Source organism: Plantactinospora sp. ZYX-F-223 (assembly GCF_039649625.1).
Classification (GTDB): domain Bacteria; phylum Actinomycetota; class Actinomycetes; order Mycobacteriales; family Micromonosporaceae; genus Plantactinospora.
Genome location: NZ_JBDJAV010000045.1, coordinates 1 through 57,671 on the forward strand (window position 1 = coordinate 1; position 57,671 = coordinate 57,671).

At 70.0% G+C, this 57,671-nt stretch carries 45 protein-coding genes and 2 pseudogenes (1 of these 47 running past the window's edge); 22 read left to right on the forward strand and 25 right to left on the reverse strand.

The window, feature by feature from the left end; translation table 11 throughout:
- The 5 genes from AAH979_RS33705 to AAH979_RS33725 form a co-directional block, all read left to right on the forward strand.
- Positions 1-561 (forward strand): LamG domain-containing protein (locus AAH979_RS33705; protein ID WP_346262173.1); only part of this gene is annotated, 561 nt, incomplete at its 5' end.
- A gap of 227 nt (positions 562-788) precedes the next feature.
- Entirely contained in the window at positions 789-4,319 is a 3,531-nt protein-coding gene (locus tag AAH979_RS33710) for a glycosyl hydrolase (RefSeq protein ID WP_346262174.1), read from the forward strand.
- Between the two features lie 72 nt (positions 4,320-4,391).
- Positions 4,392-6,509: a DUF6351 family protein gene (locus AAH979_RS33715; protein WP_346262175.1), complete on the forward strand. Its 2,118-nt coding sequence runs from the start codon at positions 4,392-4,394 to the stop codon at positions 6,507-6,509.
- A gap of 77 nt (positions 6,510-6,586) precedes the next feature.
- Entirely contained in the window at positions 6,587-6,769 is a 183-nt protein-coding gene (locus AAH979_RS33720; protein ID WP_346262176.1) for a hypothetical protein, read from the forward strand.
- Positions 6,766-7,101, forward strand: coding sequence for a DUF202 domain-containing protein (locus tag AAH979_RS33725; RefSeq protein ID WP_346262177.1), 336 nt, complete (start codon positions 6,766-6,768; stop codon positions 7,099-7,101). The genes AAH979_RS33720 and AAH979_RS33725 overlap by 4 nt, the downstream gene beginning before the upstream one ends.
- A gap of 111 nt (positions 7,102-7,212) precedes the next feature.
- On the opposite strand, the gene AAH979_RS33730 is transcribed toward AAH979_RS33725, so the two are convergent.
- Positions 7,213-9,351: a sialate O-acetylesterase gene (locus tag AAH979_RS33730; protein ID WP_346262178.1), complete on the reverse strand. Its 2,139-nt coding sequence runs from the start codon at positions 9,349-9,351 to the stop codon at positions 7,213-7,215.
- A gap of 247 nt (positions 9,352-9,598) precedes the next feature.
- Between AAH979_RS33730 and AAH979_RS33735 the strand changes: the two genes are divergently transcribed.
- Positions 9,599-9,871: a hypothetical protein gene (locus AAH979_RS33735; RefSeq protein ID WP_346262179.1), complete on the forward strand. Its 273-nt coding sequence runs from the start codon at positions 9,599-9,601 to the stop codon at positions 9,869-9,871.
- Between the two features lie 305 nt (positions 9,872-10,176).
- Here AAH979_RS33735 and AAH979_RS33740 read toward each other — a convergent pair whose 3' ends face one another.
- A complete protein-coding gene (locus AAH979_RS33740) occupies positions 10,177-11,241 on the reverse strand; it encodes a BTAD domain-containing putative transcriptional regulator (RefSeq protein WP_346262180.1) in 1,065 nt (354 codons plus the stop codon).
- Between the two features lie 191 nt (positions 11,242-11,432).
- On the opposite strand from AAH979_RS33740, the gene AAH979_RS33745 reads away from it, so the two are divergent.
- Positions 11,433-13,082, forward strand: a complete 1,650-nt coding sequence (locus tag AAH979_RS33745) for a cellulose binding domain-containing protein (protein WP_346262181.1) — start codon at positions 11,433-11,435, stop codon at positions 13,080-13,082.
- A gap of 172 nt (positions 13,083-13,254) precedes the next feature.
- Here the strand turns inward: AAH979_RS33745 and AAH979_RS33750 are convergent, their stop codons facing one another.
- The 12 genes from AAH979_RS33750 to coxB form a co-directional block, all read right to left on the reverse strand.
- A complete protein-coding gene (locus AAH979_RS33750) occupies positions 13,255-14,640 on the reverse strand; it encodes an FAD-dependent oxidoreductase (RefSeq protein WP_346262182.1) in 1,386 nt (461 codons plus the stop codon).
- The gene (locus AAH979_RS33755; RefSeq protein ID WP_346262183.1) at positions 14,637-15,443 is read right to left on the reverse strand and encodes a methyltransferase domain-containing protein; all 807 of its coding nucleotides are present in this window, start codon (positions 15,441-15,443) and stop codon (positions 14,637-14,639) included. The genes AAH979_RS33750 and AAH979_RS33755 overlap by 4 nt, the downstream gene beginning before the upstream one ends.
- On the reverse strand, positions 15,440-17,038 hold the full coding sequence (locus tag AAH979_RS33760; RefSeq protein ID WP_346262221.1) for a radical SAM protein: 1,599 nt from the start codon (positions 17,036-17,038) through the stop codon (positions 15,440-15,442). Before AAH979_RS33760 ends, AAH979_RS33755 begins: the two co-directional genes overlap by 4 nt.
- Positions 17,039-17,310: 272 nt before the next feature.
- Positions 17,311-19,092, reverse strand: a complete 1,782-nt coding sequence (locus AAH979_RS33765; RefSeq protein WP_346262184.1) for a ubiquinol-cytochrome c reductase cytochrome b subunit — start codon at positions 19,090-19,092, stop codon at positions 17,311-17,313.
- Positions 19,089-19,946 carry a Rieske (2Fe-2S) protein gene (locus AAH979_RS33770; RefSeq protein ID WP_346262185.1) on the reverse strand — a complete coding sequence of 286 codons (858 nt, stop codon included), beginning with the start codon at positions 19,944-19,946 and terminating at the stop codon, positions 19,089-19,091. Before AAH979_RS33770 ends, AAH979_RS33765 begins: the two co-directional genes overlap by 4 nt.
- Positions 19,947-19,977: 31 nt before the next feature.
- The gene (locus AAH979_RS33775) at positions 19,978-20,775 is read right to left on the reverse strand and encodes a c-type cytochrome (RefSeq protein WP_346262186.1); all 798 of its coding nucleotides are present in this window, start codon (positions 20,773-20,775) and stop codon (positions 19,978-19,980) included.
- A gap of 131 nt (positions 20,776-20,906) precedes the next feature.
- Positions 20,907-21,302, reverse strand: a complete 396-nt coding sequence (locus tag AAH979_RS33780; RefSeq protein WP_346262187.1) for a c-type cytochrome — start codon at positions 21,300-21,302, stop codon at positions 20,907-20,909.
- On the reverse strand, positions 21,299-22,270 hold the full coding sequence (locus AAH979_RS33785; RefSeq protein WP_346262188.1) for a cytochrome c oxidase assembly protein: 972 nt from the start codon (positions 22,268-22,270) through the stop codon (positions 21,299-21,301). Before AAH979_RS33785 ends, AAH979_RS33780 begins: the two co-directional genes overlap by 4 nt.
- On the reverse strand, positions 22,258-22,656 hold the full coding sequence (locus AAH979_RS33790; RefSeq protein ID WP_346262189.1) for a hypothetical protein: 399 nt from the start codon (positions 22,654-22,656) through the stop codon (positions 22,258-22,260). The genes AAH979_RS33785 and AAH979_RS33790 overlap by 13 nt, the downstream gene beginning before the upstream one ends.
- On the reverse strand, positions 22,656-23,273 hold the full coding sequence (locus tag AAH979_RS33795; RefSeq protein WP_346262190.1) for a heme-copper oxidase subunit III: 618 nt from the start codon (positions 23,271-23,273) through the stop codon (positions 22,656-22,658). Before AAH979_RS33795 ends, AAH979_RS33790 begins: the two co-directional genes overlap by 1 nt.
- The gene (ctaD, locus tag AAH979_RS33800) at positions 23,270-25,195 is read right to left on the reverse strand and encodes a cytochrome c oxidase subunit I (protein ID WP_346262191.1); all 1,926 of its coding nucleotides are present in this window, start codon (positions 25,193-25,195) and stop codon (positions 23,270-23,272) included. Before ctaD ends, AAH979_RS33795 begins: the two co-directional genes overlap by 4 nt.
- A 12-nt stretch (positions 25,196-25,207) precedes the next feature.
- On the reverse strand, positions 25,208-26,224 hold the full coding sequence (gene coxB / locus AAH979_RS33805) for a cytochrome c oxidase subunit II (RefSeq protein ID WP_346262192.1): 1,017 nt from the start codon (positions 26,222-26,224) through the stop codon (positions 25,208-25,210).
- A 119-nt stretch (positions 26,225-26,343) separates the two neighbouring features.
- On the opposite strand from coxB, the gene ccsA reads away from it, so the two are divergent.
- From ccsA to AAH979_RS33830, 5 genes are all read left to right on the forward strand, one after another.
- On the forward strand, positions 26,344-27,135 hold the full coding sequence (gene ccsA / locus AAH979_RS33810; RefSeq protein ID WP_346262193.1) for a cytochrome c biogenesis protein CcsA: 792 nt from the start codon (positions 26,344-26,346) through the stop codon (positions 27,133-27,135).
- A gap of 64 nt (positions 27,136-27,199) precedes the next feature.
- Entirely contained in the window at positions 27,200-27,700 is a 501-nt protein-coding gene (locus AAH979_RS33815) for a cytochrome c maturation protein CcmE (RefSeq protein WP_346262194.1), read from the forward strand.
- Positions 27,697-29,718: a cytochrome c-type biogenesis CcmF C-terminal domain-containing protein gene (locus AAH979_RS33820; protein WP_346262195.1), complete on the forward strand. Its 2,022-nt coding sequence runs from the start codon at positions 27,697-27,699 to the stop codon at positions 29,716-29,718. The genes AAH979_RS33815 and AAH979_RS33820 overlap by 4 nt, the downstream gene beginning before the upstream one ends.
- Entirely contained in the window at positions 29,715-30,293 is a 579-nt protein-coding gene (locus tag AAH979_RS33825) for a TlpA disulfide reductase family protein (protein WP_346262196.1), read from the forward strand. Before AAH979_RS33820 ends, AAH979_RS33825 begins: the two co-directional genes overlap by 4 nt.
- Positions 30,290-31,222 carry a cytochrome c-type biogenesis protein CcmH gene (locus tag AAH979_RS33830; RefSeq protein WP_346262197.1) on the forward strand — a complete coding sequence of 311 codons (933 nt, stop codon included), beginning with the start codon at positions 30,290-30,292 and terminating at the stop codon, positions 31,220-31,222. The genes AAH979_RS33825 and AAH979_RS33830 overlap by 4 nt, the downstream gene beginning before the upstream one ends.
- Before the next feature lie 24 nt (positions 31,223-31,246).
- Here AAH979_RS33830 and AAH979_RS33835 read toward each other — a convergent pair whose 3' ends face one another.
- A complete protein-coding gene (locus AAH979_RS33835; RefSeq protein ID WP_346262198.1) occupies positions 31,247-31,651 on the reverse strand; it encodes a phage holin family protein in 405 nt (134 codons plus the stop codon).
- Between the two features lie 1,116 nt (positions 31,652-32,767).
- Here AAH979_RS33835 and AAH979_RS33840 point away from each other — a divergent pair.
- The 3 genes from AAH979_RS33840 (at position 32,768) to AAH979_RS33850 (ending at position 34,247) form a co-directional block, all read left to right on the forward strand.
- Positions 32,768-33,091, forward strand: a complete 324-nt coding sequence (locus AAH979_RS33840) for a hypothetical protein (protein ID WP_346262199.1) — start codon at positions 32,768-32,770, stop codon at positions 33,089-33,091.
- 390 nt (positions 33,092-33,481) lie between these two features.
- Complete coding sequence (locus AAH979_RS33845) at positions 33,482-33,730, forward strand: hypothetical protein (RefSeq protein ID WP_346262200.1); 249 nt, start codon at positions 33,482-33,484, stop codon at positions 33,728-33,730.
- A 250-nt stretch (positions 33,731-33,980) separates the two neighbouring features.
- A complete protein-coding gene (locus tag AAH979_RS33850) occupies positions 33,981-34,247 on the forward strand; it encodes a hypothetical protein (RefSeq protein ID WP_346262201.1) in 267 nt (88 codons plus the stop codon).
- A 46-nt stretch (positions 34,248-34,293) separates the two neighbouring features.
- On the opposite strand, the pseudogene AAH979_RS33855 reads toward AAH979_RS33850, so the two are convergent.
- From AAH979_RS33855 to AAH979_RS33895, 9 genes and pseudogenes are all read right to left on the reverse strand, one after another.
- Positions 34,294-35,052 (reverse strand): annotated as a pseudogene (locus AAH979_RS33855) (transposase).
- Between the two features lie 6 nt (positions 35,053-35,058).
- The gene (locus AAH979_RS33860; protein ID WP_346262202.1) at positions 35,059-36,297 is read right to left on the reverse strand and encodes an ROK family transcriptional regulator; all 1,239 of its coding nucleotides are present in this window, start codon (positions 36,295-36,297) and stop codon (positions 35,059-35,061) included.
- Positions 36,294-37,190 carry a PmoA family protein gene (locus AAH979_RS33865; protein ID WP_346262203.1) on the reverse strand — a complete coding sequence of 299 codons (897 nt, stop codon included), beginning with the start codon at positions 37,188-37,190 and terminating at the stop codon, positions 36,294-36,296. Before AAH979_RS33865 ends, AAH979_RS33860 begins: the two co-directional genes overlap by 4 nt.
- A gap of 116 nt (positions 37,191-37,306) precedes the next feature.
- Complete coding sequence (locus AAH979_RS33870; RefSeq protein WP_346262204.1) at positions 37,307-38,188, reverse strand: PmoA family protein; 882 nt, start codon at positions 38,186-38,188, stop codon at positions 37,307-37,309.
- A 48-nt stretch (positions 38,189-38,236) separates the two neighbouring features.
- Positions 38,237-39,868, reverse strand: a complete 1,632-nt coding sequence (locus AAH979_RS33875) for a glycoside hydrolase 43 family protein (protein WP_346262205.1) — start codon at positions 39,866-39,868, stop codon at positions 38,237-38,239.
- Complete coding sequence (locus AAH979_RS33880) at positions 39,865-41,262, reverse strand: Gfo/Idh/MocA family oxidoreductase (RefSeq protein WP_346262206.1); 1,398 nt, start codon at positions 41,260-41,262, stop codon at positions 39,865-39,867. The genes AAH979_RS33875 and AAH979_RS33880 overlap by 4 nt, the downstream gene beginning before the upstream one ends.
- Positions 41,263-41,291: 29 nt before the next feature.
- On the reverse strand, positions 41,292-42,197 hold the full coding sequence (locus tag AAH979_RS33885; protein ID WP_346262207.1) for a carbohydrate ABC transporter permease: 906 nt from the start codon (positions 42,195-42,197) through the stop codon (positions 41,292-41,294).
- A gap of 9 nt (positions 42,198-42,206) precedes the next feature.
- Positions 42,207-43,160 carry a sugar ABC transporter permease gene (locus AAH979_RS33890; protein WP_346262208.1) on the reverse strand — a complete coding sequence of 318 codons (954 nt, stop codon included), beginning with the start codon at positions 43,158-43,160 and terminating at the stop codon, positions 42,207-42,209.
- 31 nt (positions 43,161-43,191) lie between these two features.
- On the reverse strand, positions 43,192-44,496 hold the full coding sequence (locus AAH979_RS33895; RefSeq protein WP_346262209.1) for an extracellular solute-binding protein: 1,305 nt from the start codon (positions 44,494-44,496) through the stop codon (positions 43,192-43,194).
- Between the two features lie 617 nt (positions 44,497-45,113).
- On the opposite strand from AAH979_RS33895, the gene AAH979_RS33900 reads away from it, so the two are divergent.
- Together AAH979_RS33900 and AAH979_RS33905 are read left to right on the forward strand one after the other, a co-directional pair.
- The gene (locus tag AAH979_RS33900) at positions 45,114-45,266 is read left to right on the forward strand and encodes a hypothetical protein (protein ID WP_346262210.1); all 153 of its coding nucleotides are present in this window, start codon (positions 45,114-45,116) and stop codon (positions 45,264-45,266) included.
- A 56-nt stretch (positions 45,267-45,322) separates the two neighbouring features.
- Positions 45,323-46,906 (forward strand): family 16 glycoside hydrolase, encoded by a 1,584-nt coding sequence (locus AAH979_RS33905; RefSeq protein ID WP_346262211.1) that lies wholly within the window; start codon positions 45,323-45,325, stop codon positions 46,904-46,906.
- A gap of 1,340 nt (positions 46,907-48,246) precedes the next feature.
- Here AAH979_RS33905 and AAH979_RS33910 read toward each other — a convergent pair.
- Entirely contained in the window at positions 48,247-49,281 is a 1,035-nt protein-coding gene (locus tag AAH979_RS33910; protein ID WP_346262212.1) for a beta family protein, read from the reverse strand.
- Between the two features lie 592 nt (positions 49,282-49,873).
- Here AAH979_RS33910 and AAH979_RS33915 point away from each other — a divergent pair.
- From AAH979_RS33915 to AAH979_RS33935, 5 genes and pseudogenes are all read left to right on the forward strand, one after another.
- A pseudogene (locus AAH979_RS33915) lies at positions 49,874-51,162 on the forward strand (glycoside hydrolase domain-containing protein).
- Positions 51,163-51,340: 178 nt separating this feature from the next.
- Positions 51,341-52,669 carry an MFS transporter gene (locus AAH979_RS33920; protein ID WP_346262213.1) on the forward strand — a complete coding sequence of 443 codons (1,329 nt, stop codon included), beginning with the start codon at positions 51,341-51,343 and terminating at the stop codon, positions 52,667-52,669.
- 69 nt (positions 52,670-52,738) lie between these two features.
- A complete protein-coding gene (locus AAH979_RS33925) occupies positions 52,739-56,314 on the forward strand; it encodes an amino acid adenylation domain-containing protein (protein WP_346262214.1) in 3,576 nt (1,191 codons plus the stop codon).
- 9 nt (positions 56,315-56,323) lie between these two features.
- Positions 56,324-57,382 carry a MupA/Atu3671 family FMN-dependent luciferase-like monooxygenase gene (locus AAH979_RS33930; RefSeq protein WP_346262215.1) on the forward strand — a complete coding sequence of 353 codons (1,059 nt, stop codon included), beginning with the start codon at positions 56,324-56,326 and terminating at the stop codon, positions 57,380-57,382.
- 37 nt (positions 57,383-57,419) lie between these two features.
- On the forward strand, positions 57,420-57,671 hold the 5' portion of the coding sequence (locus tag AAH979_RS33935; RefSeq protein WP_346262216.1) for an amino acid adenylation domain-containing protein. The gene runs 4,512 nt beyond the window's last position; 252 of the gene's 4,764 nt are visible here — the first part of the coding sequence; it begins with the start codon at positions 57,420-57,422; its stop codon lies off the right edge, out of view.

The following is a 57,671-nucleotide window of genomic DNA, read 5'->3' on the forward strand; positions in this document are numbered from 1 at the left end:
AGCTTCGATGGGGAGCGCGGCCGGGTACAACTGCCCTTCCGGACCGCACCGGTCCTGGGCACTGGTGACTTCACCGTGTCGACCTGGATCAGGTACCGCGACACCAGCAGGGACCAGGCACTGTTCTGGGCGTACGGCGTCAACGGCGCGCCCGAGGTGTGGCTGCGCGCCGAACCCGGCAACAACCGGATCCGTGGCACGGTGACCACCGCCACGGGTTCGGCGAACGTCACCTCCACCGGCGCGTACGCCGATGGTGCCTGGCACCACGTCGTGCTGCGTCGCCAGGCGGGCAATGTGGCGTTGTTCGTGGACGGTGTCCAGGTCGGCACCGCGTCCGGTGCCGCCGGGGCGGTCAACGGCGACGATCCCACGCCCATCTACCTCGGGCAGCGGCTCGACGGGGCGAGCCGGTTCCACGGCAGCATGGACGAGTTCCGGGTCTACGACCGCGCACTGACCACCACCGAGGTGTCCCGGCTGGGCACCAGCAACACCGTCGGCATCCCGGGCCTCACCGCCCGCCTGCCGATGAACGCCCTCATCCCGGCCGGCGAGTAGATCGGAGACTGGCGATGTCCCGTAAGCGCCGCAGCCGCCTCGTCGCTGTTCCGCTCCTCGCGGCGGCGCTCGCCGGCACCCCTGTCGCGATCGCACCGACTGCCGCCTCGGACTTGCACTCCGCGTCGGCGTCGGCGGCGCCTGCCGGATCCGTCCCGACGTTGACCGCCGGGACATTCGCCGATCCGCCCTCGACGGTGCGTCCGAAGTACCGCTGGTGGATGCCGATGGCTTTCACGGAGGACGAGCAGCTACGCGCGGAGCTCGCCGACATGAAGGCCATCGGCGCCGGCGGCGCGGAGGTCGCCACGACCACCGCCGTCGGCCCGCGGGCCTTCGACCCCGAGTTCCTGGCGGAGTACGGCTGGGGCTCACCACGCTGGGCGCGGAAGGTCCAGACGATGTCGGAGAGTGCGGCCGAGTTCGACCTGGCCCTGGACTTCACCATCAGTCCGCGATGGCCGGCGATCGTACCCACGGTTACCGATGTCAACGATCCGCGGGCGTCGCAACAGTTGGTGTTCTCGCACGCCTTCGTCAAAGGCGGTACGAGATACAGCGGCGCCTTGCCGACCAACTACCGCCCGCAACCCCCGGTCGGTGCGCGGCGCACCCCGATCGCCGTGTTGCTCGCCCGGTGCGCGGACGCGGCCTGTGACCGCCCGGGCGGCGGTCCACGAATGCTCCACCGCGACAGCGTGCGGGACCTCACCGGCAGCGTCGGCGGCGACGGCACGCTGCGCCTCGACGTGCCGGGCGACGCCGACGACACCTATGTGCTGATCGGCTTCTTCCAGACCGGCGACGGCCAGCTTCGCAACAACTTCACCACGACCAAACCGAACTACTTCCTCGACCACCTCAGCGAACAGGGAGTCCGGGCGACGACGCAGTTCTACGACTCGTCGATTCTCACCCCGCCGGTGCGGGAGGCGCTCGACGCCGTCGGCAGGGTCGATCTCTTCGAGGATTCGCTCGAACTCGGGGCCTCGCAGAAGTGGACGTGGGACTTCGCCGACCAGTGGGAGCGGCGGCGGGGCTACTCGCCGATCCGGGTACTCCCGGCGCTCACCGACGCCGGATCCGGGGGCCTCACCACGGCACCCTTCTTCGACTTCACCGACGGCAGCGGCGCGCGCATCCGGACCGACTACCGGCAGACCTGGAACGACCTGTACATCGACTCCCGGCTGGTGCCGTTGCGCCGCTGGGCGAACGAACGCGGCATGGCGCTGCGGAGCCAGCCGTACGGCGGACCCATCGACACGCCGCAGGCGGCCACCCATGTCGACGTGCCCGAGGGCGAGTCACTGGTGTTCTACGACAACATCGAGCCGTACCGGTTGGTGTCGGTCGGCGCGCATCGCAACGGCAGCCCGGTGGTGTCCAGCGAGTGTTGCGCGGCGCGGGCGGACGTCTGGGCGACGACCGCCGGAGGCTGGCAGGAGTCGGCCAACCTGCGCTCGGTGTACCGCGGATACGCGGGTGGAGTGACGCAGGTGGTCTGGCACGGCTACCCGTACCTGACCAAGGGGGAGGGGACGTCCGACCAGGCGGTGTGGCCGGGCATGTCGTACGGGGGCAACACCTCGTTCGCCGAGGCGTGGGGTGCCAAGGGCGGACCCAACTGGGCGGACTACCGGGCGATCAACGACCACCTCGCCCGGCTGCAACTGGTGCTTCGGCAGGGCAGGCCGACCTTCGACGTGGCCCTGTACCTACAGGACTTCGGCCTGCGGTCGCCGGCCACCACGCTCACCGGACCGGAGACGCTCCTGGAGAGCGACTCGCCGCTGGCCGAACGTGGCTACACCTACGAGTACCTCAGTCCGGCGCACCTGCGGATGCCTTCGGCGAAGGTGTCGGACGGGCGGCTGTTCCCCAGGGCCGGCGCACACCAGGCGATCATCCTCGCGGATCAGCAGACGATGGCGGTCGACACCGCGCGTCGGTTGCTCGCCCTGGCCCGGGACGGACTGCCGGTCGTCTTCGTCGGTGAGCTGCCCTCGGCGACCCCGGGCTTCCACGACGCGGCCGCGCAGGATGCCGAGCTGCGTCGGCTGGTCGCCCAGCTCACCGCACGGCGTGACGTGCACCGGGTCGCCGACCTCGCCGCCGTGCCGGGGCTGCTCGCCCGGCTCGGGATAGCGCCGTCCGCCGCGCACGCGACGCCGTCCGCCGACGTGTTGAGTGTCCGCCGCTCCGACGCGACCACCGACTACTACTACCTGTTCAACCAGCGGTCGTGGGCGACCGAACAGCGGCTGACGCTCACCGGCGAGGGACGACCGTACAAGCTGGACACCTGGACCGGCGAGATCACACCGCTCACCGACTACCGGCAGACATCGGGCGGTGTGGTCGTCGATGTCGCCCTGGAGGCGTCCGACACCGCGGTCATCGCGCTGTCGACGCGCCGCGACGAGACGTTCCGGTGGTCGGCGCCGGTCGACCAGGGTCCGACCACCGCTCGCAATACCGGGTTGGGTCCTGTGCTTCTCGACGATTGGACTCTCCAGGTGGAGAGCTGGACCCGGGGTGAATCGGGGCTGCCCGGTGACACCGCCAAGACCACTCTTCCGGCCGTCGAACCGGCCGGTGATGAGCGTGGCGCGCTGCCACCGTGGTCGGCGATCACCCCGGCGAACGGATACGACATCGACCTTGGCGACGTGTCCGGGGTCGGGACATACACCTCGACGTTCACCCTCGACGACTCGTGGGACGGGGTCCGCACGGCGTACCTGGACCTGGGAACCGCCGTCGACACCGTCACCGTGACGCTGAACGGCGCCCGCATCCCGGCGCGGAGCCCGCAGGATCTCCGGCACATCGAGGTGGGGCGCTATCTGCGGGCCGGTGACAACGCCCTGACGGTGCGCGTCGCGTCGACCCTCGTCAACGCGGTCCGGGTCGCACCCGGCACCGGCGCGGCCGACCGGCCACGCATGGACTACGGGTTGTTCGGGCCGGTACGCCTGATTCCGCGCGATAGCCGACAGCCGACCCTGGCGGTGGAGGCCCTCGAACGGGAACTGCCGTTGGCCGCCGGCGGCACCAACCAGGCACGGGTGCGGGTCGCCAACAACTCACCCAGACCGGTGTCGGTGTCGGTTGACGTGACGACCGACGACGGAGTCGAGGCGACGTTGGACCGGCCGACGTTGCGGATTCCCGGCCGGTCGTCGGCGACAGCGCTGGTACGCCTGAGCGGTCAGCGCGACTCCGGTTCGTCCGACCTCGTCATCGACGCGGTGGCGGCCAACGGAGCGAGGGGGCAGGCGCACGTTACGCTTCGACACTCCGACAACCTGGCGGTCAACGCGACGGGCAGCCCGTATCCGCGCGTCTGGGCGTCCAGCTACCAGTACCAGCAGCCGCCGTCGTTCCTGACCGACGGGTTGGCGTCGACGTACTGGGTGTCCGGCGGTCACACGCCCGGACAGGCCCCAACGCCCGAGGCCCCGGAGTTCGTCGGCGTCGACCTCGGACTCGCCACGGTGGTGCGTGCGGTGCGGTTGAGCGGTCGGGAGAACTGGGCCCCGCGGTCGTACGACGTGCAGACGTCCCTGGACGGCGAGCGGTGGACGACCGTGCTGTCGGTCACGGACGACGCCGGGAATGCGGCGACCACCACGGCGGTCACGCCGACGCAGGCGCGCCACGTGCGGCTGCGCATCACCGAGGGGTGGTACCCCACATCGCCGGGTCACAACACCCAGTTGGCCGAGTTCGCCGTCTACTCCGGCGGCGTCTGAGAGCGGAGGTCTGCGATGCGCCCTGTCACCAGGCACCACCCGCCACGATCCGTCCTCGCCGCGGTCTCGGCCGTGGCCGTTGTCGCCGCGGCCACACTCGTCCTACCCCGGACCGCACCGGCAACGGCGGCCGACAACGAACGCCTGCGACTGGTGGCGTTGTCGGCCCGGCCCGAACTGGTGACCGCGGACGACGTGCTCGTCACCGCGGTGGTGCCGCGCGCCAGGCCGTTGGACGGGGTACGCCTCACGCTCAACGGCACGGACATCACCGGCTCCTTCCGGGCCGACGCGAACGCACACGCCCTGACCGGCCTGGTCGATCGGGTCCGCCCCGGGCGCAACCACCTCGTCGCGACCGCCGGGCCGCTGCGCGACCACCTCGTCCTGACGAACCATCCGGCCACCGGGCCGGTGATCAGCGGTCCGCACCAGACGCCGTACGTCTGCACCACCGACCTGTTCCGTCTGGTTGACGGCGATCCGCTCGGCGATCCGCTCGACGCCGACTGCTCGGTGGCTACTCGGGTCGACTACGCGTACCGATCCACCGCCGGCAGGACCAGGCCACTGCCGGATCCGGCGGCCAGACCCGACGACCTCGCCTGGACGACCACCATCACCGGCGAGACGGTCCCGTTTCTCATCCGGATCGAGACCGGCACGCTCAACCGGTCGATCTACCAGATCTCCATGCTGCACGACCCGGCATCGGAACAACCCACGTTCCACCGGCACAGCCCCGGCTGGAACGACCGGCTCATCTACACCTTCGGCGGCGGTTGCCGGCGCGGCTGGTACACCCAGGGCACGGAAACCGGCGGTGTCCTGGACCCGCAGATGCTCGCCCGCGGCTACGCGGTCGCGTCGGCGTCGCTGAACGTCTTCGGCAACAACTGCAACGACCTGCTCGCGGCCGAGACGATGATGATGGTCAAGGAACGGTTCGTTGAGCACTACGGCGATCCGCTGTTCACCATCGGCTGGGGTTCTTCGGGAGGCTCCTACCAGGGCCACCAGATCGCGGACAACTACCCGGGCCTGCTGGACGGCATCGTGGTCGGGCGGACGTTTCCCGACGTCGCGTCCGCGACGAACATCACGCTGTTCGACACCCGGCTGCTCGAGCACTATTTCACCGAGGTCGCGCCGGGCACGTTCAGCCGCGAGGAGCAGCGCCAGGTCGCCGGCTTCCTGCGGTGGGAGAGCATCCGCAACCTCAGCGACGGGGCGAAACGGCTGGACCCGGTCGCTGAGTTCCCCGACGAGTTGCCCGCCGAACTGCGCTACCACCCGCAGAGCAACCCCGGCGGAGCACGCGCGGACGTCTACGACCACACTGTGAACGTCTACGGGCGTGACCCGGCCACCGGATTCGCCCGGCGGCCGCTGGACAACGTGGGGGTGCAGTACGGGCTGGCCGCGCTCCACTCGGGCGCGATCACCACACAGCAGTTCCTCGACCTCAACGAGCGCATCGGGGGTCTGGACCTTGATGCCAGGCCGGTGCCGCGACGCACCGCGGCGGACCCGATCGCGAGGAACGCCGCCTACCACACCGGGCGCATTCTCTTCGGCGGGGCGGGCCTCGCCGGCACACCGATCATCGACTACCGGACGTACTCCGAGGACGCCGCGAACGGCGACATCCACATGACGATTCACGGCTACGCCACCCGGGCGCGGCTGGAGGCGGCGAACGGTGACGCGGACAACCAGGTGATCCTCGTGGAGGACAGCCGTTTCGGCGGCTTCAGTCTGACCAGCCCAACCCTGCGGTACGCCCTGACCAGCATGGAGGAGTGGCTGACCGCGCTCGTGGCCGATGACGCGCCGGTGCCCGCACACCAGAAGGTGGTGCGGAACAAGCCGGCCGGTCTCACCGACGCGTGCTGGAGCCGCGACGCCACGCCCCGCAAGATCGTGCAACGGCTCACCGTGGACAATGCCGGGGAGTGCGGGCAGCTGTTCCCCGCCTACTCCACCCCACGGCTGGTAGCCGGCGCTCCGCTGACCGACGACGTGGTGACCTGCCACCGGAAGGCCATCGACTGGCGTGACTATGTGGTCAGCTTCAGCCCGGAGGAGCGCGCTCGACTGTTGGAGATCTTCCCATCGGGCGTGTGTGACTGGACGAAGCCCGGAGTCGGGCAGCGGCCGTTGCGCGACACCTGGCAGGCATTGCGTTGACGCTGAGGGAGAGCCGGCCTGCGGAATGAACCCGGGGCTGCGCGGGCTGGTGCCTGGACGGCCCGGGAGCGGTTGGTGTGGCCGCCGTCGTGTCGGTGGGAGCGGGTGCCGTCGTGCCCGCTTTCGCGTTCCTGCGGTGGGCGCTCAGCGAGCGGGCGTTGCGGCATGGTCGGCCGTTGCCGGCGATGGTGTTCGGCATCGCGATGGCGGCCGGATTGAGCCTGGCCGGTGTAGTGCTGGTGTTGGCGGTCCTCAGGTGAGGCGGGATGCCGACGCCCGGGTGTGGAGCCCGGAGGCTCAGCCGGAGCGGACCGCGTTGGCCTGGTCGCGGACGGCGTTGGCCGGCGCGGTCCTGGTGTGCGGGTTGGTCCGGCACCTGCTGCCGACCCACCCGGTGGTCGCCGGGACTCTCGCGGTTGTTGCCGGACCGGTGATGGTGGCGGTGGCGACAGCGGCCCGCGCCCGATATCGCGACAGCCATCGGGCACTGCGCGGTGGACGACCGTTGCCCGACGGCCGGCTCGCGGCCTGGTGTGTACTGCTGGTTACGATCGTTGCACTGGCCGCCGGCCTTTCCGTCGTCGCTGGCTAATCGGCTCTTGTCGGTTCGATGAGAACCAACGAGCACGTCCGGTGCAATGTCGACTGACTGTCGTCACGCCGGGCACCACACGTGAGACCCGGCATGACGACGGTCATGGTGCTATTCGACGGGGAGCTGGAAGGCGAGCAGCCCCATACCGAGGCCATCGATGACACGGGGACCGGCGCGACGGTGGGCGAGGTACGCCACGGTGGCGTCGGCGGGTACCGGCCGGTCCAGCGTCAGTACCAGGCCAAGGCCGGGTTGCCAGCGCACGGATTCCACGACGGTGCCCGGTACTCGGAAGTCCGCGGCCGCACCATCCTCGACGGTCAGCGGGCGCGCGGGGGAGCGGAGGTTCACCACCAGCTGGTTCGGGTTGTCGTCGATCCGGTGCGCCGTTCTGGGGTTCGGTGGCGCCACCCTCGGGGCACCCGGACGGTACAGGTCGTCGAGGAGCATGGTGGCGTTGTGCTCACCGAGAGTGCGGTAGCCGTCGATGTAGTCGAAGTGGCAACCGTCGTGGCCGTTGAGGCCGGTCGTCGACTGCACCCGCAGGTTGTCGATCGTGTCCGGCAGCCGCCGTTGGGCGTCCCGCAGCGCCACCGGGGTCGCCTGGTCGCAGGGGGAGCTGCGGACCTGGTGGACGTAGACCGGCAGCTTGGCACCATAGTCCTGGCGCCAGTCCGCGACCAGCTCGGTGAACCCGGCAACGTGTACCTCGGCGTCGTCGCGGTCGGCCTCACCCTGGTACCACAGCATGACGTCGATGGCGTCCGGCCCGGCCAGGCCGGCCCGGGCGAGGCGTTGCAGCAGCATCCCGTAGCTGGTCGCACCATCGGTGGGAGCGTTGTCGTTGCGCGCGAAGTAGCTGATCGGCTGGCCACCACGGGCACCGTTGACGATGGCGATCGGGATGCCGAGTTCGGCCGACATGAGCTGTCCCATCCGGACCGCCCACTGTCCGATCGCCCCTACCCGCTGTATGTTGTCGCCCATGGCGTAGGTCCAGCCGCCGATGGCGGCCGCCAGCCGCGAGTTGTTGTTGTTGGAAGTACCGAAGGTACGCACCCACCGGGACCGGTCCGCCTCCGACGACGTCGAGTTCGGCTGCTGGCCGGCCTGCGCGTTCGACTGTCCCTGCACCACGATGACGTCACCGGCGACGACGTCGACCGCGCGGCCGAAGCGGTGGCTGCGGCCGTCGGCGGTGAGCGCGACAAGTTCCAGATCGGTCGACGTCAGCGCCACCGGCAGCGAGACGGTGAACGAGAACCGGGGTGCCGCCGGCGACACGGCGGCCCGCCGGGTCGTCTGCCGGCCGCCGCGGGTGGTCCGCAGCTCGACCGCGGTGACGTCCGGGTCGAGTGCCACCCCGCTGACCCGCACCGTCACGCTGGTGGCGGTTCGGCCCGGGCGCGGGACCACCTGCCGCGAAATCGGGGCAGCGTCCACCCGGACCAGCGAGGGCCGGGCGTAGAAGGTGAGCCGCCGGGCGGTGTAGTCGCCGGCGTTCCTGGCGGACGTCCAGTCGGGGTTTCCGCCCGGGCTGGCGCCGATGCCGACGTCCATCGTCTGAGGACCGGCGGTGGTGAAGGCATTGACGGCCAGCACCGGAGTCGCGGTCGCAGCGTAGGCGGTCCGCGGGCCACGGGCGTCGCCCGCCTCGGCGAACGCGTGCACCTGGAACGAGCCGTACCCGTTCGCCCACAGGACTGCGTCGTCGGCATCGCGGACGGTCTCGGAGGCTCCCGGTACCTGCCGCGAACCCGTCGCGTCGTACTGGTTGGGCCACATCTCGACCCAGCCGGAGCCGCCGTCGACCTCCGGTACGCCGGGCACGTTGGAGGCGACCGTCAGGTCGTCGACGAACTGGTGCCGCGACCGTTCCATCCGGGTCGGCAGGCCGATGTCGTCGGGGTTGCCGCTCAGCGCCTCCATCGACGTCCACACCCAATTCGTACCCGCTTCGGTGGTGAGTTCCAGGCAGTAGCCGACGCGGTCGAAACCACCGGCGACGCTTGCGGTCTCGTCGAATGTGTACGGCGGTGTCGCCTCCTGCCAGTTCGCGGCGGTGGGCAGGTCGAGCCCGCGTACCGGCCGGTAACCCGCGGCCTCGGCGTCGCAGGACGTGGACCGGACGTCGCTGGTGGTTGGTTCAGCGGCAGCGACGTCGGGGGCGGCAACGGTTGCCGCGACGAGTGCCAGGGCAGCGCACCCGGCGGCTGGCAGGTGGGTGTTGAACCGACGTCGCGGCATGGACACTCCTCCATGGGCTTTGATCCCGGGGTGCCTGTGCACGCTAGCCACACAACCAGGAAGAAGCACATGAGTGGCCGCGCTGTGCGGCCAATGATGATCTACAAGCGATGACCGGTCCGGTGTTCCGCGCCGGACGGCTCGGGTCGGGAAACTCCGGGTCCCTGATCATCCTTTCACCGCACCGGGTGCGGCTGGCCCAGGCGAACCTGCAACGCGCGAACCGGCCGGCGGGACCGGGCAGGGCATGGTCCTGGCCGGCGACGCGACCCACCTGCCGGACGTGCTCCCGTCGGTGCTGCGGGGACGTGTCGCCCTCGTCGTGACCTCGCCGCCGTACGGGGCCACCCTGCGCAGCCGTGTCGCGAACCGCCCCCGGCGGGTCGCTCTCGACGCCGGCCTGACCGCGGTACCGGCCGGTTGCGTACCACTGCTGCGGCCGTGGATCGACGCGGACGGGCGCGGCCGCCCCGACGTCGAGGCCGCCCTTCACCGGCTCCCAGCCCTGGGATGGTCTTGACAGCCCTACGCCCGACCACAAGGCCCGTCCGCGTCCACAGTCGCCACCGTGTTTGGGACAGGAGCGGTTTTTCGCGGTAACCATCCGGCGGTCGCCGACACATAGATGGGTTGAACCCGTCGTCAAGCTGGAGGTTCGGAGTGCGGGTCCGAAGATTGTTGCCGTCCGCCATGGTGATGGCGTTGGCAGTCCCACTGCCCGCAGATCCACACTGGAGCCAACGAGTCGCCACAGCAACAGGCAGCGACCTATGCAAAACGCGACAAAGCACTACTAGCTCTCTGCGCAACCGTTACGCCCCCGCCTCAACATCCCCTTCGAGCCGGCGACGAATCCCGAGAGCATCCCGACTCGGCCCCGTCGGCAACTGGACGATGATCTGGTCGGCGAGCCTGTCGAGCATCGCAGGACCGCGTTGCGGCGGAAGCCCTGCCTGGCACACGTCCCCGCCCGTGCGGATGGGAAACGCCGGAGGATCCTTGTCGCCCGCTGTTGGCGATGAGAATTCCAGGCAAAGGCAGCATACCCAGCTCGTGGGCGAGCTGGGCGACGAGTGCGCGGATGGGATCCGCCGCGTGCTCCGCCATGCCCGGCGAGGCCGGCCCGACATTCGCCCGCACCGCGGCGTCGTCGCCGCTCACAACCGCGCGGTACAGCTCGCGCAGGGCCGGCCCGGGCGAGACGCCGAGCTCCTCGGCGAGCACGGCGCGGGCGTCACCGAGCGTCTCCAAGGCCGCCGCCGGGTTGCCGCTCAGCCACAGCGCGATGGCGAGCAGCCGCCACCCAGACTCGCGTAACGGCTCCGCCACGACCTGCCGGCGCAGCGGAGCCACGATGCTGGCGGCATCGCCCAGCCGCAGCCGCAGTTCGGCGTGCCGCTCGACGACCGCGTTACGACGCTCGCTCAGCTCGGCCCGGGCCGCGTCGAGGACCGGTCCGAGCGGCACCCCCTCGAACGGCTCGCCCCGCCACAGGTCCAGCGCCGCCGCGTACTGCGTCGCGGCGGCGGCGATGTCGCCCTTGTCCAAGGCAACATCGCCACACGCGGTCCGCGTCGCGAAGAGATCCAGATCGACCGCACCGGGTACCGCGTCAAGCGCGTACCCGCCCGTACATCGACGTACGGAGAGTGCCGGTGAGTCGCGGCAGAGCGCCCGGAGCCGGTTGAGGTACGTACGGATGTTGGCCACCGCCGAGGGCGGCGGCTCGTCGGGCCAGACCTCGTTGACGAGTCGGCCGATGGAGACCGGCTGGTTGGCGTGCACGAGGAGCATCACCGCCGCCGTGCGCTGCTTTGGCGGGCCGAGTGTGGCCGCGACACCGTCCCGAACTATCTCGACCGGGCCAAGCAGACGGACGTGGACATTCACTACGGCTCCCCAGTCCCGCGAAACTTTTCCCCACCGCATCCGACCGTAGCGAAGGAAGATTTACCGAACGTTTCGACTGTGGGTTGCCGTCTTGGCGACGTTGTGAGTCGGGGCGATTGGTACGAACGACGCCTGACGGAGGTGATCGACGTGGGATCGGCGACGTCGAGGACGAGCGTCTCGACTCCCGGGTGGTCGGTCGTGAACTGGTCGAACAGCTCCACGTTCCGTTCAGCGATGATCACCTTGTCGCCGCCCACACGACGGCGCAGCCCCAGGCGAGCCCGATGCCCGAGGTGCCGCCTGTGATCGGAACTGTGTTGTCCATGGTCCTCATCGAGAGATGTCTCCTTCAGGTCAGTGGGACCGGACATGACCAAGGTCGCATCAGTGGCGGCGCGTTCGCATCGGTGGAAATCGCCTATGTGCGTGTGGACGACCGCCGCTGGCGCGCGCACGATCCTGGGTCGACGGCGTCGCGACCGCGGGACGGCCAGCCGGCGACGTCGGCCTGCGACCAGCGCGATAGCTGTACGAAAAATATCGGTTCCGTATCCATCCTGTTCGTACCGTGCGATCTGGCCAACCCGGCCGGGCCGCACACACCCCAGTGCGTGGCATCTCACGAAGGGGACACCAACGTGCGATCACGATCGCTGACCCCAACATCCCGACGCCGCGCAGGGCTGCGCGCGTTGCTCATCCTCGGCTTCGTCGCCGGCGGCTCGCTGGTCACGACGGGCGCCGTCGGCACCCTCGCCGCACCGGCGTCCGCCGCGACGGTGAACTGCGACGGCGACGGCGTCTCCGGCAAGCGCGTCCAGATGCTCTACGTACGTGGCGACGCGACTCCGGACGACCTGCCCAACTTGCGGTCCACGCTGCTCGACATCCCGGCCCGGATCGACGAGCAGTTCCTGGAGGCGGCGCGGCGCACCGGCGGACCGGACGCGTACCGCGCGGTGCGATGGGTGACCGACGCCAACTGCATTCCCACGATCACCAGCGTCGTCGTCCCGCAGTCCATCATGGGCAACCTGTTTGGCGTGCTGAACTCGCTGAGGGCCAACGGATACAACAGCGTGGACCGTAAGTACGCCATCTGGTACGAGGGCACCGGGTGCGGCGACGCCTGGGGCCGCGAAGACGACGACTCGCCCGGCCCGTCGAACCTGCACAACAACAACACCAATCTCTACGGGCACGCGTTCGTCGGCCTCCGCAACGCCGGCTGTTTCTCATGGAGCACCATGGCCCACGAGCTGCTGCACACCCTGGGGGCGGTGCAGAGCAGCGCCCCGCACGCCACTGCCACCAGCCACTGCTGGGACCAATATGACATGATGTGCTACGACGACGAGGACCCCTTGACCGCCCCGGTGGACACCTGCCTGGGGGGCGTTCCGCACCAGATCGACTGCAACGGCGACGACTACTTCAACGTCAGCCCGCCCGCCGGCAGCTACCTGGACACCCACTGGAACATCGCGAACAGCGCCTTCCTCATCAAGACCGCGCCCCCCGCCCCCTCGTGCACAGTGGCGTACACGAAGAGCGACTGGGGCAACAACTTCAACGCCGACCTGACCATCACGAACACCAGCGGTCCGGCCCTGTCGACCTGGCAACTGACGTTCTCGTTCCCCGGCAACCAGCAAATCAACAGCAGTTGGCCGGGCTCGTTCACCCAGACCGGGCAGAACGTCACGCTGAACGCGGGCACGCCGGGTTTCCTCGGCGTCGGGGCGAGCGTGCAAACCTTCTTCAACGCCAACTACTCCGGCACTAACGCCGACCCGACGGCGTTCAGACTGAACGGCCAGTTGTGCACCACGACCTGACCGGCTGACGGGCACGAAATGCTCCGGAGGCGTCCTACCAGGGCGCTTCCGGAGTACGGTCGCCTCAACGTGTCGCAGCGGATCAGCCGGACCGCGAAGGACCCGGTGAAGCGTCGGACCACTTCCACCGAGACGGGACACAAACCGTCCGGGGTGGGGCGGAGCGAGGCCGTCAGAACCGGGAAGGGCGGTCGCCGGCTCGGGCCGGTCTCGCTCTGCGTCCGCCGATGGTGGTGAAGAACTGGGCCGTGGCTAGTTGGATGCCGTAGGACCAGGTGGGGTAGGCGTGGGTGGCCTGGGCAAGGCGGCCGGTGAACATGCCGGTGGCCATGGCCAGGGCTGGTTCGTGGATCATCTCGCCGGCGCGGGTGGCGACGATGGTGGCGCCGAGGACGCGTCCGCCGCCGAGGTTGCGGAGCAGACGGTGTGGTCCGGCGATCAGTTGGATGAAGCCGTCGGTCGCGGCTGCGGTGATGGCACGGTCCATCTCGTTCATCGGTAGGTACGCCACCCGGGCACCGTGGGCGGCGGCCTCGGCTTTGGTCATGCCGACGTGGGCGACCTCGGGATCGGTGAATGTGACCCGGGGAGTGGCGCGCGGGTCGTAGCGGTGGCGGCGCCGGGACAGGGCGTTGCCAGCGGCGAGACGCCCCATCGCGAACGCGGCGTGGGTGAACGGCATGAGGCCGGTGACGTCACCGGCGGCGTAGATCCCGGGTGTGGTGGTGGCGAGGTGGTGGTCGGTGACGATGTGGCCGTGCTCGTCGACCGCGACGCCGGCCCGCTCTAGGTCAAGCCCGGCGATGGTCGGGCGGCGGCCGGTGGCGACGAGGAGTCCGTCGGCCGTGACGTCGGAGCCGTCGTCGAGGGTGAGCCGGACGCCCCCGGCCGGACCTGTGGCGGCGTCGAGCGCACGGGTGCCGACACGTACGTCGATGCCTTCGCGGGCGAACACGTCGGCGATGACGCGGGAGGCGTGCGGTTCCTCGGCCGCGAGGAGCCGGTCGGCCGGTTCGACAAGGGTGACCCGGCTGCCGAGGCGGGCGAACGCCTGGGCGAGTTCACAGCCGACCGAGCCGCCGCCGAGCACCGCCAGAGAGCGGGGCAGGTCGGTCAGGTCGAAGACGGTTTCGGTGGTCAGGTACGGCACGTGGGAGAGGTCGGGAAACGGGGGGATGGCAGGGGACGCGCCGGTGGCGATGACGATCCGGCGAGCCGGCAGGTTGATGCCGTCGATGTCAAGGCGGTTCGGCGCGGTGAACCTTGCCCGGCCGCGCCGGACGTCGACGCCCTCGGCACGTAGCGCGGCCTCGTCTTCCGTAGCGGCGATGGTGGCGACCGCGTCGCGGACCCGTTGCGCGGCGGCCGGGAAGGTGAGCCGTTGGGCGGCGGCTTCGATCAGCGCCTTCGACGGGACACAGCCGGTGAAGGTGCAGTCTCCGCCGGGTGGGCCATCGTTGACCAGGAGTGTCCGGGCACCAGCACCCGCGCCGGCCCGAGCGGCTCCGAGGCCGGCGGCGCCGCCGCCGATGACGACAAGGTCGTAGCCCTCGGTCACGGCTTCTCCGCCACGATCAACCCGTAGCCGATGATCCCGTCACCGACCGCCGCGCGGGCGGCGGCCAGCACGTCGGGAACCCGGTCGAAGTCCAGGCCGGCCGCTTCGGCCCGGTTACGGGCGGTCATCCGGACCAGCGTGAGGCGGGCTTCGATCTGGTCGAGCATGGTGGTCACTGCGGCGTCGTGGCGTTCGGTGCCGGTGATCCGTAAGCCGGCGGCGGTGAGGATCCGTGCGTACTCATCGAGGGGGCGGGCGTCGGCGACGCAGGCGATCCAGCCGCCGAGGCCGGTCAGCTCCGACGGGAGCCGGCCGGAATCGACGGTGACGTCAGTGATGCCGAGCCGCCCGCCGGGGCGCAGCACCCGGGCGAGTTCCGCGGCGGCGGTAGGCTTGTCGGGGAAGGTGCAGAAGGCGCACTCACACACGACCGCGTCGAACGCGCCGTCGCCGGTCGGGAGGCGTTCGGCGTCGCCGTGGGTGAAGCGGACCCGGTCGGCCAGCCCGGCGTCCCGGGCTGCCGCGCCCGCCGCGGTCACGTTCGCCTCGGACAGGTCGACGCCGGTGACCTCTGCCCCGTACTGGGCGGCCAGCATCAGGGCGGTGGCGCCCCGCCCGGCGGCCACGTCGAGCACCGCCGCCCCGGGGCGCGGGGCGAGCCGGTCGACCAGGCGCCGGGTCAGCACGAGGCCGCCCGGATGGTAGGAGTCGCCGAGCAGCAGGGCTACCAGGTCCGAGCCGTAGGCGGCGGCGCAACAGGCCTTGGTTTCGGCGGCGGGGAGCGCCGGCATCGGCTGGTTCATCGGAGCCGCCCGCCGACATTGGTGCTGTCCGCCGCGATCGGCCGACTGCCCGCCGCGCCGGCGCCGTCGGTGGTGGCGGCGACCTTCGATCCGTACGGCGAGTCGGCCAGCACCGCCCGCAGGGGCAGCGCGTTGGGCACCACGTCGGCGACTGGTACGCCGGACATCTGTTCGCGGACCTGCTCCCGGTAGCCGACGGAGTTGTACGCGCAGAACGGGATCAGCCGCCCGTCCGGGGTGATCTCCTCCACGCAGCACTTCATCAACTGTTTGACGTTGAGCGTGTAGGGGTCCTGGAAGTCCTGAATAACGATCATGAAGGCGCGCTCATCGAGGTCGGCGATCGCCTCGGGCAGGTTGATCCCGCAGGCGTCGGCGCAGTCCAGCGCGGCCGCCGCGGCGGAGAGTTGCTCGCTGGTGGAGTCGGTGCCCATGAACGCCGACGCGGACCACAGTTTTTCGAGGGCCTCTCGCACGGCACTGTCCGGCATGACCCGGTTGGCAACGTAGTCGAGGTGGTCGGCGACGTTGAGTAGCCGGGGGATCGCCACCAGACCGAACCCGGGCATGCCCGGGGTGCCTTCGGTCAGTAGATAGGTGATCGACCGGCAGGTGGGGAAGCAGCATGGCACGGGGAAGAAGTCGCTGGCGCGGAACCAGTCGGGGCGCTGCGCGGCGATGCCGTGGATAATGTCGGAGTTCGTCAGCCGGGTCAGCGGGTCGAACTCGACGTGCCGGCCGGAGTGGGTGACGGGCTGGAACGACACGCTGCGCACCGCCGGGTGGCCGAGGCCGTACTCGACGATCGCGCCGAGTTCGTGGTCGTTGAGGCCACGCTCGACCGCGGCGACGAGGGTGACGGTGAGTCCGACCTCGGCGCAGTTGTCCAACGCCCGTTGTTTGATCTCGCGCAGGTCGCGGCCTCGGATCTCGCGGTGGGTGCGCTCGTCGAAGCCGTCGAACTGCAGGTAGACGTTCACCGCCCGGCCGGGCCGGTTGCGCGCCCCCAACTCGGCGACGAACCGCCGGTCGGCGGCCAGCCGGATGCCGTTGGTGTTGAGGTTGACCGCCTTGATCGGGCGGGCCTGCGCGGCGTCGATGAAGGTCAGGATCTGCTTGTGGATGGTCGGTTCGCCGCCCGAGAACATCACCACCTCCGCCTCGCCCTCACTGGCGACAAACGTGTCGAGCATCCGCTCGCACTGCTCCAGGTCGATGGAGTATCCGTCGGGTTGGTGGCCCGAGTCGGCGAAACAGATCGGGCAGTCCAGGTTGCAGCCGGTGTTCACCTCGATGATGCCCAGGCAGGCGTGCTGCTTGTGCTCCGGGCACAGCCCGCAGTCCGACGGGCAGCCGTCCCGGACCTCGGTCTGGAACGTCAGCGGGATCGTGCCTGGCTTGTTGAACCGAGCGGAGTCCAGGTACATCTGCGCGTCGCCGTAGACCAGCGCCTCGAACTCGCCGTGTTCACGGCAGCGCTTGCGCAGGTACACCTTGTCGTCGCGGATGTTGACCTGGCCGTCGACGACGAACTTGCAGACCGGGCAGATGGACTTGGTGTACTCGATGAAGATCTCGTCTCGGTCCCGCTTCAGCGGCCGGGCGGAGGGTGCGGGAGCGGGTTCGACGGCGGTCATGGGACTCCTCGCGGTGACGGGTGTCGCCGGCACCGTCCTGCCACGGCCCCGGCCTGGTCGACGAATGTGTTGACGTGTCCGATTCTCCGGGCTGCGGCCCCTGGTTGTGTTGAATTGGGAGAGGCCGTTCAGCCAGTGGTCCGTACGCGGTAGTGGCCGCCTATCAGTACGGTCTGCTGCGGCACCTGCCGGAGCCGCCTGGAGATCGACGTGGAGGCGCTCAGTCGAGGTCAGCCACGTCGAGAGCGGCGGTTTCGCCAGTAGGTGAAGACTGCCAGGGCTAGAAATCCGCCGGTACGACCAACCGTGCGTCCTGCCCGTTCCGCTGCCCCGATCGCTGCGGCGACCAGTCGACCGGGCGCTTCCACCTGCAGCACCGGCAGATTCCCGTAGGCTGTTTCCGCCGCCTGCTCCGCCTCCGGCCGGGACAGGTGGGCCTGGTTGCCGACGAGCGATACCTTCTCCTCGCGGTATCGCCACCGCCAGACGCCGGACTGTTCCTGCCACAGTTCGATCCGGGCGCCCCCGCCGACCGCCTCGGCCGGTCGTGTCTCGTCGTCGAGACCAACGTGTCCAGCAGGCTTCACTTTTTCCGGGGGTGACCTCAGCTTTTCGCCCGTTGCCGCCTTGTCTGTCCGACTTCCCACACCGCTCGACCGCCGCACCCGCGGCACGTCCGCTCGGCTCAGCTCGCCGCGCTCTCGACCACGGCTGACCGGCAGCGTCCGGGCGACCAGATACGCCATCACACCGACGGGCACTGGCAGCGCCAGCGCGAGCACCCGCAGGATCGAGAGCACGTCCAGCACGGGAACCTTGAGGATCTTGGCAATGATGTCGTCGGCGGCCGCAGCGAGCAGCACGGTGAAGAGGGTCAGTACGCCGACGCCGACGCCGAGCCGGGCCGGGTGGTCGCGGGGCGGGTCGAGCAGTTGGTGCGACAGCCGGTCGCCACCGTGCCGGCGTTCGAGGAACGGCCAGAGGTAGAGGCCGAGGAAGGTGAGGCCGCCGAACAGCACCCCGGGGAGGAAAGGCGACGGGACGAGATGCCCGAAGACCCGGAACTCGACGGCTGGAAAGAGTCGCAGCACCCCGTCACCCCAGGCGATGTACCAGTCGGGTTGGGCGGGTGAGGTCACCTGGTCCGGCTCGAACGGTCCGTAGATCCAGACGGGGTTGATCTGGGCCAGGCCGCCGAGGGCGAAGGTCACCGCGAGGACCCAGGCGAACAACGCGAGGGTACGGAGGGTGTAGCTGGGCCAGAACCGCGAACCCACCACGTTGTTCTCGGTCCGTCCGGGACCGGGGAACTGGCTGTGCTTCTGCCGGATCAGGATGCCGAGGTGTGCGGCGATCAGCGCGGCCAGCACGGCGGGAACGAGCAGCACGTGGGCGACGAACATCCGCGGCACCATCTGCTCGGTCGGGAACTCTCCGCCGAAGGCGAGGAATACCAGCCACTCGCCCACCAGCGGGATCGACTGAGCCACCGAGTAGAGGATCCGCAGCCCAGTGCCGGAGAGCAGGTCGTCCGGGATGGAGTAGCCGGTGAAGCCGTTGAACAGGGCGAGGGCCAACATGGTGACCCCGATGACCCAGTTGAGTTCGCGGGGTTTGCGGAAGGCCCCGGTGAAGAAGATCCGTAGCAGGTGGAGCACGATCGCGCCGACGAAGAGCAGCGCGGCCCAGTGGTGAGTCTGCCGCATCAGCAGGCCGGCCCGGATGTCGAAGCTGAGCCGCACCGTCGAGGCGTACGCGGAGGAGGTGCGGGAGCCGTCCAGTGGCTCGTACGAGCCGGTGTAGACCGTCTCCGCGGTGCTCGGTTCGAAGAACAGGGTCAGGAAGACCCCGGTCAGCACCAACACGACGAACGAGTAGAGGGCGATCTCCCCGAGCATGAACGACCAGTGGTCGGGGAAGACCTTGGCGAGCGCCTTGCGCAGCACCGGCGCGGTGCGCAGCCGGTCGTCGACGGTGCGGGCCAGCCGGCGGAGCAACCACCGGGTGATCACTTCAGGCTCCAGAATCCGGGCCCGGGCGGAGCGGTGAAGTCGCCGGTGGCGGTAAGGAAACCGGCAACGTCCACAGTGATCGGCAGGCCGGGCAGCGGCCGGGCGGCCGGGCCGGCGATCGGTCGGGCGCCAGCGAGCAGGTCGAAGTTCGACTGGTGGCACGGGCAGAGCATCCGGGCGGTCTCCTGGATGTAGACGGCGACCGGGCAGCCGGCGTGGGTGCAGAGCAGGGAGTAGACGACGATGCCGCCGACGTCCCCGCCCGGTGGCGGCACGGTGAACCGGGCCGGGTCCAGCCGGACGGCGAAGGCCGGCACATCGCCCCGGTTCCGGTGCCCCTCCGGAAAGACCGGCAGCATCGTGCCGCCCGGCACGTCGTCGGGCCGTACCGGAGTGCCGTCGGAGCGGACCAGCCGGACACCGGCGGCCCACGGCGTGGTCCGCAACTCGTGGACCGGCCGGCCACGGTCGAACGGCAGCAACGAACGCAGCGGAAACAGCGCCGCCCCGCCCAACGCACCGAGGGCCAGCGTGAGCATGGCCAGCAGCCCACCACGCCGGGCCGGGCTCTCCGGTCCGAGCAGCGCCTCGTCGGCGAGGTGCCGTTCCGCCGGGGGCGAGTCGAACGGTTCGTGCTCCTCGACGTAGCCGCCGGTGGGCAGGAGCCGACGGGACCACACGCCGAGTCCGGCGGCGAGCCCGGCGAACGCGACCGCCAGGCAGAGCCCCTCCAACTGGGTCTGCCCACCGGTGGCGTACACGATGGCGAAGCCGGCCGCCCCGAGCGTGCTGATGCCAAACGCGACGCCGATGACCCGGGACGCGGTCCGCTCGCCGGGACGTGGTCCGTCCACCCGGCTCACCACGGTTGTCCCCGTTCGGTTGTCATTCGCCCGCCCTGCTACCGAGCCAGCGGGCGACCAGGACCAGCAGCACCAGTCCGATCCCCCAGGCCACCAGCCCCTCCGTGGTGGGACCCAGCCGACCCAACGGCGCCCCGCCCTCGTCCAGCTTGTCGCCCCGCAACTCCTGGACGTAGCTGGCCAGCGCGTTGACCTGCTCCTGGCTGAGCACGCTCTCCGGGAATGCGGGCATCAGCCCGGGGCCGACCCGGACCGCCTCGGCCACCTGGATCGGGCTGGACCCCTCCAGCGACGGGGCGACGAACCCGTTGGTCAGGGTCGCGCCGACTCCGGTCGCGGAGTGGCAGGCGGCGCAGGTGGCGAGGTACAGCTCCCGGCCGTCACGCAGGTCGCCGGGAGCCACCGACGGTATCTCCGGACCGCCGCCGCCGAAGCTGCGCACGTGCGCGACGATGGCCCGGATCTCGTCTGCCGAGAAGGCGGGCCGGCGGTGCGGCGGCTGGGCTGCCTCCTTCTCCAGCGGCATCCGGCCGGTGTTGAGTTGGAAGTCCACCGACGCCGGGCCGACGCCGACCAGGGCCGGTCCGCGCTGGCTGCCCTGGCCGGTGGGGCCGTGGCAGCTCGCGCAGCTGCGCAGGTAGAGATCGGCGCCCCCGGCGGTCGCCGGGTCTGCCGGCGGAGCCGGCGCTGCGCTGGTCGGGCCCGGTGACGCCGGGCCGGCGGAGGTCGGGGTGGCGCCGGGAGTCGGGGTGGGGGCCGGCGCCGCGTGTCCGGTGAGTGGCACCGGCCCGGCGGCGAGGCCCAGTACGGTCGCGATCACCAGGCGGCGTCGGCCGGGCAGTCGGCGGCCGGATGCCGAAGCAGGGCCGGGCACCCGGGTACGTAGGCCGCCCGCACCGCCCGCCACGGGCCCCGGCGCTGTTGTCGTTCGCCAACTCACCCGTGCTCGCCTCACTCCAGCGTGAAGAGGTACGCGGTGATGTCTCGGGCATCGGTCGCGGTGACCCCAAGATCGGGCATCGCGGTACCCGGTTCCACCGACTGCGGGTCCTGGATCCACCGCATCAGGTTCTCCGCGCTGTTCGGTAACGCGCCGGCGATGTACGACCGGGAGCCGAACCGGTCCAGCGGCGGCCCCACCAGCCCGTCCGCCCGATCCACTCCGGGCACGGCGTGGCAACCGCCGCAGCCGTACTGCTGGATGAGGCGTGCCCCCCGGTCGGGGTGTCCCTCACGCAGTTCCGGCGGCGGTGGCGGCGGCACCCGGGCGCACGCGGCCAGGGCGGCCAGCGCAGTGAGCACCACGAGCAACGGTGACCGGGACCAGCCCGGAAGGTTCCGGTTCATCGAGTCTCCCTCCCGACCGCCGGACCCACCGGCGGCCCGTCGGTCGTTCCGCCCCGACCGGCCGGCTCCGGCCCGTCCCCGTCGAACCGGTCACCGGGTGACAGTCCGGTGGTGCGTGGCGAGACCCGGTCCAGGCCGGTGAACCAGCGCAGGAACACCATCGCCGCCGCCACCAGCACAACCACGTCCATCGGAATCCACATCAGCAGGCCGGCGAGCTGCTGGTCGATGAGCGGATCCCCACCTCCGGGCGCCAGGGTGCCGACCGGATAGACGGCAACCGGCGCGAGGGTGAGGGCCGCACCAAGGGCGGAGGCCACCAGCATCGTGGCAACCAGTAGCAACACGGCGACCGGGGCTTCAACCCGGTGTCGGCCGGTGCCGAGCACCACCGACCAGAGCAGCGCCGCCGCCACGACGAACGAGGCGTGCTCGACCAGGTGGACAAACCCGTTCTCGGTCGCCAGCCGGTAGGGGGTGGGCAGGTGCCAGCCCCAGAGCACGACGCCGTGCAGGACACCGGCCAGCACGGCCAGGCCGCCGGGCCGGCGCAGCCACGTGCCGACGGTCGAGGCACGCCACCGGGCCCAGTACCGACGCAGCCGCCGGGGCGCGGCCAGCGCCAGGGGCAGCCCGACCGCCGCGGCGCCCAGCGCCGGGCCGGCCACCACCAGCAGCACCATGTGCTGCGCCATGTGTCCGGCGAAGGAGCGCTCGGCCACCTCGTGGATCGGCCCGGTCGAGGCGGTCAGCAGCGCACCGACGCCGAGGACGAAGGCCCCGGCGCGCCACCGGGCGACGACCGCGCCGGGGCCGCGTCGGCTCCACAGCTCGTGCAGCCCCCGGCCGTACCCGGCGCTGACCAGCGCGAGCACGGTGACCAGCCCCAGATTCGTCCACGCCTGCTCCGTCGCGCCGCCGTGGGCCAGCGGCGTGCCCGGGGCGGGCCAACCGGTCACCGCTGGCATGGCGGCAGCACCAGGGCGGCCACGCCGCCGAGTACGATCATGGACAGCGCCAGCAGGTTGAGCCAGAGTCCGACGAAGGCGAGCAGGTGCGCCCGGCCCACCGACCGCTCGCCGCCGGACGGCAGGTCGGCCCGGGTGCGCCGCCAGGCGAGGACCGAGAGGGCGAGCGCGGCCACGGCACCGGCCGCCGGGACGAGCACGGTCAGGGCGATCGCGCCGGTCAGCGGAAACCCGGCCAGGTCGTCGTGCCCGGCCTCGCAGGTGAGTTCGTCGATGCTCCAGGCGGCCAACGAGTGCACGGTCCAGGAGAGCACGCCGCCGAGTACGGCGAACCAGAGCAGCAGCCCGCCGGACAGGGCGGTACGGGGCGACAGTCGCTCGGTCATCACAGCCTCGGCGAGAGGTAGACAGTGCAGAGAATCGCCACCCAGACCACGTCGACGAAGTGCCAGTAGTAGGCGACGATCCGGACTCGTTCGTGTAAGGCGCCGAAACTGCCCTGCATCGACGCGATCAGCAGCCAGCCGACCATGAGCAGGCCGATCGTGACGTGCGCACCGTGGAAGGTGGTGATCGTGTAGAACAACGACCCGTACGCGTTGCTGGTGAAGGTGTACTCCCGCAGGATCTCGGAGTACTCCATACCCTGCAGGCCGAGGAACGTGCCACCCATGACCAGGGTGGCGAGCAGACCGGCCCGCAGCTGCCAGCGGCGACCCCGTCGGATGCCGGCCTCGGCCCAGAGCAACGGCAGGCTGCTGGGCACCAGCACCCCGGTCATGATCAGCGGCAGGAACAGTTCCGGCTCCGCGATCCCGTCCGGCGGCCATGGCGCCCCGTGCTGGAAGCGCAGGTAGAAGTAGCTGCCGAACAGGGCGGCGAAGAGGGTGCTCTCGGTGGTGATGAAGAGCATCACCCCCCACCACGCGGTCGACCGGCCGACCGGCTCCTCGGTGGCGAGCCCGTGCGGGCCGAGGGCCAGGCGCATGCTGCGGGTGGTCATGCCGGCACCCCTGCCTCTTCCGGCGTGCGCCGGGGCGGCCAGAGCCAGGCGGCCAGCGTGCCGGCGGCGAGGAGACCGCCGGCGGCGGCGACCCAGTACCAGGCGAAGAGCAGACCGGCGAAGACGACCAGCAGACCGACGGCGGTCACCAGCGGTCGCAACGTCGGCTCCGGCATCTCCACCGCCCGCTCGTAGTGGCCGTCGAATTCACTGGTGAACACGGCCTGGTGGCCGTCGGCCAGGATCCGGTCCTCGGTCGCGCCCGCGCCGGTCGACTCGGCGGTCCGCGGATCCCAGGCCGGATGCAGGCTGTGGACCCGGGGCAGGACCGGGAAGTTGTACCCCGGCGGCGGCGAGCTGGTGGTCCACTCCAGGCTGTCGCCGTCCCACGGGTCGTCCGGCGCCGGCCGGCCGCGGCGCAACGCGTGCACCACGCCGAGCGCCACCAGCAGCAACCCGACCCCCAGCAGGTACGCCCCGATGGTGGCGGCCAGGTTCCACGGGTCCCAGCCGAGATCGCCGGGATAGGTGTAGACCCGCCGGGGCATGCCGAGCAGCCCGGACAGGTGCATCGGGAAGAAGGTGAGGTTCATGCCGACGAAGACCAGCCAGAACGCCCACCGGCCGAGCGGCTCGCTGAACATCCGGCCGGTCATCTTGGGCAGCCAGTAGTAGATCCCGGCGAGGATGGGGAAGACCGCCCCGCCGAACAGGACGTAGTGGAAGTGCGCCACCACGAAGTAGCTGTCGGTGGTCTGCTGGTCGAAGGCGGTGAACGCGAACATCACGCCGGTGAAGCCGCCGATGACAAAGGTGACCAGGAAGCCGAGGACAAACAGGAACGGCACGCTCAGCACGATGCGACCGAGCAGCATGGTGGCCAGCCAGGCGAAGATCTGTAGACCGGACGGGATGGTGATGATGGTGCTGGCGGCGCTGAAGAAGCCGTACGAGAGCTGCGGCAGGCCGGTGGCGAACATGTGGTGCACCCACACACCGAACGAGATGATCGCGATGGCGACGATCGAGAACACGATCAGCGGGTAGCCGACGATGCCGCGCCGGCAGAAGACCGGCAGCACCGCCGAGACGATGCCGAGGGCGGGCATCACGATGATGTAGACGTCCGGATGGCCGAAGATCCAGAACAGATGCTGCCAGAGTAGGACGTTCCCGCCCCGCTCCGGTTCGAAGAAGCGGGTGTCGAAGCGGCGGTCGAGGAAGAGCAGGGCGTTGTCCAGGTTCAGCACCGGGAGCGCGAAGATGACCATGAAGGAGGTGGCGACGATCGCCCAGACGAAGATCGGCACCCGGTTCAGCGACATTCCGGGAGCGCGCAGCTTCAGCGCGGTGACGATGAAATTGATCGCGCCGGCCGTGGTGGAGATGCCGAGGAAGAGCAGACCGAGGGTGTAGACGTCCAGGTGCAGGCCGGGGGTGTTCCGCTCGTCGGTCAGCGGCACGTACGCGAACCAGCCGCCGTTCGGCGCGGCGCCGGCCGGCACGCTGGCCCACATGAACAGCCCGGCGAACAGAAACACCCAGTAGCCGAAGGCGTTCAGCCGGGGAAAGGCCATGTCCCGGGTGCCGAGCATCAGCGGCATCAGGAAGTTGCCGAACCCGAACAGCATCGGCGTCGAGAACAGGAAGATCATCGCCGTGCCGTGCATGCTGAACAGCTGGTTGTACTCGCCTGGCGACAGCAGTTGCGCCTCCGGTCCGGCCAGCTGGGTCCGCATGGCGAGCGCGCTGATCCCGGCGAACGCGAAGAACACCGCCGCGGTGACCAGATACCGGCGCCCGATCCTCTTATGGTCGACGGTGGTGAACCAGGCGCGCAGGGTGGCCGGCTCCGCCCAGTGTCGGGCCAGCGACTCGCGCGCCTGGGTCGCGGCGTCGTGTTGTGCGGTGCTGGACGACATGGCATCCGGCTCCTACCGCAGTGATTGCAGGTAGGCGATGAGGTCGGGCAGGGCCGCCGCGTCGACCGGCTGCGGCGGCATGGCGTTGCCCGGCTTGATCGTCTGGGAGTTGGCGATCCAGCCGCCCAGGTGTCCGCCGTCGTTCGGCACCGCGCCCGCGCCGAGGCTCCACCGGGAGCCGATCGTGGAAAGGTCCGGTCCGACGGTGCCGTCGGCGGCGGTACCCCGGACGGTGTGGCAGGCGACGCAGGCATTCTGGAGGAACGCCTGCTGGCCGCGGCGCTCGGCGTCGCTCTCCGGTACCGGGGCCGGCGCGGCGAGCCGGCCCAGCCAGGCGTCGAAGTCGGCCCGGGGGTGGGCCACCACCAGGAACGCCATGTGTGCGTGCTGCAGGCCGCAGTACTCGGCGCACTGGCCTCGGTACTCGCCCGGCCGCTGGGCGTGCAGCCAGGTCTCCCGTACCTTGCCGGCGATGAGGTCGGTCTTCGGCATCAGTTGCGGCACCCAGAAGCTGTGCAGGACATCGACGGTGCGCAGCCGGACCAGCACCGGTTCGCCCACGGGGATGTGGATCTCGTTCGCGGTCGCCCCGTCAACCCCCGGGTAGCGCACCTCCCACCACCACTTGTGCCCGGTCACCTCGATGGTGGCCGCCGGTGGTCTGTCCGGCTTACCCAGCGCCGCCAGGTCCCGCAGGCCGACTCCGAAGACCGCCACCAGCACCACAAAGGGCAGGCCGGCGCCGGCGACGACGACAAATCGGATCGGATCGGAGTGGTTGATCCGGCGGTCCGGCCGGCGGCGGAACACCAGTGCCCAGGCCAGCAGCGCCATGACCTCGGCGAACACCGCGACCGATATCCAGAACAGCAGCCACCAGAAGCCCTCCACCCGTCGGGCACCCGCGCCGGCCGGATCCAGTGTGGAGGGCGCGCCGGCGGCGCAGCCGGACGCCAGCAGCACGAGCCCGGAGCCGGCGAGTAGGACGAGGCGGAGGCGTCGGTGGCCCGCCCGGTGCCCGCTCACCACCGCGTCACCACCTCTCGCTCGCCCGGTCCGTCGAACCAGGCTAACCAGACAAAGGAGATTATTAGCTCGTTTGCGGATTCAATCCGGTAATCTCCTCTCACTCCTGCATCATCAACACCGTGGGCCTTCCTAGACCGAGATCCGAGAACGACCAGGCCGCCGCTCTTCGTACGCCGCTGACCAGCGGACGGCGTGCGGGCGGCGACCGGCGGAGCCTGGGCTGGCTGGCTGCCGGCCTGGCCGCCGCCGCCACCGCGACCGGCCTGCTGATCGCACCACCCGACGCGCTCCAGGGCGACGCCCAGCGACTGATGTACCTGCATGTGCCGGCCGCCTGGACCGCCTACCTGGCGTTCGCCTCGGTCCTCGCCGCCAGTCTCGGCTACCTTGCCACCCGCGACCTGCGCTGGGACCGGTGCGCGCGGGTCGCCGCGGAACTCGGCGTCGGGCTGACCGGGCTGACCATCAGTCTGGGCGCGCTCTGGGGACGGGCGGTCTGGGGCGCCTGGTGGGCCTGGGATCCGCGACTGGTCAGCACCGCCCTGCTGCTCGTCGTCTACGCCGGTTACCTGGCGCTGCGGCGTGCCCTCGATCCGGCCGACGGAGGCGGTGAGATCCGGATCGCGCACCGGGCCGCCCGGGTCGCCGCGCTGGTCGGAATGGCCGGCTTCGCGCTGGTGCCGCTGGTGCACCTCTCCGTCGTCTGGTGGCGGTCCCTGCACCAGCCCGCGACGATCCTCGCCCCGCAGCGTCCCCCGATCGACCCGCTGATGGCGGCCGCGCTGTTGCTGAGCGTCGCTGCGTTCACCGCCACCGCGATGTGGATCTTCCTGCGCCGGCTGGACGCCGTTGAGCGCACCGTCGCCCGCCCGGCTCCGGCGGCGACACCGGAGCTTCTGGAGGCGCGGTGAACGGCTGGCCGGCGGTGTGCACCGGGCTCGTCCTGACCGCTGCCGCCACCGCCTGGGCGGTCCGGTGGAGCGGTTTCCGTCCCCGGACAACCCCGACATCCCGCGCCGGCACCGCGCCGTACCCTGCTCCCGCCTCACCACCAGCCGGGACCCGGCGATGAGCCGACCGGGCCGCCCTCGGCTCGCCCTGGCCGCGGTGGTCCTTGCCGGCACCGCACTGCTGGTCCACGCCGGTCTCCAGGGCACGCTCAGCTACTACCGAACCCCGACCGAACTGGCCGGCGATCCGGGCGCCCAAACCACCCGGACCCGGCTGGGCGGCGCCGTCGTACCCGGCTCTGTCGAGCAGGACGGCGGCCAGACCGTGTTCCGGCTCGCCGCGGACGGCCACGAGATCACCGTACGGCAGACCGGTGTGCCGCCGGACACCTTCCGCGCTGGTCAGGACGCCGTGGTGGAGGGCGTCCTGGGGCCCGACGGTGTCTTCTACGCCGAGCAGGTGCTCGTCAAGCACGGCAACGACTACCGGCCACCGTCACCGGCACCGTCCCGGACGGCCCGGTGACCGGTCAGCTCGGCACCTGGGCACTCGGCGCCGGCCTCGCCGCCTCGGTCGCGGCGACCCTGCTCTGGCTGCGCCTCGCGCTGAAGCCGGACGCGCCGCTCCGACCAGCCCGGACCGCCAGCGGGGCCGGTCTGCTGGCCGCCGCCGTCGCCTGCGGCGCACTGGAGTGGGCGTTGCTGCGGCCCGACTTCAGCGTCCGGTTCGTCGCCGAAAACGGCGGCCGTCAGGTGCCGCTGTACTACACGGTCACCAGTCTGTGGTCGGCGCTGGACGGTTCGCTGCTGCTCTGGTTGCTGATCCTCGCTGGCTACGCCGGCCTGCTCGCCCGGACCGCGCCGGCCGGGGACCGGCGTCTGCACCACTGGGCGATGGCCGCCGTCAGCCTCGTCGCGGTCTTCTTCTTCGCCCTGTCGTACTTCGCCGCCAACCCCTTCCAGCCGGTCGAGCCCGTGCCGGCCGACGGGCCGGGGCCCAACCCACTGCTGCGCGTGCACCCGGCGATGGGGCTGCATCCACCGCTGCTGTACGCCGGCTACGTCGGGCTCGTGGTGCCGTTCGGCTACGCCCTCGCCGGGCTGCTGGTCGGGGATGCGGGACGGCACTGGATCAGTGCGGCCCGGCGGTGGGCCCTGGCCGCCTGGGCGCTGCTCACCGCCGGAATCGCACTTGGCGCCTGGTGGTCGTACGCGGTCCTCGGCTGGGGCGGCTACTGGGCCTGGGACCCGGTGGAGAACGCCTCGTTGCTGCCCTGGTTGACCGCCACGGCTTTCCTGCACACGGTGTTCACCCGTCGCGGCGCGTCCCGGGCCGGCTGGTCGATCGCGCTGGCCTGCGCCAGCTTCCTGCTCGTCCTGGTCGGCACGTTCCTCACCCGGTCCGGGGTGGTGGCCAGCGTGCATGCCTTCACCGAGTCGACGCTCGGCCCCCTGCTTCTCGGGTTCCTCCTTCTGGTGGCGATCGGCACCGTGGTCCTGGTCGGTTGGCGGGGTGGGTCCGGAGGCGGTGCCGATCCCCAGGTCACGTCGCCCGCGGCGCCGCCGCTGTCCCGGGCCACCGCCCTGGTCGGCAACCGGATCCTGCTGACAACCGTCGCCGCCGTGGTGCTGGTCGGCACCGTCCTGCCAGCGGTCGCCGAAGCCGTCTCCGGCACCGCCGTCGCGGTCGGTCCGGTCTATTACCACCGCACAGCGGTGCCGCTGGCAATCGCCGTACTGGCCCTGATGGGGCTGGCCGCCCTGCTGCCGTCGAGCGGCACGTCACCCCGGGAGACCGCCCGTCGCGCCGTCGGTCCAGCCGCTGTCGGACTGGCCGTCGTCGCGGTGACCGGCCTGTCGAGCCGTCCCGGGCCGACGGCCTTGGCCGCCTTCGGCTGTGCCGGCTTCTCGCTGGCCGCCACCGTGGCCGAACTGTGCCGCCGGTCACCCGACGACAGACGCCGGAGCATCCGGTGGGGGAGGGTCGGCGGGACGACGGCCCATCTCGGAGTCGCGCTTGTCGCCGTCGGTGTCGCCGCTTCCTCCGCCTACACCGTCGCCACGGAACGGCAACTGGCGGTCGGTGAGGCGCTGCGGGTGCCGGGTGCGACGGTACGGCTGACCGCGGTTGATCGGGCCCGTACCGACGCCGGCATGACGGTCCGGGCCCGGCTGACGCTCGGACCGCCGGGCCGCCCCGACGGGACGCTGGTACCGGAGCTGACGTACCACCCGCACCACGACACCACGGTGAGTCTTCCCGCCGTACGGTCGGGACCGCTGCGGGACACCTACACCACCCTGCTGGCCGTCTCGACCGACGGCCGGTCCGCCACCGTCCGGCTGGCGGTCAACCCGATGGTCGCGCTGATCTGGGCCGGCGGATCGCTGTGCGCACTCGGCGGGCTGCTCGCCCTGGCCCGGCCGTTCGGGCGCCGCCGATCCGTCACCGGAAGACGTGCCCGCAGCGACCGGTCGGGGCCGCCGGCGCCGGTCAGCCGCTCCAGCGCGGCGGTACCGGACGGTCCGGGGAATGCGTCGTGATCGCATTCGTTCGCCGGCGACGACCGGCGTTCCCGCTCTTTCGCCCCGGACGGCGGAGGCTGACCCTGACGTTGGTGCTCGGCCTGGTGACGATGCTCGGGGCGGTCGGGTTGGCCGCCACCCGTGGCGGTGGCCCGGCCGCCGCGCCGGGCACCCCGGGTACGACGGCACCGGCACTCGCCGGACGGACCCTGGCCGGCGCCCCGTTCGACCTCGCCGGGCTGCGGGGACAGGTGGTGCTGGTCAACATCTTCGCGTCCTGGTGCGGCCCGTGCCAGCACGAACTGCCGCTGCTGGTCGACGCAGAACGCCGGTGGTCCGGGCGGGACCTGCGGATGGTCGGACTAGCCGTCCGGGACAGCGAGGTGGCCGTCCGCGCGCTGCTCGACCGGACAGGTGCCCGGGACCTGCCCGTGCTGCCCGACCCGGCCGGCACCACGGCGGTGGACTGGGGGGTACGCGGGGTACCGGAGACGTTCCTGCTGGACCGCGCCGGACGGATCGCCGACCGGATGATCGGGCCGGTCACCGCTCGGTGGCTCGACGAGCGGCTGACGCCGTTGCTGGAATCATGAACCTCCGTCGGCTCGCCGTCACAGCCGGCCTGACCTTTCTGGTCGTCGCCGCACTGCTCGGCGTCTGGCGCTCCGTGACACCAACGGGGGGCGACGGTGATCCGGCCCGGCGACTCGCCGCCGAACTGCGCTGCCCGGCCTGTCAGGGCGAGTCGGTGGCGGACTCGCGTTCGCCGATCGCCGCCGCGATGCGCGAGGTGATCGGCACCCAACTCCGCCAGGGCCGCGATCCGGACGAAATCAGGTCCTATCTGGTCGACCGCTACGGGCCGGAGGTACTGGCTGCGCCGCCGGTACGGGGCTGGGGGCTGCTGTTGTGGGCGTTGCCGGTACTGGGCTTGGCGCTGGGCCTGGTACCGGCCGTTCGGACCGCCCGTCAGCGTGGACACGCTGGTACGACCGCCACCGACCGGCGGAATCCGCCCGGTCGCGCTCGTGGCGGCCATCGGTTCCGGCAGGGCGTCGCCACGGTCGCCGGTGACCGGCGCTGGAACCTCGGCGCCGCCGCCCTGGTCCTCGCCCTGGTCGGCGCCGTCGCCCTGGCGGCGCCCCGTCCGGCCCCGCCGAGCCCCGGTGCCGCCGACCCCGTAGCCGACCAGTTGACGCTGGCCCGGTCGTTGGAGACACAGGGGCACTACGCGACGGCGGCCGAGGTCTATCGGACCGTGCTGGACCAGCGACCAGCCGACGAGATCCGGTTGCGGCTGGCCTTCACGCTGATCCGACTCGAACAGCCCGGCGAGGCCGCACGCCTGGCCGGCGAGGTGCTGGCCCACCGCCCCGACAGTCCGGACGGTCTGCTGATCCTGGGACTGGCCCAACGCGTGACCGACCCGGGCAGCGCGAGCGCCACGCTGCGCCGCTTCCTCAGCCGGGCGCCGGACCATCCGGCCGCAGCCGAGATCCGCCGACTGCTCGGTAACGGCTGAACCACCGAGATCCATAGACAGGCGCTACCGGCGGGCGGCCCGTACCGCCGTCAGTAGGTTGCGCAGCTCGGCGGTGAGGCGGCTTGTCCGGCCACCGGCCGCGCTCAGCCGGGTGAGCCCGACGACGGTGAGGAGCACACCGGTGCCCAGATATCCGGCGGCCAGCAGCACCGCTGCCCGCCGTGGTGTCCGATCCGACTCCAGCAGCGACAGCGCGGCTGCGGACGCCGATCCGAGACCCAGCACGACGGCGATGCCCGCTCCGGCCAGCAGCGCGGTGCCCACCCCAGCCCGGCGCAGCGATTCCGCCAGGTCACCCCGGAACCGTGCCGCCTCCTGGACGGCCAACTCCCGGATGTCCCGGACGAGTCGATCACCGGGTGAGGCCGTCCGGTCAACCGGCTCGGCCGGCCCGTCCGCCTGATACACGCGCTCACCTCCTTGCCCCCGGGCTACCCCGGCCGCAGGTGTTCATTCGCAGCCGAGCCAGCGTTCGACCGGTCACCCTCGGGAATCCGGTCGACGCCGTCCCGTCCGCTCGTCCGGTTCCGGATCTTGACGCTGGAGCAGGTCCGCCAGCTCGTCCCCGCACCAGCACGGCCGGCGCCGCCCGCCTCACCCCCGGCGCCGCCCGCCTCACCGGCTGGTGCACGGGACTCGCCGCCGAGATCCGGACCAGCCTCGGCCAGGAGCCGCCGGAGGAGTTGCTCGCCGGGACCGAGTGCCCCGCGTGCGGGATCCGCCCCCTCCGGTCACGCCCGACGGGCCCGTCCGGCGCGGTGACCATTTGCCCGGACGGCTGTCGGTGCATCGACCAGGGCTGCCAGTGCGGGATGCCAGTGCGGGTGGGGGGCGTGACGCACATCTGGGCTGGGGCGACGGTTGTGCGGGCTGCCTGACCTAGTCATTCAGGGTCGTCACGGCGAACAAATACCCCATTTCGCGGAACTCGTTAGATAGGCAGAGGGCAACCCGAGGTCAACCTCATGGGACGGGACGCCCGCCTCCAATCTCGCGAGGGAGGCGAACGTCCTCCCTGGAGGGAGACCGTGCCGTATGGGTGCGCCACACCACGCACCACCAGGGCCAACCAAGACCGACAGGTGGAGGAAGGCAGGCGAGGTGACCGTCCTGGCGCTCAGGGCGCTTGCCGCGATCGCGACGCTAGTTGCCGCTATCGTGTCCGGAAACGAGTGTGGACCCACCTGACCGACCGGTCGGTGAGCCCACACCAGAGCGGGAGACCTCCGCCTCGGGGCCGCAAACCGTGGGGTGGGGGTTCCTCCGTCACATCCAACGAGCCGCGCTGGTCGGACGTAGCATCGGGCGATGACCACTTCGGCCGACGGAGTCAGGCGAGTGTGGGGATGGGATTGGGTCGCCGGTTCGTTGAGAAGGTCGGGCGCCGGTCCTAGGCAAGGCGCGTGACGCGGGAGCAAGGATGAGGCGTGTCCCGTCCTCCACCGGGCCGACGGTCACCCTGACTTCGAGGCTGCCGGCTCGTCGATCACCAGAAGGTGTGGGCCTCGGAGTAGGAGACGCGGCTTGCCCAAGATCGACGACCGGACGGTCACCGAGCGGTTGCCAGACATGCACGCAATCGGAATGTACCTCGAGTACGCCGAAATTGGCGAGCCGCCCTTTGCCGTCATGGAAGCGTCGAACGCTCCCGGCAAGGCGCTGGCGGAGTACCGGCATCGGCTGAACCGAGCCCGCCGGCGCGCCGTCCGCGACCGGATGCAGGAGCTGGTAACGAAGGTCGATACCCTCCTGCCACAGTTGCTGGCGGACGTCCCACGTGACTCATTGGAGCACCTGGAAGATGCCCGGGTGACCCAGTTGGACACCGCCATCGCGGAGATCGAATGATTGATGGGTGGTACCGCCTCCCGCCGCGGGCGATGGAGTGACCTTCATCGACACATGCACTTCGGCCAGGGGCACGACCGGCACGACATCTATGGACTCGACTGGCCTACCCTCAAGCCGGACATCGAAGCAGCGATGTTTTCCGAGGACCGCCTGGTGGGCCGTTGATCCTGCCCGGGAAGGACCACGTCATGGCAGAAGAGAAGAAGGCGGTTCAACTTCCGCAGTCTACGGCGGCGGACGTGGAGTTCGCTCAGCAGTTGGTGGAGCGGGCCCGCCAAGGCCGACGGGGTGTCCCTGGTCGGGTCGGGTGGCCTCTGGCCGGGATCGCCCGCACCGTCCTTGAACCAGCCCTGGGCGCCGAGCTGGATCCTCACCTCGACGAGAGCGGTGTCGACGAGACGACCGGCTATCCGGTGGTGTTCATCGACGTTCAAACCCAGAATCGCCCACCAGCTAGGTGCGGGAAGCCGAGGAAAGCGTTGGCTCACCGCCGATGCCCTGCGGCTGGCCGCCCAGGAGTACGCCCGCTCTGACGCGGAGGCACGCGGGGCCTTGCAGGACCTGATGCGCACCGACTACATGACGGACGGCAACGGCAAGCGGCGCGACATCCCCAACATCGAACTTCCGCTGTAGGAGCCACGCAGATGAGCTACGAGGGTCGAGCTGCGCAACAAGGCGTACCGAATTTGGCAGAAATGTGTTTAATGGTCCCAAAAGGTAAAGCCAGGCGAGAACGGTGGCGGCACCACACTGGATCCGATCCAGAAGGCAGAGATGGCGAGTTGGAGCCAGATCCCGAGCCTGTTCGAGCCGTTCGCACAGCTACCCGATCCGGACAGTGGCGCGTTCACCACGATGATCGAAGATCTGAAGGCCGCCATGAGTGAGCTGTCCGACGGACGAGGCCCAGGTCGAGTTCCTGGAGCGCCGGGATGCCATCACCGCCCGGGGCGAGTCCAGCGACGGCAGGTTTTCGATCTCGGTGCCCGGCATGCAGCAGTGGACGGTGCGTATTCAGGAGGGGGCCCCGCATCGGCTGTCGGAAAGCGGCTTCACCCAAGCCGTCCGCGAAGCCGTGAAGCAGATGATGGACGACCAGATGCGTCAGATCACCGATCTTAAACTGGAGCTGGGCGATCGGATGGGCTAGCCTCGATCATTCGTGCGCCCAGCGGACCTGGAGGTGAGTGTGTAGCTCATCGTGGTCGTAAGCTCGTCGTGAGCACGTCACGTTCCCCGTCGAGGCTGATCCCCACCACGACGTAGACGGGCCGGTTCGCGACCTGTCCCTGCCGAATCTTCATCACCAGTGCGTCGATGAACACCACCGGGTAGACCCGGTCGAGGGGGCGTTGCCGCCAGGCTCCCATCTCGGCCAGGACGCTGTCGGTGACCTTGCTGATCAGCTTGCGGGACACGTCCGCGTCGTGCACCTCGCTCAGGTGCCCAGCGATTTCCCCCGTCGTCAGGCCCTTCGCCTACAGGGACAGGATCGCCTCGTTGAACCCGTCGAGACGACGGACGTGCTTGGGCACGATCCGCGGCGTGAACGACCCGACCCGGGCCCGAGGGACCTGGATCCGGACCGGCCCGACCTCGGTCTGCACCGTCTTTGCCCCGTGCCCGTTACGGATGTTGGCCCGCCGACCGGTCTGCTCGTCGGCACCGGCCTCGTCCAGGTGGGCATCCAACTCCGCGTCGAGCGCCGATTCCAGGACGGTGCGGGTAATCCCCGCGAGGAGCCACCCGGCCCGACGAGTGATACCCCGTCGGCCTTGGCCCGCTCCACGAGTTGCTAGGCGAACTCCCGCTCCGCCGGTGTCGACTGCCGAAGTTGAGCAGCAGTCGCTTTCTTGTCTGCCATGACGTGGTCCTTCCCGGACAGGATCGACGTCCTGTCCAACGGACCACACCCAGGTCAAACACGGAAATCTACGCAGTCCCATCGCGCACATCGGCGGTCAGGTCGGCGACGGTGTTGGTTGGTGGAGCAGCCAGGCGGCGGGGTGTTGGCGGATCTGGTCGATCGATGTCAGTGCGGCGCCGATGACGGCGGCGTCGGGGCCGAGGAGCGCGGGTCGGACGCTGACAGGGGCCCAGTCGGTGGTGAGAACGCGTCGGCTGATCTCGTTCTTGGCGTTGTCAATGAGCCAGGACGCCAGCAGGGCGAAGCTGCCACCGAGCAGAACGGTGTCGATGTCGAGGATGTTGAGCATGTCGGACAGAGCGATGCCCAGGGCAGTGCCGGCGGTGTCGAGCGCGGCGAGAGTGTCGGGTTGGCCGCTCTCAGCGCGGGTGGTGATGGCGTTTTCGGGGGTGGTGCCGGCTGCGGACTCGTCGCCGAGGATGGCTTCGAGGCTGGCGTAGGCCTGCAGGCAGCCGCGGGACCCGCACGGGCACGATTTGCCGTCGGGGTAGACGGTGACGTGTCCGAGTTCGCCGCTCCAGCCGCGCGTGCCGCGCATGAGTTGCCCGTCGAAGACGAGGCCGGCGCCGATACCGAGCCCTCCGGAGACGTAGACGAAGCTGTTGAGCGTGTTGTGGCTGGCGTAGAGTTCGCCGAGAGCAGCAAGGTTGGCTTCGTTGTCGACGGTGATGGGCAGGTCAAGGTGTCCGGTCGCGTCGCGCATGAGGGCCCCGGCATCCACGTTCCGCCATCCCAGTACGGGCGCGGATCTGACCAGGCCGGCATCGACCGGGCCTGGAACGGCGAGCGTGGCGGTCACGACGGTGAGATCTTCGGCTGCGATGGCCTCGATAGCGGCGTCGGCCATACGGGCCAGGTCGGCCAAGACGGCGGGCGCGGCCGGGTCGACGTAGGTGGACGGGGTGAAGGCCAGGTGGCGAAGGGTGCCGGTGAGGTCGACGATGCAGGCGGCGAGGCCGTCGGCGCGGATGTCGAGCCCGAGTCCGGCAGGTCCTTTGTCAGATACCGTGAGTCCTACGCGTGGGCGGCCGGCACGTCCGTCGTGGGTATAGCCGGCCTCGGCCACCAGCTGCCCGGCAAGCAGTTCCTCGACGATTCGGGTTATGGTTGGCCGGGTCAGGCCGGTGACCGTGGCGAGCTCGGTGCGGGAAATCGGGTGTGCCGAAGCGAGGATTTGCCGGAAGACCAACCCGAGGTTGAGGGAGCGCAGGCTTTCCTGCCGGGCCGGTTCTTCACGCCGCTGAGGGCTGCTGGGTCGGATGGGTGGGATCATGTCGCCTGCCGAACAACGGTGGCAAGCTCAGCGGCCGTCGCGAACGACAGGCTGCCATCAACGATGACGGTGATGAGGCGTCTGATGGTTATTTCTCCCGGGGCGAGGACCAGCGGTCGGTCCCAGGTTATCGAGGAGCAGACGCCGAGGTAGTCGCGGGCGCGGACGAACCAGCGGTCCTGGGCGGTAGTCTCGTCCGGATGTACGAACAGCATGGTCCACGGGCTGCCGTCGCTCATGCTGGTGACCGCGACCCAGGCAGCGGTGCTGCCGTGGACGGATCGAACATCAGTGCCGGCCGGGCTGAGGATGTGGGCGGTGTCAACTGCGGGGCCGCGCCAGAAGAAGCCGCCGTAGCCGGCGCCGACGCGGCCGTGCACGATCGGGCTGCGGATGGGCAGCGGCCCGCCGGTGACGTTGGTGAGCTGGGTATGGATGCTCAGCGCCCAGGCGGTCTGATCGACCGGGCGGCAGGTGATTGACCGGCGTTCGTGCAGCAGCGTGGTGTGGTGCGCGTCCGTCCACCCCAGGGTGTGGGCGAGTTCGTCGGTGGTGTGGCGTAGCCACCGCAGATGGTGTTGGATGCCGTGGTTGTCCAGCCAGGCGGGGCCGTGGCCGGCGACGAACGTGCGTCCACCCCAGAAGTTGTGTCCGGCGACGTCGGGGGCGGCGATGCTTATGCCGAACTGGTGGCGGTGCGAGTCGGGTGCGGCGTCGGTGACTGTGATGCCGGCCAGCGTCCGCACGGGGTGCAGGTAGGGGCGCGGTGACATGGCCAGGGGCAGGTCGGGCTTCCACACGTAGCTGGCGACGTCGCGGCCCTGGACGCGCAGGACGGCGGTGCCGTGTGGCTGATCGGTGAGCGCCGAGTGTGGTACGCCGGGACCTGCCATCGCTACCTCGCCGCCTCTCATCGCCTGGCCGCCGCGGTCCGTTCGCCGCCGCATCCCGCGTCCGGACTGTACGGCTGCGATTTCTGGGTCAGCTCGACGGCTGGCGGTCATGGTAGCTAGTCCGCGTCGGCCGTGATCGCCGCGACCGTGTCGGTGATCTCGGCGACTTCTCGGGAGCGTAACCTGCCGTCGGCCACCACGGTCAGGATCCGGCGGCGCACACATTCGCCTGGGCTGACCAGCAGAGGCTGGGACCAGGCCAGCGCCGAGCCGACGCCGGCGTAGTCCCGGCTACGTACGAACCACGGGTCGATCGGGTGCGGTTGCCCAGGGACGAAAATCAACGTCCAGGGGTCGGTGCTGCCGCCGGTCAGGGCCAGCCATGCGGTCCGCTGGCCGTGCAGGCGCCGTTCGCCCGTCCGGTCCGGGCCGAGCACGCGAATTTGCCGGCCGCCGTGGCGGGCCCGCCAGAAGAAGCCGCCGTATCCGGCGCCGGGGCGGCCGTTGGTGGCGGGGCTGGCGAACGCGAGCGGCTCGCTGGTCACGTTGGTCAGTGCGAAGCCGAAGTCAAGTACCCATGCGTCGTCGTGTACCGGTAGGGCGGCGATGCGGCGTCGTTCGCGTACCAGGTCGGTGCCGTCGGGTCCGATCCAGCGCAGCTCCTGGTGGATGGTGGTGGGGGTGCAGGTGTTCCACTGGTGATGCTGCTGGGTGCCGTGGTTAGGGAGCTGGACCGGTCCACGGCTGGGTACGAAGGTGCGTCCGCCCCAGAAGTTGGCGCCACTGACATCGGCGACGGCGACGCTGACGCCGAGGTGGTGCAGGTGGTCGGCGGGCATCGACTCGGTGACCTCGGTGCCGGCGAGGGTGCGCACGGGGTGTAGGAAGGGTCGCGGGGACATGGCCATGGGTAGGCGGGGATGCCACACGTAATCGGCGACTGGGTGGCCACCCAAGGTCATGGTGATCGTGTCAGAGAGTGTGGCCTGGTCATGCATCGGTTGCCTCCCGGGCGGACTGGTGGCTGGTGGAGGTTGGGCGCATGGCTACCGGGCCGGTGGGTGATGTTCGGGACGGCCAGCTGGCGGGGCGGTCACGTGGAGCGCAGTCACGTCCGCGGCGCCGCCGGTGCCCGTGCCCTGCGGTGCGGTCGCGAACAGCCCGAGGGTGGCGCCGATCCACCGCCCTTCCGTCGCGGTGAATAGCGGGCCGATTGGGCGTGGTGGCGCGAACTGGGTGGCGGCGAGGAATTGGCAATGCCCGTCCTGGCCGACCTCGACGCCGACCGCGACCGGCGCGCAGGTGCCGTCGGCGAGCGTGGGGACCGGTACTGCGAGCGCCGCGTCTCGCTCGGGTTCGTCCTCGGCTGCCGTCCGGTGAACCAACGCGATGCCGTGCCGCGTGCGTTCCAGGCCGATCCAGGCGTAGGTGTTGCCCAGGATGGTCAGCCCGGCTCGCGCACCGATCGTGGCGCCAGCTAGGCGCAGGGTGGTGGTGGCGCGGAACCGGTCGGCGGGCAGCCGCTGGCCGAGGACGTTCGGCAGTCGGCGGAGGTCACCGGCGGCGTCAGTGGGCACGCAGGCCAGCCACAGTCCCCCTCCCGGCTGAAGGCGCCACCACCCGGGCTGTGGGTTGGCCGCCCACGCCCACTGGCGTCCCAGGGTCGGTCCGGTGAAGTTGTCACTGGCGGCAGGTGCCGTGGGTGGCAGGGCCGCAGTCGCCGGCTTGGCGTGGGATAGGACGGGTTGGCCGGGACCGCCGCCGGCGGGTGTCCCGATGGCGGGCCATCCGTCCGCGTCCCATCGCATGGGTTGCAGGTGTACGACCCGGCCGTACGCGCCCTTGTCCTGGAAGTGTAGGAACCAGTCCTGTCCGCTCGCGGTGGTCACCCAGGCGCCCTGGTGCGGTCCGTTGATCGGGGTATCGCCCTGGACTAGGACGATGCGGTCCTCGTAGGGGCCGTAGATGTGGCGGGATCGGAAGGCTGACTGCCAGCCGGTGGCGACGCCGCCGGCCGGGGCGAAGATCCAGTACCAGCCGTCGTGGCGGTAGAGCTTGGGACCCTCCAAGGTGCGGTAGCCGGGCAGCGCGTCGCCATCGATGATGTGCCGCCCGCCGTCGAGCAGGGGGGTCGCGCCGGGATTCATCCGGTGGCAGGTGAGTTTGTTGTTGAAGCCGGCCCGGCTCTTGGCCCACGCGTGCAGCAAGTAGGCCGAGCCGTCGACGTCCCACAGCGGGCAGGGGTCGATCAGACCGCGGCCGGCCTTGAGCAGGTGGGGCCTGGTCCAGGGGCCGGCGGGGTCGGTGGCGGTGATGACGAAGATGCCGCGGTCCGGGTCGGGGTAGAAGATCCAGAACAGGCCGTTGTGGTGCCGGATTGCGGGTGCCCAGACCCCGCAGCCGTGCTGGGGGGTACTGAACGCCTCAGCCGGTTCGAGGCGGTGCAGGGCGTGGCCGATGATCGTCCAGTTGACGAGGTCGCGGCTGTGTAGGATCGGCAGGCCCGGTACGCGGTGGAAGCTGGAGGCGACGAGGTAGAAGTCGTCGCCCACGCGGATGGCGTCGGGGTCGGACCAGTCGGCGTGCAGTACCGGGTTGCGGTAGGTCCCGTCACCGTTATCGGCCACCCAGGGCGGTTCGACCGCCGCCGCCAGGTCGATGTCGGTGTAGGAGGTCATGCTCTGCCGTCCGCGGTGGCGGGCGCCGAGGGGATCAGCGGCAATCCCAACTCGCCGAGGCGCACCGCGCGTCCGGTGCGCAGCGACTCGTTGCCGGCGACGCCGACCAGGACGCTGGCGGCGCCGTCGACGAATCCGGCCCGCCGGTGCAGCGGGTCGTCGGTGGGCCCGCGGAACACGTCGTCGAGCAGCATCCCGTCACCACCGCCGTGGCCGCCGGTACCGGCGGGAATCGGCACCTGTTGCGCGGTCTCCCAGTGCCGTTGCAAGAGCAGCCGTGTGCCGCGTGGACGGATCGGCGCCGGATCGGCGCGGTGGATCTCGACGGCGCTGGGGTCGACCACGACCCCGCCGGCCGTCGCACCGTTTGTGGGTGCCGAAACATGACCGCGTTCGACGACGTCCAGCTCGATCCGCCCCGCGGTGCCGTTGATCGCGACCCGATAGCCCTCCCACGGGCTGTGCGCGTGCAGGGTGTAGGACATCGACGCACCGCAGTGGTAACCGACCACGACGTTGAGGTTGTCCTCGATGGTGATGCCGTCAGAGAACACGTGCCGATCGCGGATGTAACCGTCCAGGTGTTCGCCGTCGCGGTACATCTGGCGCAGCAGGTCGTCAGCGGTGATGTCGAAGCCGAACGGGTCCCCCGGCGCGGTGGCGTCCCGGGATCGGTCCGGGCGCGGCGCCAGTCCGCGGCGGCGGGCGTTGTCCGCGCCGTAGAACCGTAGCCCGCCGAGGGCGAAGACCACTGACGGCTTGTCGTCCAGCCACCAGTTGACCAGGTCGAAATGGTGGCTTGCCTTGTGTACCAGCAGGCCGCCGGAGGTGGCCTTGTCCCGGTGCCACCGGCGGAAGTAGTCGGCGCCGTGCACGGTGTCGAGGCACCACTCGAACGTTACCGAGGTCACCTCTCCGATCGCATCGCCGGCGATGAGCTGGCGCACGAGGCTGTTGCGCGGTGAGTACCGGTAGTTGAACGTGACGGTCAACTCACCGGCGCCGGCGGCCAGCGCGTCGCCGATCTGTTGCAGCCCGGCCACGTCGGTGGTCATAGGCTTTTCTACGACCACGTCCGCGCCCTGTCGTAGTGCCGCGCTGACGTACCCTGCGTGGGTGGCGTCCGGCGAGGTCACAATCACCACGTCGGGCCGCTCCCGGGCCAGCAGGGCGTCGAAGTCACCCGGCGCGTAGTGCGGCACCCGCAGCTCCGGCCGGGCCTGTTGCACGATGCGGTCGTGGTAGGCCATTCGGACGTCGTTGGTGTCGCAGAACGCCACCGGATAGCCGACATCGGCGTGCGTGTCGAGCAACGCGCCGAGGTACATCCGGGCCCGGGAGCCGGTACCGACGAACGCGTACCGGCGTTCCGCCGGTCGCTGCTGCTGTGCCATGACAGGGATCCTCAGTGTGAAGTTGGGCGCTATTTCAGGCCCGTGGTGGCGATGCCCTTGATGAGGTATTTCTGGCCGGCGATGAAGAACCCGATGACCGGGGCGAGGGACAGGAACGACATGGCGAACATCTGTCCCCACTGGGACTGGCCCTCGGAGTCGATGAACTGCCGCAGCGCCAGCGGCACCGTGTACAGCTCGGAGTCGGTCAGGTAGATCAGTGGGCCGAAGAACTCGTTCCACACCGAGATGAACGTGAAGATCGCGGTGGTCGCGAACGCGGGCAGACTGAGCGGCATGATGATGCTCCAGAAGGTGCGGAACGGTCCGCAGCCGTCGATGCGTGCGGCGTCGTCGAGTTCCCGGGGCAGTGCCCGCATGAACTGCACCATCAGGAAGATGTAGAACGCGTTGGTGGCCAGGAAGTTGGGTACCAGCAACGGATAGTAGGTGTTGATCCAGTCCAGCTTGGCGAAGACGATGTACTGCGGGACCAGCAGCACGTGCCCGGGCAGCATCATGGTGCCGAGCATCAGGGCGAAGAAGAGCTTGCGTCCGGTGAAGTTCAGCCGCGCGAAGCCGTACGCGGCCAGCGAGCAGGACACCAGGTTCCCCACGATGCTCAGCACCACGATCACCAGCGAGTTGACCAGGTAGAGGCTGAACGGGTGTTCCAGGGCTGTCCAGCCCTCCGGATAGTTGCTCAGGTCCCACCGCGCCGGCCACAGCGACAGGTCGGTGAAGATGATGCCGTTGGGCTTGAGGGAACTGGAGACCAGCCACAGCAGCGGATACATCATCACCGCGCCGACGAGGCAGAGCAGCACGTGCCGGGTGAACCGGGACCGGCGGCTGCGGCCGGTACGTCCGACGGGACCGTCGTCGTCGGGGCGTGCCGGCGCGACGGGCGGCGGGGCCTGGGTGGCGAGCGACATCGCTGGACCTCAGTTCTCGTAGAAGACCCAGTACTTGGCGACGAGGAAGTTCAACGCGGTGAACGCGGCGATGATGATCAGCAGTACCCAGGCCATCGCCGACGCGTAACCCATGTTGAACTGGGAAAATCCCTGCTGGTACAGGTACAGGTTGTAGAACATCGTGGAGCCCGCCGGTCCGCCGGTGCCGCCGCTCATGATGAACCCCTGGGTGAACGTCTGGAATGACGTGATCAGGGACTGGATCAGGTTGAAGAAGATGATCGGACTCAGCAGCGGCAGCGTGACGGAGCGAAACTGGCGCCATTTCGTGGCTCCGTCCATGGCGGCGGCCTCGTAGTACATCGTGGGTATCTGCCGCAGCCCGGCGAGGAAGATGACCATCGGCGAGCCGAAGGTCCAGATGTGCAGGATGATCAGCGTGGTCAGCGCGTGGTCCGGGTCGGTCGTCCAGCCTGGGCCGTCGATGCCAAACCAGCCCAGGAAGCCGTTGACGATGCCATCGAAGCCGAAGATGTACTTCCACAACAGGACGATCGCGACACTGCCGCCGAGCAGCGACGGCAGGTAGAAGATCGCCCGGTAGATCGGCAGGCCCTTGATGCCGTGGTTGAGCATCATCGCCACGACCAGCGCCACGACCAGTGACAGCGGTACGGACACGAAGGTGTAGATGAACGTGACCTTCAGCGACTGGCGCAACAGCGGGTCGTTGAGCATCTCCTGGAAGTTGTCCAGGCCGATCCACCCTGGAGTGTTGAGCAGGTTGTAGTCGGTGAACGCCAGGTACAGGGAGGCAAAGAACGGGATGACGGTGAAGAGCATCCCGATGAACCACGGCAGCAGAAACAGATAGCCGGCCCGGTCCTTGCGCCGCCTGGCCGGCCGAGGTGGCGGCGCGGTTCGCGGGGCCGGGTCGGCGGGTACCGCCGACCCGGCAGTTGCGCGTGTTGTCGTGCTCACGGTCGACCGGTCCAGAGCAGGGATGCCCTCGTCACTTGCCGAGTGCCTTCCGGCCAGCGTCGATGAACGCCTTGGCGGCCTGTTGCGGCGTTTGCCGCTTGAACTCGACCTCCGTGGCGAGCGACTCCAGGCTCGACTGGATCTTGCTGGAACCCGGCGGGTACGTGTAGGAGCGGGGCAGGCTCTCCTTCTGCAGGCCCGCCAGGTACTCGGTGGCGACCCGGTCTTCCGGTTTGAGCGTGGGCTTGAGCTCCTCGGCGATCTTTGAATTGGGCGGCACTCCACGGGTGGTGCCGGTGGCCTTGGACGCCTCGATGTCGTTGACCAGGAAGTTGAGCAGTTTCAGCGCCTCATCCTTGTGCTTGGAGGCGGCCGCGATCGACCACAGGTGCGGGCAGTCGACGGACTGCCCACGCCGCTTGCCCTGCGTTTCTCCCGGCATGCGCAGCAACACCAGCTCGCCGCCGGCCGCCTCGTTGTACGACAGGAAGTTGTTCGTCGGGATGATCTGCGACGCGATCGAGCGCTTGGCCAGGTAGGACTGCGCGGCGGACGAGCCCACGTCCTCGATGAACCCGGCCGGCGGGAAGCCGCCGACGGCGCGCAGCTGGTTGCCCAGGTCGAACCAGGCGGCGACGGTGGCCTCACTCGCGCCCAGCGCGCCGTCGGCGGTGTAGAAGTCCTCACCCTGCTGGCGGGTGAACATGATGAGGTTTGCCAGGGTCGCGTGGTCGAAATGGGTGCCGTACACCTTCTTGCCACTGGCCTTGGTAATCGCCTGCGCGAACGTGGACAGGTCGTCCCAACTCCACGTGTTGCCGTCCGGGATCGTCACGCCGTACTTGTCGGTGAGGGTCTTGTTGACGACGAAGCCGATCGCGTTCAGGCCGGCCGGTACCCCGTACGTCTTGTCGCCCACCGTGGCCAGCGTTCGGGCGCTCTCGCTCAGACCGGACAGGTCCACCGCGCTGGCGTGCTGCCCCAGGTCGAGCAGCGCGCCGCGGTCGGCGTACTCGCGCAGGCTGTCCATCCGCATCGCCATCACGTCCGGCGGGTCGCCCGCCGCGAACCTGGTGGCCAGCTTGTCCTTGTATGGCCCACTGTCCTGGTACTCGATCTTGACAGTGACACCAGGGTTCTTGCTCTGGAAGACGTTCAGGGCGGCCTGCGTCTTCTCGGCGCGTTGGACGTCGCCCCACCACACCATGTTCAGCTGGACGGCACCACCTTCGGGCTCGTCGTCACCGCCGCCGAAACCTCGGCCGCACGCGGCCAGGCCCAAGCCGAGGCCGGTAAGACCGGCCATCCTCATCAGATCCCGGCGGCTCACCTGCATCGGAGCAACTCTTGAAGGTCGATCGGTCATCGGGGATTGCAGTCCCTTCACGAAAATGCCGGCGAACCGGCGTCACGACACACAGTCGGTAGTGATCTCCAAGGCCAGACCACGAGCGGCCGCGCCTCGACCTGCCCGAACGGGCAATGGTCGAGCGGGACACCCGGGCTGGGTGTTGACGGGGGCCGCTGCCATTGGCAGCGGCGGACGGATGCTGTCCACTGGCGACGCCCGCTTACTACACGCGTGAGCGCCGGGACGTCAGCGAGTACGACTCGGTCCATCACGGTCGTCGTGGAGTTGGTGCCGGGACACCGCTCCCGCAACAGCCAATCGCACCTCCTCGTTCGAGTCGACGGCTCGGGCACGCGGCCCGACGTTGCCGGACAGGTTACGACCGAGTTTCCAGTTACGTCAATCCATGAAATAAACCTGCTGCGAGATTACCGAAAGCCATTGACTGTAATCTGTGCCCTCCCTACAGTGGTGCCCCACGGCCATCCACGGTCGAGGGCCGCGCCGGGAACCGCGCCCCACCAGGTCGAGCGCCACGACGGCGGCTGATCCAGTCGGCATATCGCCGTTGCTCAGCCGTGGACCGACATGTCCGGCAACCCGTGGACCGGCGCCCGCTTCCTCGAGTACCGCAACACCGGCCAGGCGCCGGCAGCAACGACAACCGGCCCCAGCTCACCGACGAACAGGCCACCACCTACACGGTCCGGCACTACCTCGCCGGCGACGACGGCTGGAACCCCACCCCGCACTAAACCCCACGGCACCACCAGCACCACCAGATAACCCCCACAGGAAGGAACAACACACCGTGAGAACGCCCCCACGCTCACGTCGCCGCCGGCTCGCAGCGCTCGTGGCAGCGGCGACGACGCTGCCACTGGCGGTGCTCACCGCCACCGTGCTGGTAACGCCGGCCAACGCCGCCACCGTCTTCAGCGACGACTTCCAGGACGGAGACACCACCGGCTGGTCAAAGTCCGGAGGCACCTGGAGCGTCGTCACCGACGGCTCCCAGGTGGTACGGCAATCCAGCACCACCACCGGCAACGCCCGCTACTTCGCCGGCGACACCAACTGGACCGCATACACCGTCCAGGCCCGGGTCAAACCGATCAGCCTCGGCTCCGGCGGCCACGCCAGCCTCCTCGCCCGCGCCACCGGATCCACCAGGTACTACCGACTAGCCCTGCTACCCGGAAACCAAGTACAGCTACAGGCCGTCGACGGCAGCACCACCACCGTCCTGGCCAGCGCCTCCCGCACCATCACCACCGGTACCTGGTACACACTGTCCATCCAGGTAGACGGCAACACCATCCGCGGCAACATCGACGGCAACACAATCGGACAGGGCACCAGCACACTCGTCAGCACCGGCCGAATCGGACTGCAAACCGGCTACTCCGCAGCCGCCTTCGACGACATCACCGTCACCAACAGCGGCACCACACCCACCACACCCCCGACCAGCGAACCACCCACGAGCCCGCCACCGGGCGGCGTGCCCTACTCCAACGTTCCGGATGGCTTTGCCCGTGGGGTAACCGGCGGCGCCGGCGGCCAGACCGTCACTGTCACCAACCAGGCCCAACTCGACCAGTACGTGACGGCCACCGAGCCCTACGTCATCCGGGTCGCCGGCACGATCAACATCAGCCCGAAGGGCACCGAACTGCGGGTTGCCTCCAACAAGACCATCATCGGGGTGGGCACCAGCGGCCACATCGTCGGCGGGGGCTTCTTCCTCAGGGCGGGGGTCAGCAACGTGATCATCCGCAACCTGACCATCCGTGACACCCTCATGCCCGACGACGACCCCGGTGACGACAGCTACGACTACGACGCGATCCAGATCGACACGGCCGAGCGTATCTGGATCGACCACAACCGGCTGTCCCGGATGAACGACGGCCTGCTGGACAGCCGCAAGGACACCACCAAGATCACCGTGTCGTGGAACCACTTCGACACCAACAACAAGACCTTCGGTATCGGCTGGACCGACAACGTCACGGCGCAGATGACCGTCCACCACAACTGGTTCCAGAACACCAGAACCCGCAACCCCAGCGCGGATAACCTGGCGAACATCCACTTCTACAACAACTACCTGCAGAACACCGGGAACGGCCACTTCGTGCGCGGACTGACCAAGGCCGTCGTCGAGAACAGCTACTTCGACACCGTCAAGGACCCCTACTACGTCGAAGCGGGCGAACTCGTCCAGCGCGGCAACATCCTCGTCAACAGCAGCTGGGGCGACGGGAAGGTCAAGGAGAAGGGAACCGCCTTCGACCCGCGCAGCTTCTACTCCTACACCCTGCACGACGCCGAGGACGTACCGGCGATGCTGCGCACGTACGCCGGCCCGCAGGCCAGCATCGGCAACTAACAACCAACCCGAACCAACGCGCTTACAGCGTGCCGGTCGGTGGGCGATTCCCACCGGCCGGCACGCCCGCGTGTACTCGCCTGGGCTCTGCATTTCGCATACCTCCCATCCCTGTGGTGTCCGATTACCTGCGTTCCTTCGCCCTCGGGACGGCTTTCCCGTCCCCCTCGGCCGGACGTGACCCCGGCGACTACTACGAGCGCTCCGTCGCCGTAGGGCTCGCACCCCGTAGGCGATCCCGCGTTCGTCTCTGTTGCACGTGACAGCACGACGTATACGACTCACTCATCTCCTTGAATGCCCTCGCTGGGCATCGCCGTGCGCCCCGGAGGTTGCCCTGACCGCGCTGTAAATCCAGGGCTGGGCGCGGCGGTTCGAGGCGTCATTTCCGGCGGATGGTACTTTTCATCGTCTGGAGATTGGGTTTCAAGCAGTCCAGCCTTCGCCATATCGCGCGGGTCCCACGACGCGTCACGTCAGACGCCTGCCCATGACCGCCGGTTTCCTGGCATGCTCTTGTCCCATCGCCTTTGAGCTCCGGGTATGCCATCAGACCCAGAGCCTCGCTGCCGCCGCGCACCTCAGTGAGGGCGCCGACGTGCCGCACGGGTCCGTGCCGCCGCGCCCCGTTGCCTGGCCGGGAGTGTGGGGCAACATCAAGGGAAAGCTGCGGCGCGGGCTGCGGCGCGAGTCGTTTCGCCGTGGCCCCAAGCCGCCCGTGCCCGAGCCGTCGACTCGAACGAGGAGGTGCGATTGGCTGTTGCGGGAGCGGTGTCCCGGCACCAACTCCACGAACGACCGCGTATGCCCCAATCAGCCGGCGGAAACCGAAACCCCTCTCATCTCGACCGCCACGAACCGATCATCGCGACAAACCTGGCCATCCTGCTCAAGCAGCCACCGGCGCCGCACAGCCGGGCCACTCCGCTGGGACACCGATCCAACCCTGGGTGCTGCTCCCTGACCGAACTGTCGGCCAGCCCAACGGCGCCGCCGGTAACAACAGCGTCCGACCATGCAGAGCATCGATGTCTATACCGGACAGGGCCCGCCTCGACGCGGAGAGCCTCATTGCCGGATGCGCAAGGGGTGCCGGTCCTGCCGGTCCGCGCCCCGGCTTGGGGCCACGTCATCACGGACAACGGCCTCAGTGCCAGCGATCCGGAATTCGGCACCGCAGGTCGTCCAAAGGATTCCGCGTTCCTCGCGCGAGGCGTATTGGGAGCAGCGAGGGCGTGACCGACCTCAACGCCGTCGGTTCGCCCCGGGCCGAGGTGGTCGTCGTCGCTACCGTGCCCCCGGTTGCCGACCAAACCGGGAGGGGCGCCGTTGCTGCGAGGTCAGGGGTTGGAGCGGAGGTCGGTATATCCGGATCTGCCCAGTTGATCTATGACCTGTGCGAGGTGGTGCGAGGTGGTCCAGGCGCGCCAATTCGCGGCGTTGCCGGGCCCGCCGACGCCGTCAGCCCGCGCGGCGATCTGGTGATCTCCCCAGGAAAAGTCTCGTCCTTGTGGAGGCCAGTGGTCGGAGGCCACCAGTGCCTTGCACAGGTCATACATCGCGGGTCTGTCGGCCTCGTTCTGTGGCCAACGGTAGATCCACCACAGCTCGTCGTCGGTGTAGCGCAGACTGGGCATAGGTCGCCAGGCCGCTCCGGTCGTCCCCGGGTGGGCGATGCCGTAGTCCGCGTACTGGATGCCGAGGTCCTGCACGCGCTGCCACAGCTGCAGGTCCCAGCGCCGTAGCGGTGTGGGCGTATGGACCGGGAGGTGCGAGATGCTCTGCGGCATGGCGCCGGCGGCGACCGTGACCGAACGCCAAGGGTAGCGCTGAGCCCAGGATACGCATTTGCGGACGACCGGTTCGACTCTGGTCAGGTCGCGTTCGGATCGCACCTCGAACACGTCAAGGATCAGGTGGCAATGCTCGATGGTCAGGCCGATCTGATGACGAAGCCGATCCAACGCCTCCTCGGCCTCCTCGTCGTCCGGGTCGCGGGTGTCGCTGCCCAGCCGGAGAATCGTATGGCCACCATGGAGGTCGGCCGCGTGCCGGACGTCGGCCAGCCGTGCTGCGGTGTCGTACAGGTGGAGGACTGGCAGCATCGGGATTCCCCAGGCCGCGAGGTCGTCGGCGATGTCGCGCATTGGCCGACGCACGCCCTGGCTTGGATCGGCGAGATGCCGAACATCAACCGCGATCGTCAGATCGGCAGGCACCGACTCGCGTACCTGGTTGCCGAATCGGTAGGCATCCTTGGTCGGGCCGTTGGCGGTTGGGATTACCTCAAAGATCGGCAAGATGTGCCACACCAGAGTAGCGGGCAGGTGTGCGAACGCCCTGAACTCGCCTTCCCGGCCTTTGAGGATGGGCATGTACGTGACCATGAGTCCGCCCCTGCCAGCTTCGCCCTGGGTCAGTCGCCTCCATCTATGCTCGACGGTCGGTAGCCGATTGACAACTCCTCGTTTCTGGACCGGTGGGCAAGCGAGACGTCCTGGCCCAGAGAGACGATCGTTCATTACAGAAGCCCGAACAGCTCGTCGCACGGCGACTCGAACCGTCGTTGGCCCGGGTGGAGTACCACAGCGAGGTGATCCGCGCAGGCACGACCGTGAGTCTTGGCCGCGGCTCGCTATCCGGGTGGCTGCACGCCGCGCCGGCGTCTCCGTGGGTGACGGCCACCGCTGTTGTGGGTGGGCTGCGGTTTGTGGCGGGAGCTGGGCGGGGGACTGGCCGGACGGGGTTCGGTGGCGAGCCTTGGCCGAGGCGGACCGACTGGTCGAGCTGCCGTCCCGGGTGGTCGAGCCGACCGGTGAGCTGATGGCCGAGCTGGACCTCCGGGCATCCGCCATCTTGAGCGCCGGACGTCGGTTTCAAGATCGAGCTAGCGGCGCGCGTCGATACATGGTAGGAATCTGCCAGGTGTCTTCATTGCTAGTAAAAATTCCTCCAATGGAGGTCTGGATGAGACGGGTCATGGCCGGTCTGGCCTGCCTCGTGCTGGCGGTCGCCGGTACGGCGGTGGCCATCGGGCCGGCGCGGGCGACCCTCGCAGACAACCCCGCCGCCCCGGCGTCGCGGCCGGTCGTCGGGGCGCCCTCGCTGGTGGCGGCCGGGCCGCAGCCGGGCACGTTCGTCGGTCGGGGTTTTGATACGTGTGCGGCGCCGTCGCAGTCGGTCATGAACACGTGGCGGGCGAGTTCGCCGTACCGGGCGGTCGGGGTCTACATCAGTGGTGCGAGTCGCTCGTGTTCCCAGCCGAACCTGACGGCGACCTGGGTGAGCAACCAGACCAGCAATGGTTGGCGGTTGATTCCGATCGAGCTTGACCGGCAGGCTCCGTGTGGTACTCGGACGCCGAAGATGTCCAGCGATCCGGCCACGGCGCGGTCCCAGGGGGCCAGTCGGGCGTCCAGTGCGGTGGACGCGGCGCGGGCTCTCGGCATTGTCGCCGGCAGCACGATCTACAACGATATCGAGCATTATCCGTCGAACGCGGCGTGTAGGGCTGCGGTGCTGTCGTACCTGTCTGGTTGGACTGAGCGGTTGCACGCGCTCGGTTACCTGTCGGGGATGTACTCCAGTGGTTCGTCGGGGGTCGCGGACCTGTGTGGTGCGTACAACGACCCGGCCTACACGCGGGTGGATCAGCTCTGGTTCGCGTGGTGGAACGACGCGGCGGATCTCGATGCTGGTCCGTACTGTCCAGCGGGGTATTACGCCGATCGTCAGCGGCTGCATCAGTACGCTGGTGATGTCTACGAGACCTGGGGTGGCGTGCGGATGCGGATCGACCGCAACTATCTCGACGTCGCAGTCGACGGTGGTGGTGGGGCGCCGCCGGTCTGGAGTGCGATTGTGGACAATGCGACGGCGGGCCGGTTCACCGCGAGTGCGGACTGGGGTACGTCGGCCTATTCGAGTCAGCGGTACGGCGGTGACTACCGGTTCGCGGATCCGGTTCTGGCCAGCGATGTTGCCTGGTTCAAGGTGAGTGTTCCGGAGACCGCCAGTTATGAGGTTTCCGTTTGGTACCCGGCAATCCGGACTACAACGATTCGACCCCGTTCGTTGTGGCTACCACCGGTGGTAATCAGACGGTGCGGGTGAACCAGCGGGTCAGTGGCGGCGGTTGGGTGTCGCTTGGCGTCTTCGCGCTGGCGGCTGGTGACGGGGACAAGGTGGGGGTGAGTCGCTGGACGTCCGGCACCGGCTACGTCATCGCCGACGCGGTCCGGATCACCCGGGTCTGAGTACCTCGTCCCGAGTCGGCGCTGGTTCTCGCTCGGCGGGACCGCCACCCCGACGCGGGTCGGGATGCGGCGAGGTGGATCGATTAGTTGATATTGACCGATGCAACGCACCTGGTTAGCCTGGCGAATGCCAGCCTGGTCGGGGGGACCAACGGCGGCGGAGGAGCTGAGACCGGTTATGCGGGGGTTCGGAGTCATCTGGTCCGGGCAGCTCGTTACGCTGATCGGCAACTCCGTGCTCCGGTTCGCCTTCGTGGTCCACGCCTGGGCCGCCGGGGAGCAGGTGACCCGGGTCGTCCTGCTCTCCCTCTGCGCGGTGCTGCCACAGGTGCTGTTGAGTCCCACCGCGGGCGCGCTGGTGGACCGGTGTCGCAAGCGGACCGCGCTGCAACTCGCGGACATCGGTGGGCTGCTCACGGTGGGTGCGCTGTCGGCCGTCTACTTTTCGGGGGGGCTGCGGCTCTGGCAGATCTACCTGGCGGTCGCGCTCCTCGGCACGGCCGCCGCGTTCCAGTATCCGGCGCTGTCCTCGGCGGTTCCGCTGCTGGTGGCCAAGCACCAGCTCCAGCGCGCCAACGGCCTGCTGGGCACGGCCCGGAGCACTGCGGAGATCTGCGGACCGGCCCTGGCCGGTGTGCTGGTCGCGACCTCCGGGCTCGGGGTGATCCTGGTGGTGGACCTGGTCAGCTTCCTGCTCGCGCTCATCTCCGTCCAGGTGGTACGCCTCACCGAACCGCCCCGCGACGCGTCCGCCGCCGGACCGCGCCGCAAACTCGCCGCCGACTCGCTGGAGGGCCTGCGCTACCTGTTCGCCCGGCCCAGCCTGCGCGGCCTGATGCTGGTCGTCTTCGTGGTCAACCTGGTGATGGTCTTCGGCTACGCCATCGTGCAGCCGATGATCCTGGCCCGGACCGGCAACGACACCTCCGCCCTGGCGAGCGTCATGAGCAGCATCGGGATCGGCGGCATCGCCGGTGGACTGCTGCTCGGCGCGTGGGGCGGGCCGACGTCGCGGATCCGGGGCATGATGCTGGGCGTCGTCGGCATGTGCCTGAGTTCTCAGATCGTGATGGCGGCGGCGCGCGACGTGATCGCCTGGTGCGCGGCCATCCTCGTCGGCGCGCTGCTCATGCCGATCGTCAACGGCATGATGCAGGCGATGATCCAGACCAAGGTGCCGGCGGACCGGCAGGGCCGGGTGTTCGGCGCGGTGATGTTCGTGTCCCAGATCTCCGCGCCGTTGGCGATGGCCTTCGCGGGCCTGGTCGCCGACCGGGTCTTCGAGCCGCAGGCGGCCGCCGGCAGTGGACTGGTCGGACTGCTCCAACCGGTGGTCGGCACCGGGCCGGGCAGCGGCATGGCGGCGATGTTGCTGATCGCCGGGGTGTGCGGGACCGCCGCCGCGGTGTGGGGGATGGCCAACCGGACTGTGCGCGACATCGACGTACTGATTCCCGACCTTGACAGCGTCGCCGAGGAGAAGGAACTCAGAAAGGTACCGACATGAGAACCGACCTGTTCCAGCCGAACCCATGTCCGACGAGTTGCCCCGGGCGCTCCTGAGGTGGGACCGGGAGTGGGGCTTGAGGCGGCGGCCGACCGCTGCGTACACGAGTTGTTCGAAGAGCGGGTCGCGCGGACCCCGACGGCGACGGCGCTGGTGTCCGGCCCGGAGTCGGTGAGTTACGCGGCGCTGGACGCCCGCGCGGACCGGCTGGCCCAGCGCCTGGTGGACACCGGCGTACGGCGCGGCGACCTGGTCGGGGTGCACCTGGAGCGCGGCATCGACCTGGTGGTCGCCGTCCTCGCCGCCCTGAAGGCCGGCGCCGGATACCTGCTGCTCGACCCGGCCTTTCCGGCGGACCGGCTGCGCGGCATGGCGGGGGATGCCGGCGTAGCGGCGGTGCTTGTCGGCAGCGACCCGACGGCGCACCGGCTCGGGGTGCCGGCCCAGACCGTCCCGGTGGACCGGAGGTCGGGACGGTTGCTGCCCCGGGGCGCAGGTCGGGCCCGGCCCGGGGACGTGGCCTGCGTGATGTTCACCTCCGGCTCCACCGGCCGCCCCAAGGGTGTCGCGGCGCCACATCGGGCGATCGTCGGCACCCTCACCGGACAGGACTACCTGACGTTCAGCCCCGAGTCGGTGTGGTTGCAGTGCGCCCCGGTCTCCTGGGACGGGTTCGTGCTGGAGCTGTGGGGCGCTCTGCTCTCCGGCGGCACCTGCGTGCTGTACCCCGGGCAGCGCCCGGATCCGGTGGTGATGGCGGAGCTGGTCGCCCAGCACGGCGTCACCACGATGTACCTGTCCAGCAGCCTGTTCAACGTGGTGGTGGACGCGTACCCGGCCGCGCTCGCCGGCGTCCGCGAACTGCTGGTGGGCGGCGAGGTGCTCTCACCGGCGCACGTCGGCCGGGCGGTGGACCGCTTCCCCCGGCTGCGGCTCGGCAACGGCTACGGCCCGGTCGAAGCGATGATCTTCGTGACCACCCACCCGGTCACCGGGGCGGACGCGGCGCGGGCCTCGGTGCCGATCGGCCGACCGCTGGCGGCGAAGCACGCGTACCTGCTCGACGAGCGGCTGCGGGCGGTGCCGGACGGCGAGGTCGGCGAACTGTACGTCGCCGGCGTCGGCCTGGCCCACGGCTACCTGCGCCGTACCGGGCTGACCGCGGAGCGGTTCGTCGCCGACCCGTTCGGGGCACCGGGCGAGCGCATGTACCGGACCGGGGACCTGGTCCGCCGGGACGCGGACGGCCGGCTGGAGTTCGTCGGCCGGGCGGACGCCCAGGTCAAGATCCGGGGCTTCCGCGTCGAGCCGGCCGAGATCGAGGCGGTGCTGGCCCAGCATCCCGCGGTCGAGCGGGCCGCCGTCGTCGCCGCGCCGGACGGGCAGGGCGAGCGGCAACTGGTGGCGTACGTGGTGCCGCGCGGCGGGCGGGAGTGGGCCCCCGACACCGACGAACTGCGTACCCAGGTTGCCGCCGTGCTGCCCGACTTCATGGTGCCGTCGGGGTTCGTCGCGGTGGACACGCTGCCGCTGACCGCGAACGGGAAGCTCGACCGGGCGGCCCTGCCGGAGCCGGGTCCCGCCGACACGGTACGCCCCAGGGCGTCGCGTCCACCCGGTACCGAGGGGGAGAAGGCGCTGTGTGAACTCTTCGCCGAGGTGCTCGGCGTGCCGTCGGTCGGTGTCGACGACAACTTCTTCGACCTGGGGGGCGACTCGCTGCGGGTGGCCCGGCTGCTGAGCCGGGTGCACGCCGTGCTGGGCGACGGGATCGGCGTACGGGCGGTGTTCGAGACTCCCACCGTGGCGGCACTGGCCCGGCAACTCGGCGATGTCCGCCGGCCGGAGCCGGCGCCCTCGGCCGAACCGGACCGGTCCGTGGTCACCGGGACACCGCCGGCGCCGGCGCCGGACTCGGTGGCGCCGGGCGGACTGCCGCTGTCGTACCCGCAGCGGCGGCTCTGGTTTCTCGACCAGGTCGACGCGGGCATCGCGTACAACATGCCGATCCTCATCCGGCTGCGGGGTGAGGTCGACACCGAGGCGCTGCGGGCCGCGCTGCACGACCTGGTCGACCGGCACGAGGCGCTGCGTACGATCTTCACCGCCCGGGACGGCGAACCGGAGCAGCGGGTGCTGCCGGCCGGGCAGGCGTGGTCCGACGTCGCCGTGCTGCGGGTCGTCGACGACGCCGAGCTGGCCGGACAGGTCGACCGGGCCGCCCGGCACCGGTTCGAGCTGGGCGGCGAACTCCCGTTCCGGGCCGCGCTGTTCACCGACGCCGCCGACCCGCACCGGCACGCCCTGCTGCTGGTGATGCACCAGATCGCGGCGGACGGCTGGTCACTGGCGCCACTGCTGCGCGACCTGTCCCGCGGGTACGCCGCCCGGCGCGTCGGCGCGGCACCCGAGCCGCCGACCAACCCCGGCCGGTACGCCGACGTCGCACTCGACCAGCGCGAGCGGCTCGGCGACCCGGCCGACCCGGACAGCGTCGCCGGCCGGCAGCTCCACTACTGGACGTCGGTGCTGGCCGACCTGCCGGGCGGGCTGGCCCTGCCCCGGCGGCCGGACCGTCCCGCCGCACCCGGGCCCCGGGCGGAGACCGCCGTCCGAGACGTGGACGCGGCCCGACACGCCCGCCTCGTCGAACTGGCCCGGCGGCACCGGGGCACGCTCTTCATGGTGCTGCACGCGGCGCTCGCCGTGGTGCTCCGGCGCGCGGGCGCAGGCGACGACATCGCCGTCGGCGCTCCGATCGCCGGCCGCACCGCTGTCGCCCCGAACGACGTCGTGGGCTTTTTCGTGAACATGTTGGTGCTGCGTACGGACCTCTCCGGCGACCCGGCGGTGGACGAGTTGCTGGCCCGGGTCCGGGACGCCGACGTGGCGGCCTTCGCCCACCAGGACGTGCCGTTCGAGCAGGTGGTGGCGGAACTCAACCCGGTCCGGTCGCCCGGCCGGCATCCACTGGTCGATGTCGTGCTGGCCTTGCAGAACAACGCCCGGGCGGACCTCTCGCTGCCCGGCGTCGAGACGAGCGTGCACGTGGTACGCACCGGCGCGGCCCGGTTCGAACTGCTGGTGGACGTGACCGACGACTACGGTCCGGGCGGTGTTCCGGCCGGGATCGCGGTGACCGTCGAATACCAGGCGGACGTGTTCGAACGGTCCACCATCCAGTGGCTGGTGGACGCCCTGGTACGGGTGCTCGACGCGATGGCCGACGCACCCGAGACCCGGCTCGCCGCCCTCGACGCCCTGGTGGAGCCGCCAAACCGGACAGCCGAACCGGTGACGCCGCCCCGACCGGCGCCCGGATCCGGCGGTCACGTCGCTCCGCGTACCGGGCTGGAACGGCGGTTGGCCGAGATCTGGGCCGACGCGCTGGGCGTACGGCGGGTCGGCGTACACGACAACTTCTTCACCCTCGGCGGGAACTCCCTGCGGGCGGTACGGGTTGCCGCGCGGATCTCCACGGTGGAACGGCTGCCGGCGACCGCCGCCACCGTCTTCGCCGCGCCGACCGTCGCCGAGCTGGCCCGGGCCCTCGCCGAGGCGTCGACCCGGGCCGAACCGGGGATCCCGCGCCTGCCCCGGATTCCGCGAGCCCGCCCCGCGGGTCCCACCGCCGGTGAGGAGTGAGCCGATCCCATGCAGCTCAGCGTGATGTTCTTCGGCGCCGACGACTCCGACGGCGACACCAGCCACGTCGCCAAGTACGACGACATCCTGGCCATCGCCCGGGCCGCCGACGCGCTCGGGTTCACCGCCGTGTGGACGCCCGAACGGCATTTCCAGCAGGTCGGGCAGGTGTTCTCCAGTCCACCGGTGCTGGCGGCGGCCATCGCCGTCGCCACCGAACGGGTCGAGGTGCGGGCCGGGAGCGTCGTGCTCCCGCTGCACCACCCGCTCCGGGTGGTGGAGGACTGGGCGGTGGTCGACAACCTCTCCCGGGGCCGGATCGGCGTCTCCGTGGCCACCGGCTGGCACTCCACCGACTTCGTTCTGGCTCCCGACCACTACCACGACCGGCGACAGCGGGCCCTGGCTGACATCCCGCTGCTGCGCCGCCTCTGGGCTGGCGAGGCGGTCGAATTCCCCGACGGCACCGGCCGACCGGTGGCCGTCCGACCCCAGCCTCGGCCGGTGTCGCCTCGGTTTCCACTGTGGATGACCACCTCGGGCAGTCCGGAGACCTGGCTGGCGGCGGGCCGGCTGCGTACCAACGTCCTCGGCGCCACCATCGGGCAGACCAGGGAGGAGTTGGCGGAGAAGATCCGGCGCTACCGGGAGGCGTACCAGGCCGCGCCCGTACAGCCGGGCAGCACCGACCGGGGCACCGTCACACTGATGGCGCACACGTACGTCGGGGTGGACGACGCCGAGGCGATGCGCCGGGTGAGCGGGCCGCTCCGGGCCTATCTCCGGTCGTACGTGGCGCAGACCGCTGCGAACCGGGCGGGTGACGGCCGCGCCGCCGCACTCACCGCGCAGCAGACCGACTCGCTGGTCGAGTTCGCCCGACAGCGCTACCTGAGCTGGGGGAGCCTGCTCGGTTCGCCGGAGACCTGCCGTCGGTCCCTGCTCGACCTGCGTGATCTCGGCTGTGACGAGGTCGCCTGCTTCGTCGACTTCGGCCTCGACCGCGCGGCGATCCTCGCCGGCCTGCACCGACTGGCCGACCTGCGCAAGGAGCTGATGGACCAATGACCGAGCGAAGCATCGGGTTCGGTGCCGGGGTGCCGGAATGAGCAGTTCGACGGCCGGCCGGTTCGCGGCGCTGCCCGGCGAGCAGCGGATCAAGCTGCTGCGTCGGCTCGTCGAGGCGGGCCGGCTCGGGGAGATCCCGGCCATCGTGCCACCGCGGGACACCGCCGTCCCGGTACGGCTCAGTCTGGCCCAGGAGGATCTCTGGGTCTACGAGTCGCTCTATCCGGGCACGCCCGCGCTGAACCTGTGCTGCGCCTACCACTTCGACCACCCGGTGGACGTGGCCGAC

Bases quoted from the DNA above. Each gene is read 5' to 3' on its own strand.
- AAH979_RS33710 (WP_346262174.1), top strand. From the start codon at position 789: ATGGCTTTCACGGAGGACGAGCAGCTACGCGCGGAGCTCGCCGACATG.
- AAH979_RS33730 (WP_346262178.1), bottom strand. From the start codon at position 9,351: ATGCCGCGACGTCGGTTCAACACCCACCTGCCAGCCGCCGGGTGCGCT.
- AAH979_RS33735 (WP_346262179.1), top strand. From the start codon at position 9,599: ATGGTCCTGGCCGGCGACGCGACCCACCTGCCGGACGTGCTCCCGTCG.
- AAH979_RS33755 (WP_346262183.1), bottom strand. From the start codon at position 15,443: ATGAACCAGCCGATGCCGGCGCTCCCCGCCGCCGAAACCAAGGCCTGT.
- AAH979_RS33780 (WP_346262187.1), bottom strand. From the start codon at position 21,302: ATGAACCGGAACCTTCCGGGCTGGTCCCGGTCACCGTTGCTCGTGGTG.
- AAH979_RS33785 (WP_346262188.1), bottom strand. From the start codon at position 22,270: ATGCCAGCGGTGACCGGTTGGCCCGCCCCGGGCACGCCGCTGGCCCAC.
- AAH979_RS33790 (WP_346262189.1), bottom strand. From the start codon at position 22,656: ATGACCGAGCGACTGTCGCCCCGTACCGCCCTGTCCGGCGGGCTGCTG.
- AAH979_RS33795 (WP_346262190.1), bottom strand. From the start codon at position 23,273: ATGACCACCCGCAGCATGCGCCTGGCCCTCGGCCCGCACGGGCTCGCC.
- ctaD (WP_346262191.1), bottom strand. From the start codon at position 25,195: ATGTCGTCCAGCACCGCACAACACGACGCCGCGACCCAGGCGCGCGAG.
- AAH979_RS33830 (WP_346262197.1), top strand. From the start codon at position 30,290: ATGAACCTCCGTCGGCTCGCCGTCACAGCCGGCCTGACCTTTCTGGTC.
- AAH979_RS33860 (WP_346262202.1), bottom strand. From the start codon at position 36,297: ATGATCCCACCCATCCGACCCAGCAGCCCTCAGCGGCGTGAAGAACCG.
- AAH979_RS33865 (WP_346262203.1), bottom strand. From the start codon at position 37,190: ATGGCAGGTCCCGGCGTACCACACTCGGCGCTCACCGATCAGCCACAC.
- AAH979_RS33870 (WP_346262204.1), bottom strand. From the start codon at position 38,188: ATGCATGACCAGGCCACACTCTCTGACACGATCACCATGACCTTGGGT.
- AAH979_RS33875 (WP_346262205.1), bottom strand. From the start codon at position 39,868: ATGACCTCCTACACCGACATCGACCTGGCGGCGGCGGTCGAACCGCCC.
- AAH979_RS33880 (WP_346262206.1), bottom strand. From the start codon at position 41,262: ATGGCACAGCAGCAGCGACCGGCGGAACGCCGGTACGCGTTCGTCGGT.
- AAH979_RS33885 (WP_346262207.1), bottom strand. From the start codon at position 42,197: ATGTCGCTCGCCACCCAGGCCCCGCCGCCCGTCGCGCCGGCACGCCCC.
- AAH979_RS33895 (WP_346262209.1), bottom strand. From the start codon at position 44,496: ATGCAGGTGAGCCGCCGGGATCTGATGAGGATGGCCGGTCTTACCGGC.
- AAH979_RS33910 (WP_346262212.1), bottom strand. From the start codon at position 49,281: ATGCCCATCCTCAAAGGCCGGGAAGGCGAGTTCAGGGCGTTCGCACAC.
- AAH979_RS33920 (WP_346262213.1), top strand. From the start codon at position 51,341: ATGCGGGGGTTCGGAGTCATCTGGTCCGGGCAGCTCGTTACGCTGATC.
- AAH979_RS33930 (WP_346262215.1), top strand. From the start codon at position 56,324: ATGCAGCTCAGCGTGATGTTCTTCGGCGCCGACGACTCCGACGGCGAC.